At 73.4% G+C, this 57,671-nt stretch carries 40 protein-coding genes, 3 tRNA genes and 1 riboswitch (2 of these 44 only partly in view); of the genes, 7 read left to right on the plus strand and 36 right to left on the minus strand.

What is annotated here, in order from left to right; translation table 11 throughout:
- Nucleotides 1-351 carry the 5' portion of a 3-isopropylmalate dehydratase large subunit gene (gene leuC / locus ABD284_RS14415; RefSeq protein WP_344143480.1) on the minus strand. The gene continues 1,047 nt to the left of window position 1, outside the view, so the window shows 351 of its 1,398 coding nt (coding positions 1-351); it begins with the start codon at nt 349-351; the stop codon falls past the left edge of the window.
- Nucleotides 352-567: 216 nt separating this feature from the next.
- On the opposite strand from leuC, the gene ABD284_RS14420 reads away from it, so the two are divergent.
- Nucleotides 568-1,257, plus strand: a complete 690-nt coding sequence (locus tag ABD284_RS14420) for an IclR family transcriptional regulator (RefSeq protein ID WP_386699334.1) — start codon at nt 568-570, stop codon at nt 1,255-1,257.
- 67 nt (nt 1,258-1,324) lie between these two features.
- On the opposite strand, the gene ABD284_RS14425 is transcribed toward ABD284_RS14420, so the two are convergent.
- From ABD284_RS14425 to ABD284_RS14435, 3 genes are all read right to left on the minus strand, one after another.
- Nucleotides 1,325-2,506, minus strand: a complete 1,182-nt coding sequence (locus ABD284_RS14425) for a PQQ-dependent sugar dehydrogenase (protein WP_344143484.1) — start codon at nt 2,504-2,506, stop codon at nt 1,325-1,327.
- Nucleotides 2,507-2,597: 91 nt separating this feature from the next.
- Nucleotides 2,598-3,155, minus strand: a complete 558-nt coding sequence (locus ABD284_RS14430; protein ID WP_344143485.1) for a DUF4188 domain-containing protein — start codon at nt 3,153-3,155, stop codon at nt 2,598-2,600.
- A 3-nt stretch (nt 3,156-3,158) separates the two neighbouring features.
- The gene (locus tag ABD284_RS14435; protein ID WP_344143486.1) at nt 3,159-4,226 is read right to left on the minus strand and encodes a redoxin domain-containing protein; all 1,068 of its coding nucleotides are present in this window, start codon (nt 4,224-4,226) and stop codon (nt 3,159-3,161) included.
- Between the two features lie 94 nt (nt 4,227-4,320).
- Here ABD284_RS14435 and ABD284_RS14440 point away from each other — a divergent pair, with 94 nt between their 5' ends.
- Complete coding sequence (locus ABD284_RS14440; protein ID WP_344143487.1) at nt 4,321-4,947, plus strand: MerR family transcriptional regulator; 627 nt, start codon at nt 4,321-4,323, stop codon at nt 4,945-4,947.
- A gap of 97 nt (nt 4,948-5,044) precedes the next feature.
- Here the strand turns inward: ABD284_RS14440 and ABD284_RS14445 are convergent.
- The 6 genes from ABD284_RS14445 to ABD284_RS14470 all read right to left on the minus strand — a co-directional run bounded on the left by ABD284_RS14445 (nt 5,045) and on the right by ABD284_RS14470 (nt 9,060).
- Nucleotides 5,045-5,120: transfer RNA gene (locus tag ABD284_RS14445), tRNA-Glu, on the minus strand.
- A gap of 94 nt (nt 5,121-5,214) precedes the next feature.
- A tRNA-Glu gene (locus ABD284_RS14450) sits at nt 5,215-5,287 on the minus strand.
- Nucleotides 5,288-5,351: 64 nt separating this feature from the next.
- Nucleotides 5,352-5,426 (minus strand) — tRNA-Gln (locus tag ABD284_RS14455).
- Between the two features lie 275 nt (nt 5,427-5,701).
- Nucleotides 5,702-7,201 (minus strand): glutamate--tRNA ligase, encoded by a 1,500-nt coding sequence (gltX, locus tag ABD284_RS14460; protein ID WP_344143488.1) that lies wholly within the window; start codon nt 7,199-7,201, stop codon nt 5,702-5,704.
- Nucleotides 7,202-7,343: 142 nt separating this feature from the next.
- A complete protein-coding gene (locus ABD284_RS14465) occupies nt 7,344-7,850 on the minus strand; it encodes a hypothetical protein (RefSeq protein WP_344143489.1) in 507 nt (168 codons plus the stop codon).
- Nucleotides 7,851-8,259: 409 nt separating this feature from the next.
- The gene (locus ABD284_RS14470; protein WP_344143490.1) at nt 8,260-9,060 is read right to left on the minus strand and encodes a fumarylacetoacetate hydrolase family protein; all 801 of its coding nucleotides are present in this window, start codon (nt 9,058-9,060) and stop codon (nt 8,260-8,262) included.
- A gap of 269 nt (nt 9,061-9,329) precedes the next feature.
- On the opposite strand from ABD284_RS14470, the gene ABD284_RS14475 reads away from it, so the two are divergent.
- Nucleotides 9,330-10,262 (plus strand): DUF3152 domain-containing protein, encoded by a 933-nt coding sequence (locus ABD284_RS14475; protein WP_344143491.1) that lies wholly within the window; start codon nt 9,330-9,332, stop codon nt 10,260-10,262.
- A 42-nt stretch (nt 10,263-10,304) separates the two neighbouring features.
- On the opposite strand, the gene cimA is transcribed toward ABD284_RS14475, so the two are convergent.
- From cimA to gatB, 9 genes are all read right to left on the minus strand, one after another.
- Complete coding sequence (gene cimA, locus ABD284_RS14480) at nt 10,305-11,897, minus strand: citramalate synthase (protein ID WP_344143492.1); 1,593 nt, start codon at nt 11,895-11,897, stop codon at nt 10,305-10,307.
- A 291-nt stretch (nt 11,898-12,188) separates the two neighbouring features.
- A complete protein-coding gene (locus ABD284_RS14485) occupies nt 12,189-13,307 on the minus strand; it encodes a branched-chain amino acid aminotransferase (RefSeq protein WP_344143493.1) in 1,119 nt (372 codons plus the stop codon).
- Nucleotides 13,308-13,584: 277 nt separating this feature from the next.
- The gene (locus ABD284_RS14490; protein ID WP_344143495.1) at nt 13,585-14,652 is read right to left on the minus strand and encodes a 3-isopropylmalate dehydrogenase; all 1,068 of its coding nucleotides are present in this window, start codon (nt 14,650-14,652) and stop codon (nt 13,585-13,587) included.
- Between the two features lie 689 nt (nt 14,653-15,341).
- Nucleotides 15,342-16,931 carry a phosphoglycerate dehydrogenase gene (gene serA / locus ABD284_RS14495; RefSeq protein ID WP_344143497.1) on the minus strand — a complete coding sequence of 530 codons (1,590 nt, stop codon included), beginning with the start codon at nt 16,929-16,931 and terminating at the stop codon, nt 15,342-15,344.
- 361 nt (nt 16,932-17,292) lie between these two features.
- Nucleotides 17,293-18,288: a ketol-acid reductoisomerase gene (gene ilvC / locus ABD284_RS14500; protein ID WP_344143498.1), complete on the minus strand. Its 996-nt coding sequence runs from the start codon at nt 18,286-18,288 to the stop codon at nt 17,293-17,295.
- Nucleotides 18,289-18,418: 130 nt separating this feature from the next.
- Nucleotides 18,419-18,943, minus strand: coding sequence for an acetolactate synthase small subunit (gene ilvN, locus ABD284_RS14505; protein ID WP_311544892.1), 525 nt, complete (start codon nt 18,941-18,943; stop codon nt 18,419-18,421).
- 41 nt (nt 18,944-18,984) lie between these two features.
- Nucleotides 18,985-20,835 (minus strand): acetolactate synthase large subunit, encoded by a 1,851-nt coding sequence (locus ABD284_RS14510; RefSeq protein WP_344143561.1) that lies wholly within the window; start codon nt 20,833-20,835, stop codon nt 18,985-18,987.
- 370 nt (nt 20,836-21,205) lie between these two features.
- Nucleotides 21,206-23,908, minus strand: a complete 2,703-nt coding sequence (locus ABD284_RS14515) for a putative bifunctional diguanylate cyclase/phosphodiesterase (protein WP_344143500.1) — start codon at nt 23,906-23,908, stop codon at nt 21,206-21,208.
- Between the two features lie 885 nt (nt 23,909-24,793).
- Complete coding sequence (gene gatB / locus ABD284_RS14520; RefSeq protein WP_344143501.1) at nt 24,794-26,344, minus strand: Asp-tRNA(Asn)/Glu-tRNA(Gln) amidotransferase subunit GatB; 1,551 nt, start codon at nt 26,342-26,344, stop codon at nt 24,794-24,796.
- Nucleotides 26,345-26,797: 453 nt separating this feature from the next.
- On the opposite strand from gatB, the gene ABD284_RS14525 reads away from it, so the two are divergent.
- Nucleotides 26,798-28,000: a thioester domain-containing protein gene (locus ABD284_RS14525; protein WP_344143502.1), complete on the plus strand. Its 1,203-nt coding sequence runs from the start codon at nt 26,798-26,800 to the stop codon at nt 27,998-28,000.
- Between the two features lie 489 nt (nt 28,001-28,489).
- A complete protein-coding gene (locus tag ABD284_RS14530; RefSeq protein ID WP_344143503.1) occupies nt 28,490-29,710 on the plus strand; it encodes a thioester domain-containing protein in 1,221 nt (406 codons plus the stop codon).
- Nucleotides 29,711-30,043: 333 nt separating this feature from the next.
- On the opposite strand, the gene gatA is transcribed toward ABD284_RS14530, so the two are convergent.
- The 7 genes from gatA to mnmA all read right to left on the minus strand — a co-directional run bounded on the left by gatA (nt 30,044) and on the right by mnmA (nt 39,823).
- Nucleotides 30,044-31,546, minus strand: coding sequence for an Asp-tRNA(Asn)/Glu-tRNA(Gln) amidotransferase subunit GatA (gatA, locus tag ABD284_RS14535; protein ID WP_344143504.1), 1,503 nt, complete (start codon nt 31,544-31,546; stop codon nt 30,044-30,046).
- Nucleotides 31,543-31,842, minus strand: coding sequence for an Asp-tRNA(Asn)/Glu-tRNA(Gln) amidotransferase subunit GatC (gatC, locus tag ABD284_RS14540; protein WP_344143505.1), 300 nt, complete (start codon nt 31,840-31,842; stop codon nt 31,543-31,545). Before gatC ends, gatA begins: the two co-directional genes overlap by 4 nt.
- A gap of 179 nt (nt 31,843-32,021) precedes the next feature.
- On the minus strand, nt 32,022-34,103 hold the full coding sequence (locus ABD284_RS14545) for a putative bifunctional diguanylate cyclase/phosphodiesterase (protein ID WP_344143506.1): 2,082 nt from the start codon (nt 34,101-34,103) through the stop codon (nt 32,022-32,024).
- Between the two features lie 358 nt (nt 34,104-34,461).
- Nucleotides 34,462-36,639: an NAD-dependent DNA ligase LigA gene (gene ligA / locus ABD284_RS14550; protein ID WP_344143507.1), complete on the minus strand. Its 2,178-nt coding sequence runs from the start codon at nt 36,637-36,639 to the stop codon at nt 34,462-34,464.
- Nucleotides 36,640-36,660: 21 nt separating this feature from the next.
- Entirely contained in the window at nt 36,661-37,683 is a 1,023-nt protein-coding gene (locus tag ABD284_RS14555) for a methionine synthase (RefSeq protein WP_344143508.1), read from the minus strand.
- A 339-nt stretch (nt 37,684-38,022) separates the two neighbouring features.
- Complete coding sequence (locus ABD284_RS14560) at nt 38,023-38,580, minus strand: DedA family protein (protein WP_344143509.1); 558 nt, start codon at nt 38,578-38,580, stop codon at nt 38,023-38,025.
- 157 nt (nt 38,581-38,737) lie between these two features.
- Nucleotides 38,738-39,823: a tRNA 2-thiouridine(34) synthase MnmA gene (gene mnmA, locus ABD284_RS14565; protein WP_344143510.1), complete on the minus strand. Its 1,086-nt coding sequence runs from the start codon at nt 39,821-39,823 to the stop codon at nt 38,738-38,740.
- A gap of 136 nt (nt 39,824-39,959) precedes the next feature.
- Between mnmA and ABD284_RS14570 the strand changes: the two genes are divergently transcribed.
- A complete protein-coding gene (locus ABD284_RS14570) occupies nt 39,960-41,144 on the plus strand; it encodes a DUF695 domain-containing protein (RefSeq protein ID WP_344143511.1) in 1,185 nt (394 codons plus the stop codon).
- A gap of 45 nt (nt 41,145-41,189) precedes the next feature.
- On the opposite strand, the gene ABD284_RS14575 is transcribed toward ABD284_RS14570, so the two are convergent.
- The 10 genes from ABD284_RS14575 to glgP form a co-directional block, all read right to left on the minus strand.
- Nucleotides 41,190-42,365 carry a cysteine desulfurase family protein gene (locus ABD284_RS14575; protein ID WP_344143512.1) on the minus strand — a complete coding sequence of 392 codons (1,176 nt, stop codon included), beginning with the start codon at nt 42,363-42,365 and terminating at the stop codon, nt 41,190-41,192.
- Between the two features lie 133 nt (nt 42,366-42,498).
- Nucleotides 42,499-43,443: an electron transfer flavoprotein subunit alpha/FixB family protein gene (locus ABD284_RS14580; RefSeq protein WP_344143513.1), complete on the minus strand. Its 945-nt coding sequence runs from the start codon at nt 43,441-43,443 to the stop codon at nt 42,499-42,501.
- A 30-nt stretch (nt 43,444-43,473) separates the two neighbouring features.
- Nucleotides 43,474-44,253: an electron transfer flavoprotein subunit beta/FixA family protein gene (locus ABD284_RS14585; protein WP_344143515.1), complete on the minus strand. Its 780-nt coding sequence runs from the start codon at nt 44,251-44,253 to the stop codon at nt 43,474-43,476.
- A gap of 266 nt (nt 44,254-44,519) precedes the next feature.
- Nucleotides 44,520-46,598 carry a serine/threonine-protein kinase gene (locus ABD284_RS14590; RefSeq protein ID WP_344143517.1) on the minus strand — a complete coding sequence of 693 codons (2,079 nt, stop codon included), beginning with the start codon at nt 46,596-46,598 and terminating at the stop codon, nt 44,520-44,522.
- 444 nt (nt 46,599-47,042) lie between these two features.
- Nucleotides 47,043-47,579, minus strand: a complete 537-nt coding sequence (locus tag ABD284_RS14595; protein ID WP_344143518.1) for a YbaK/EbsC family protein — start codon at nt 47,577-47,579, stop codon at nt 47,043-47,045.
- A 154-nt stretch (nt 47,580-47,733) separates the two neighbouring features.
- A complete protein-coding gene (locus ABD284_RS14600) occupies nt 47,734-48,522 on the minus strand; it encodes an enoyl-CoA hydratase/isomerase family protein (protein WP_344143562.1) in 789 nt (262 codons plus the stop codon).
- 195 nt (nt 48,523-48,717) lie between these two features.
- Nucleotides 48,718-49,635: an energy-coupling factor transporter transmembrane component T family protein gene (locus ABD284_RS14605; protein ID WP_344143519.1), complete on the minus strand. Its 918-nt coding sequence runs from the start codon at nt 49,633-49,635 to the stop codon at nt 48,718-48,720.
- Nucleotides 49,632-51,365 carry an ABC transporter ATP-binding protein gene (locus ABD284_RS14610; RefSeq protein ID WP_344143520.1) on the minus strand — a complete coding sequence of 578 codons (1,734 nt, stop codon included), beginning with the start codon at nt 51,363-51,365 and terminating at the stop codon, nt 49,632-49,634. The genes ABD284_RS14605 and ABD284_RS14610 overlap by 4 nt, the downstream gene beginning before the upstream one ends.
- On the minus strand, nt 51,362-51,925 hold the full coding sequence (locus ABD284_RS14615) for an ECF transporter S component (RefSeq protein WP_344143563.1): 564 nt from the start codon (nt 51,923-51,925) through the stop codon (nt 51,362-51,364). Before ABD284_RS14615 ends, ABD284_RS14610 begins: the two co-directional genes overlap by 4 nt.
- Before the next feature lie 164 nt (nt 51,926-52,089).
- Nucleotides 52,090-52,197, minus strand: a riboswitch (TPP riboswitch).
- Between the two features lie 690 nt (nt 52,198-52,887).
- A complete protein-coding gene (gene glgP, locus ABD284_RS14620) occupies nt 52,888-55,515 on the minus strand; it encodes an alpha-glucan family phosphorylase (RefSeq protein ID WP_344143521.1) in 2,628 nt (875 codons plus the stop codon).
- 593 nt (nt 55,516-56,108) lie between these two features.
- On the opposite strand from glgP, the gene ABD284_RS14625 reads away from it, so the two are divergent.
- Nucleotides 56,109-57,671 carry the 5' portion of an alpha-1,4-glucan--maltose-1-phosphate maltosyltransferase gene (locus ABD284_RS14625; protein ID WP_344143522.1) on the plus strand. 411 nt of this gene lie beyond the right edge of the window, so 1,563 of the gene's 1,974 nt are visible here — the first part of the coding sequence; its start codon is at nt 56,109-56,111; the stop codon falls past the right edge of the window.

Raw genomic sequence — 57,671 nt, forward strand, 5'->3', positions numbered from 1 at the left:
CAGGCCCAGCTGCGGGCCCACGACGTGCACGATCCCCTGGTCGAGGTCGCCCATCGGGAACAGGCGGACCCCGAAGTCGGAGGCGTTCTTGCGCAGCGTCTCGATCTGGGTGCGCGAGACCTTGTCGGCGATGGGACCGAGGATGTTCTCGGTCGGCACGTTGTGGTCCTCGGTCGCGATGGTCAGGTCCGGGCGGCGCACGGGACGGCCGGCCAGCCGAAGCCCTTCGAACGCCTGCGGGCTGGTGACCTCGTGCACGAGGTGCAGGTCGATGTAGAGCAGGTCGGGTTCTCCGTCGGCACGCCTGACGACGTGCTCCTCCCAGACCTTCTCGGCCATCGTGCGAGCCATGTGCGACGCCTCCTCGCGTCTCGTCACTTTCCGGACTTTCCAGGAGAGGATTCTCTCGCCGCCGCGGCGGCCGCAACGGAGCCGGCGGCCGCCTGCATCGCGCCGAGCGGCGGAACGCAGCACGTCGAACGATTTGCATTCCAAATGGCGAGACGTCAATATCAAGCCATGGACAACTCTAGCTCATCCAGCGGTGTCGGTGTGCTCGACAAGACGATGTCGGTGCTCGACGCGCTGGAGTCGGGGCCCGCGTCCCTGGCCCAGCTCGTGCGGGTCACCGGTCTCGCCCGCCCCACCGCCCACCGGCTGGCCGTCGCGCTGGAGCGCCACCGCATGGTCACCCGCGACAGCCAGGGCAGGTTCGTGCTGGGGCCGCGGCTGGGCGAGTTGTCCATCTCCACCGGCGAGGACCGGCTGCTGGCCGTCGCCTCGCCCGTGCTGGTGCAGCTGCGCGACCTCACCGGCGAGAGCGCCCAGCTCTACCGGCGCCAGGGCGACGTCCGCGTGTGCGTGGCCGCCGCCGAGCGCACCAGCGGGCTGCGCGACACCGTGCCGGTGGGCAGCGAGCTGCCCATGAGCGCGGGATCGGCGGCCCAGGTGCTGCTGGCCTGGGAGGACGGCGAGCGCATCCGCCGGGTCCTCGCCGATGCCAAGTTCAGCGGCAACAGCCTGGCCCAGGTGCGCCGCCGCCGCTGGGCCCAGAGCGTGGGAGAGCGCGAGCAGGGCGTGGCCTCGGTGTCGGCGCCCATCTCCGGACCCGGCGGCCGCGTCATCGCCGCCGTGTCGGTCTCGGGGCCGCTGGAGCGCCTCTCGCGCGCGCCCGGGCGCCTGCACGCCCAGGCGGTCACCTCGGCCGCGGAGAAGATCAACGAGGCCCTGCACAGCCAGGACGCGCCGGGGCACTGAGGCGGGAAGGGCGCACGGGCGGCGCCGGGGCCGCTCGGTGCGCCGGAGGCCCCGCTGAGCGGGGCCCTCAGTCCTCCAGCGGTATGCGCAGGATGCGGTCGTCCTCCTCGACGGGGTCGCCGCGGGAGTCGCGGTTGCTGGTGGCGACCAGCAGGTCGCCGCCGCCGGGGACCGCGGTGATCGTGCGCAGCCTGCCGTAGTCGCCGGCGAACAGGGACTCCGGCTCGCCGACCGGGTCGTCGTCCTGCCCGGTCAGCGGCACCCGCCACACCCGTTCGCCGCGCAGCGCGGCGACCCACAGCGAGTTGCCGGCGATCGCCGCACCGCTGGGCGAGGCTTCGTCGGTGGTCCAGGTGACGACCGGGTCGATGTAGTCGCCGGAGGCGTCCTCGCCGCCGGTGCCCTCGACCTCGGGCCAGCCGTAGTTGCCGCCCGCCTCGATGACGTTGACCTCGTCGAAGCGGTCCTGGCCGAACTCCGTCGCGAAGAGGGTGCCGTCGGAGTCCCAGGCCAGGCCCTGGACGTTGCGGTGGCCGTAGCTGAAGACGAGGTTGCCGAAGGGGTTGCCCTCCGCGGGCTCGCCCTCGGGCGTCATGCGCAGGATCTTGCCGCCGAGGCTGCCGGTGTCCTGCGAGCGCGAGCCGTCGCCCGCGTCGCCGGTGGCGGCGTAAAGCAGGCCGTCGGGGCCGAACGCGATCCTGCCGCCGTTGTGGAAGGCGGCGCTGGGGATGCCCTCGACCAGCACCTCGGAGTCGCCGAGGGAAGGCGGCCCGTCGCCGGAGCGGTCCAGCTCGAAGCGCGCTATGCGGTTGCCGGAGGCGGTGGTGAAGTAGGCGAAGAGCGCGTCGGGGCGCGGCTCGTCCGGCCGGACGGCGATGCCCAGCAGCCCGCCCTCGCCCTGGGCCCGCGCCGGCTCGACGGTGCCGACCTCGCGGATGCGCCCTTCAGGGGTCATCAGCAGGACGCGGCCGGAGTCGCGCTCGGAGACCAGCGCCCCGCCGCCGGGCAGCGCCGCGACTCCCCAAGGGACCTCCAGACCGGTGGCCGCGACCTCGGGATCGCCCGGCGGCACCAGGCGCGCGGCCGTTGCGGAGTCCGCGGCCCCGGGTGACGGCGACCGCCCGGAGCCGCCGCCCTCCGCACCGCCGTCGGTGCAGGCGACGGCGGCGAGCACGGCGGCGGCGACGCCGGCCCCGACGCGGCGGCGCCGCAGACGCGCCCGGCTCGGGTACTGGCGCGGGTGCTCCATGGTCGGTTCGTGCCCGCTGCGCGCCGGGGCCGAACGTGGCGCAGGGGCGCGGGCCCGCGAGAGGCCCGGGCTGTCCTCGCCGCCCGGCGGTTCACTCGCCCGCACGCTCGTTCGCCCGGACGCGGGCGCGTGCGCGCCGCAGGGCGAGGCGGTCGAGCGCCCGACGCGTCTCGCGGTCGACGGGCCGGGTGCCCAGCGCCCGGCCCAGCCCCATGGGGGGCACGTTGGCGTAGATCGCCTCGTAGCCGCGCGCGGGCTCCGTACCCTCGCGTTCGGCCTCCGCACCGCCGCCGCTCTGCGGCAGCCCGACCTCGTAGGTCTCGTGCCACAGGCCCGCGGCGTCGCCGCCCTGGCGGTAATAGCGGCGCCAGGCGGCGCTGTGGGTCGCGTCGTGGGCGTAGCGCAGCAGCGCCTCGGTGGACTCCCAGTACTGGATGACGGTGACCCCGCGCATGCTCGGCAGCGTGCGCGAGTGCAGCAGCCCGCGGTCGGGGGCGGCCGCGAGCTCGGCGTCCATCCGGCGGAACGCGCGAGCGACCCAGACCCAGCGGTGCGGCTGGAGCAGCGCGTTGACGCGGGCTCCCAGCAGGAAGACGGTCAGGCCGTCGCGGGGCTCGGTGGTGGTCCGGCCGGTCTGCACCTCGGGCATCCGTCACACCTCCGCTTCGGCGGCCGGTTCGGGCCGGATGGGGCGGTAGACCGGGATTCCCGCGGCGCCGAGCTCCTCGCGCAGCGCGAAGTACGCGTCGCCGAAGGGGTCCTCTCCGCGCAGGCCCATCAGGCCGCGGCGGACCGTGACGTCGTGCGGCGCGAGGTCGGCGGCACGGCTGTAGTGGCGGTCGGCGGCTCCGGTCTCGCCGCGCCTGTGCAGTTCGACGGCGATGCGCGCGTGGGCGCGGGCGCGCTGTCCCTCGGCGGTGGGCGTGCGGAACCCGGGGGCCCGGTCTCCACCGCCGAGGCCCGCGTCGCCCTCGTGCACCCACCGGCGCAGCGCGCGCAGGGACGCCTCGGAGCTGAGGCCGTTCATCGACTGGAAAAGGTCGGTGGCGACCTGGGTGTCCTGCGGCCGGGCGATGTCACCGCGCTCGTCGATCCACACCGCGGTGGGGACGTTGACGACGTCGTACAGGGCGGCCACCTGACCCTCAGTGTCGATCAGGGCGGGGTGGGAGGGTGCGGCCTCCGCGATCCAGGGAAGGGCGTCCTCGGCGCTGCGGTCCATCGCGACGCTGACGACGGTCAGGCCGTGCGGAGACAGCTCGCGGTGCCGCTCCTCCCAGGCGGGCAGGTCGTAGCGGCAGCCGCACCAGGACGCCCACATCACCAGCGCCACCTTGCGGCCGCGCAGGCCGCTGAGGCGGTGGAGCGTCCCGTCGGCGCCGCGCAGCGCGAAGTCGGGCGCCGCACCGCCGCGCGGGCCGGTGTCGGGCGCCGGGACCGCGGCCAGCAGCCCGTGGTCGTGGTCGGCGACCGCGAGGCTCCCGTGGAGCTCGGCGAACGCGCCGACGTCGATCCGGCCGGCGTGCTCGATGCCGGAGACGGCCGACGCGGGGATGCAGGAGTCGCCGCGGCACCAGCCGTAGGAGCGGCGCTCCCAGCCGAGCACGGGCGCCTCCAGCGGCGCGAGCAGGCGCCGCTCGCCGGCTCCGTCGGGGCCCGCCGGCTCCGGCTCGGCGTCCAGCACGCCCGCGCCCTGCTCGGTAAGGACCGTGTAGCGCATACCGCCTCCCGTTTCACGATCGATTGGATAGTGCAACTCTCTAATATTGGAGAGTAGTACTATCCAATGGAGTAGGCAAGAGGGAGCGAAGCGGATGCGGATCTCGGAGCTGAGCAGGCGCAGCGGCGTACCCGTGGCGACGATCAAGTACTACCTGCGCGAGAACCTGCTGCCCCGGGGCGAGGCGGTCTCGGCGACCCAGTCGGACTACACCGAGGACCACCTCAAGCGCCTGCGGCTGGTGCGTGCGCTGGTGGAGGTGGCCGAGGTCCCGCTCGGCCGCATCCGCGCCGTGCTGGCCGCGGTCGACGACCCCGGACTGGAGCTGCACACGCTCCTCGGAATCGCCCAGTACGCCGTGACGCCGCAGTTCGAGGCTCCGGCCGACGACCCCCTGTGGCAGCGCGCCGAACGCCGCACCGACGAGCTGCTGGTGGAGCTGGGCTGGAAGGTCGACGCGGCCTCGCCGGCGCGCGGCGGCCTCGTCCGGGCGGTGGCGACGCTGGACCGGCTGGGCACTCCCCCGGCGCCGGAGATGCTGCGCGGCTACGCCGAAGCCGCGCACCGGGCGGCCGAATGGGACATCTCCTGCATCGACCCCGGGGCCGCGCGCGCGGACACCGTGCAGGAGGTGGTGGTGACGTCGGCGCTGATGGGCCAGGCGCTGACGGCACTGCGCCTGCTCGCCCAGGAGGACGAGTCGGCCCGCAGGTTCGGCTAGGCGCCGCCGCGCGGGCGGCGCGACCGCTCGCCCGTGCCGCGCACCAGGGCCCAAAGACGCCAGCGGCCTCCGCCCGCGGGCGGAGGCCGCTGCTCGCTGGTACCCCTGAGCGGATTCGAACCGCCGTTACCGCCTTGAGAGGGCGGCGTCCTAGGCCACTAGACGACAGGGGCGCCGGTGCGGGACCGAAGCCCCGCGGATGCGGACGAATCGCCCGCCGTTCGCAGTAAAAAAGCCCCCGCATGGCGGGAGCCTCTCCCTGCTGCGTACCCCCGAGCGGATTCGAACCGCCGTTACCGCCTTGAGAGGGCGGCGTCCTAGGCCACTAGACGACGGGGGCCTGGATCGCGTTCTGCGAGAGGACCGAACCTCGGTCCGTCACGGCTTCCGCTTCGCGGACGCCATGGCTGGGGTACCAGGACTCGAACCTAGACTAACTGAACCAGAATCAGTCGTGCTGCCGATTACACCATACCCCAGTGCTTTCGGCGGGCGGGGGTCCGTTCGCCGGTCCCGCTCCCCCTCGGCGCAGGCAATACTCTAGCGGACTTCCGGAGTGCTCGCGAACCGGTTGCCGAGCGGGCACCCGGAGGCGGATCGGGCCCTCCGAAGAGCCCGGCAGCGGCCCCGGGGCCCGCGGAAGGCGGGCGACCGCGCCGGCTCGGGTGCGGGCCCGCGCGCACCGCCGCCGCGGTCCGCGCGGGCCCGTGTGACCGCTGTCGCACCCACGCGGTGGCACCGACCGGGCCGCGCGCTACTCGACCGCCGCGGTGCCCTCGGCGGTGCTCTCGGGCACGGCGTCGGCGCCCGCCGGCGCCACACCCGCCTCCTCCGCCCGCAGGCGCTCCTGCGCCGCCTCGATGCGCAGCAGCGTGCGCTCGCGGCCGAGCAGCTCCAGCGACTCGAACAGGGGCAGTCCTACGGTGCGCCCGGTGACCGCGACCCGCACGGGGGCCTGCGCCTTGCCGAGCTTGAGGCCCAGGCCTCCCCCGGCCGCCTCCAGTTCGGCGCGCAGCGCCTCGGGCTCCCAGGCGAGCGCGGGGTCGGCCAGCCGCTCGCGGGCGGCGGCCAGCATGGGCCCGGCGGTCTCCGGCTTCATCGCCTTGGACCAGCTCTTGGGGTCGTCGACGGGCTCGTCGAGGAACAAAAAGTCGACGTTGGGCACGATCTCGCTCAGCACCGCCACCCGGCTCTGCGCCAGCGGAGCGACGGCGCGGAAGGCGTCCTCGTCGAAGTTCTCCTCCGGCCACGGCGCGACCTCGGGCGACAGCCACGGGCGGCAGCGCTCCGCGAACTCGCCGGCCTCCAGCGCACGGATGTACTCGCCGTTGAACGCGCGCAGCTTCTTCTCGTCGAAGAACGCGCCGGCGCTGTTGACCTCGCCGATCCGGAACAGCGGCTCCATCTCGGCCCACGGCATGATCTCCCGGTCGCCGCCGGGCGCCCAGCCCAGCAGCATCAGGTAGTTGACCATCGCCTCGGGCAGGAAGCCCTCCTCCTGGTAGGACTCCAGTGCCACCTTGTCGCGGCGCTTGGACAGCTTCTGCCGCTTCTCGTTCACGATCACCGGCAGATGCGCCCACACCGGCGGCGCCTGGTCCAGCGCCTGCCACAGCAGCTGCTGCTTGGGGGTGTTGGACAGGTGCTCCTCGCCGCGGATCACCGCGGTGATGCCCATCTCGACGTCGTCGACGACGTTGGCCAGCACGAACAGCGGCGAGCCGTCGGCTCGGGCGACGACGAAGTCCTCGATGGAGGCGTGGTCGAACTCGACCCGGCCGCGGATGGCGTCCTCCACCACGGTCGGCCCGCCCCCGGGCACCCGGAACCGCAGCGCGCGCCCCGGGCCGGGCTCCAGGCCGCGGTCGCGGCAGAAGCCGTCGTAGCCGAGGTTGGGGTTGTCGCGCCGGGCCTGCACCTGCTCGCGGGTGCAGTCGCAGTAGTAGGCGCGCCCCTGGCCGTAGAGCCGCTCGGCACTCTCGCGGTGCTTTCCGGCGTAGTCCGACTGGAAATAGGGCCCCTCGAAGTGCGGGTCGGACTCGCCGATGCCCAGCCAGGCCAGCGCCTGGATGATCCCCTCGGTCCACTCCGGCTTGTTGCGCGCGGCATCGGTGTCCTCGATGCGCAGCACGAACCGGCCCTCGTCCTGCTGCCGGGCCAGCGCCCAGTTGTACAGCGCAGAGCGCGCGCCGCCGACGTGGAACATGCCGGTCGGCGACGGCGCGAAGCGCACGCGAATCGGATTCTCAGTCACGCGCCCCAGCCTATCGGCGGGAGCGGTGCCCGACCGGCGCGACGCAGCAGGGCCCGGCGGCCGCCGGGCGGGCGCCCGCGTCAGCGGCGGCGGAGCCGGCCGCGCGGCGCCCGCGCGTTCACCGCGGCCGCCTCGGGGCGCATCAGAGGAACGCGACGTCGAAGCGCTCGCCCGGCCAGTCCGCATCGATCAGGGGGCGGCAGGAGATTTCCCGCGTCAGCAGTTTGTAGGTAAATTCGTCGGGTTCCATCCGGTAGACGAAGTACTCGAGGTAGTCGGTGACCACGATCCGCGTCGCCGGGTCGCTGTACTCCCAGAAGACGCGCCAACCGGAATCGCGGGCCACCTCCGCCCACAACTGCATTCGGTCGTGGTCGACGTGCTCGTCGCCCATTCTCTCGCCCAGCTTCACGGCGTAGCCGCCGTCGATGTCGACGCGCTTGTCCGTCCCGGCGAGGCGGGCGTCGTGGCTGCGTTCGTAGTGCAGCACACCCTCGGGAGGCAGGACGGTCAGCACTCCGTCCACGGTGAAGCCGCCGAGTTCCTCGACGAGCCTGCTGTACCCGGCGGGAAAACCGCCTGCGGGCCGCGTGCGCGGCTCGCGGTCCCGGACGGGGCCGTCCCTGCCTTCCACACCCAGAAGGGACACGATCCCTTTGACATAATCCACAGATCCACCCAAATCCGTTTCGTGAAGCGAGCCCTGGAGGATTCCGCCCGCCCCTCGCACGAATGCTGCACGCGTGGAGGGCCCGCGAATCCGTGGCGCCGACCGTCGGGGGATTCGGGGAAGCTACCCCGGAGGCGCCCGCCTGAACAAACCCACAAAACAGACAAAAGAACAGAAAACTCGCGAAAGCCCGGCGCCGCACCGCGCCCCGCGCGGCCGTGTGCTCGGCGGACTCCCGGTGGTGCGGATTCCGCGGGACGGCGGCCGGCGGATCGGCGGGGGCGCGGGCCCGGGCGAGTCTGTGCGTCGGCTGGGAGTCCGGGGCGCGGCGCCGGCCGGCCGCCCCGGGAGGCCCGGCGGCGCCGGGCGCCCTCCGGCCGCAGGCCCGTCAGTCGCGGGTGATGACGCGGTTGGTCAGGTCGCCGATGCGTTCGACCGCGACCGTCATCTCGGCGCCGACCTCGACCGGTCCGACCCCCGCCGGGGTTCCGGTCAGCAACACGTCGCCGGGCAGCAGCGTCATGAACGAGCTGACGTAGGAGATCACCGCGGGGATGTCGTGGATGAACTGCGAGGTGCGCCCGTCCTGGCGGACCTCGCCGTCGACGGTGGTGGTCACCCGCAGGTCGGCGGCCTCCTCGATGGTCAGGCCCGTCTCGATCCAGGGCCCGATCGGGCAGAAGGAGTCGAAGCCCTTGCCGCGGGTCCACTGCTTGTCGGACTTCTGCAGGTCGCGCGCCGTCACGTCGTTGGCGACGGTGTAGCCGAAGACGACCTCCTTGGCGCGCTCGCGCGGGACCTCGCGGCAGGGGCGGGAGATCACCACGGCGAGCTCGCCCTCGAAGTCCACGCGGTGGGAGATCGGCGGGTAGAACACCGGGTCCCCGGGGCCGGTCACCGCGGTCGAGGGCTTGAGGAAGACCACCGGCTCCTCGGTGCTCTCGCCGGTGATGTCGCTCATCTCGGCGACGTGGTCGGCGTAGTTCTTCCCGATGCACACGACCTTGCTGGGCAGCACCGGCGACAGCAGCCGCACGTCCTCGATCTTGGCGCGCTCGCCGGTGAGCTGGATCTGGCCCATCAGCGGATGCCCGCTGATGCGCGACACGTACTCCTGGCCGCCGTCCTCGTCGGTATCGATCAAGCCGTACCCGACATCGTCGCCCACGGAGAATCTTGCGATGCGCACGTCTGCTGCCTGCCTGTTCTCGCCGTTGTACCGTCTCGTCGTCCGCGAACCAGCCTACCCAGGCGCGGTGCCGCGGAGCGGCGGCGCGCGGATCGGTGAATTACGGGCGGCACGCGCTTTTCGGACACAATGGACGACGCGCGATTTCCTTGCCGTTTCTGCGATGCTAGGACCGATCCCGAAGGCGTTTCGCGCCTGCGGTTGCGGTCGTCCCACGCAGGCCCCGGGACCGCCTCGGCCCCGACTCCGAGCCGCAGAAAGGCCACCGCTTGTCGCATCCCTCGCCGCGCCCGTACCGCCGCGGCTCGCACCGCCGGCGGCGCTACGGTCTCGAACTCCTGCTGGGCCTGGTCGTGCTCGCCGCCGGCACCGGCCTGCTCATCCTCGACCAGCGCGCGCCGGAGCTGACCGGAGAGGAGGCCGGCGGCGTCGGCAGTGCCGGACCGGGACGGGACGGCGGCTCCGCATCGGCCTCGGCCGCGGCGCCGCAGGGCGCCGGTGGCCCCGGCTCGGGCGGATCCGCGGACTCCGGCGGCGGTGCCCGGGGAGACAGCGGCGCCTCCGGCGACGCGCAGCAGAACGGGCCTTCCGACGGCCCGTCGGCGGGCTCGGCCCCGCCGACGCCCCAGGGCGAGGGATCCGCCGAGCTGCCCGCCGTGATGAAGTCCGTGGAGGACGAGGTCACGAAGGCCGGCGGCGAACTGGAGGTCGTCCCCGGCCGAAGCGAGCCCGCGGGCGAGGGGCCCCGGATGCGCTACATCGTCGAGGTCGAGAAGGGCCTGCCCGGCAAGGCCGCCGACTTCGCCGCCGCCGTCGAGCAGATCCTCGCCGACGAACGCAGCTGGCGCGGCGAGGACGGCGTGTCGATGCAGCGGGTGGAGGGAGGCGACGCCGACTTCCGGGTCGCTCTGGCCGCGCCGGAGACCGTCGACCGGATGTGCGCGCCGCTGCAGACGATGGGCCGCGTCTCCTGCACCAACGGCGGCCGGGCGATCATCAACCAGAACCGGTGGGTCTCGGGCGTCGAGCACTTCGACGGCGACCTGCGCACCTACCGCATCTATGTGATCAACCACGAGGTCGGCCATGCGCTGGGCCGCGGGCACGTCTCCTGCCCGGGTAAGGGGGAGCCCGCGCCGGTCATGCAGCAGCAGACGTTCGGCCTGCAGGGCTGCGAGCCCAACGGGTGGGTGCAGGACTGATCCGGCCCGGACCGGCGGTCGCACGGCGGCCGGGCCGCGGTGTCAGTTCTGGGGGTAGCCCTGGCGGAGCAGGCCGTAGGCCATCGCGTCCTTCAGCGCGATCCAGGACGCGTCGATGACGTTCTCGCCCACGCCGACGGTCGTCCACTCGCCGCGGCCGTCGCCGAACGTCACCAGGATGCGCGTGACGGCGCCGGTGCCGGAGTTGCCCTCCAGGATGCGCACCTTGTAGTCGGTCAGCTCCAGACCCGCCAGCGCGGTGTAGACGCCCTCCATCGCGCTGCGCAGCGCACGGTCGAGGGCGTTGACCGGGCCGTTGCCCTCGGCGGTGGCGATCACCCGCTCACCCTTGACCTCGAGCTTGACGGTGGCCTCGCTGGACGCCCCCTGGCCGCCGCCCGCACCGCGCCGCTCGGCGATCACGCGCCAGGACTCGGTGTCGAAGTAGCGCACCGGGCTGCCCAGCTCCTCGCGCACCAGCAGCTCCAGCGACGCGTCGGCCGCCTCGAAGCTGTAGCCGCTCAGTTCCAGCTCCTTGACCCGGTCGACGAGCCGGCCCAGCAGCTCGCGGTCGCCGGAGAGGTCGAAGCCCAACTCCTTGGCCTTGAGCTCGATGGAGGCGCGCCCGGCCATGTCCGAGACCAGCATCCGCATGTCGTTGCCCACGAGGACGGGGTCGATGTGCTGGTAGAGGTCGGGGTCGACCTTGATCGCCGAGGCGTGCAGCCCGGCCTTGTGCGCGAACGCGGAGACCCCCACGTAGGGCTGGTGGGTGGCGGGCGAGATGTTCACGATCTCGGCGACGGCCTGGGAGACGCGCGTCATCCGGGGCAGGCAGCCTTCGGGGAGCACGTCGCGGCCCTGTTTGAGCGCGAGCGCCCCCACCACCGTGAACAGGTTGGCGTTGCCCACCCGCTCGCCGTACCCGTTGGCGGTGCACTGCACGTGGGTGGCGCCGGCGTCGACGGCGGCCAGCGTGTTGGCGACGGCGCAGCCGGTGTCGTCCTGGGCGTGGATGCCCAGCCGCGCGCCGGTGGCGGCGCCGACCTCGCCGACGATGCGGGTGACGTCGGCGGGCAGCATGCCCCCGTTGGTGTCGCAGAGTACGACGACGTCGGCGCCGGCACCGGCGGCGGCGCGCACGACGCTGAGCGCGTACTCGGGGTCGTGGACGTAGCCGTCGAAGAAGTGCTCGCAGTCGAGGAAGACGCGCCGGCCGTGCTCGCACAGGTGGGCGACGGTGTCGGCGATCATCGCGAGGTTCTCCTCGCCGGTGGTGCGCAGGGCGCGCTCGACGTGGCGGACGTCGCTCTTGGCCACCAGGGTGACGACCGGGGCCCCCGAGTCGCGCAGCGCGGCGACCTGCGGGTCGTCGGCAGCCCGCACGCCCGCCCGGCGGGTCGCGCCGAACGCGCTCAGCTGCGCGTGCTCCAGCGTGAGCTCCCGCGCGGCGCGCTGGAAGAACTCGGTGTCCTTGGGGTTCGCCCCCGGCCAGCCGCCCTCGATGAAGCGCACGCCGAACTCGTCGAGGAGCTTGGCGACGGCGAGCTTGTCGGCCACGGTCAGGTTGACGCCTTCGCGCTGCGCCCCGTCGCGCAGCGTCGTGTCGAAGACGTGGAAACTGTCGTCAGGCATGGGTGCGGACTCCCGGATGTGAGCTGTCGTGGTCGCGGCCCCGCCGGCAATAAAAAAGACCCCTCGTGGACACGAGAGGTCAGCGCGCTGGCGAGGTCCGTTTTCAGCCAGCGCGCCTCACGATAATGATCACCTGAGACGGCACGTCTATCAGTGTGCCACACGAGCGCGCCGCGGTCCGAATAATCGACACGTCCATCTCGGATGCCGAGACGCACCGCGTGGCGGCGATCCCGCGGCTGCCGCAGGGGCACGGGGCCGCAAGCGCGGCAGCCGCAGGACCGGCGGTGCTCAGTCGAAGGTGCGGACCCAGCCGTGGGTGTCGGGACGGGTGCCGTACTGCAGGGCGACCAGCTCCTCGCGCAGCCCCATGGTGACGGGCCCGGCGCCGCCGTCGCCGACGGTGAACTCGCCGTCGGTGCCCTTGACGTGGCCGACCGGGGTGACCACCGCCGCCGTGCCGCACGCGAAGACCTCGGTGAGCTCGCCGCTCCGGGCGGCCCGGCGCCACTCGTCGGTGGAGATGGCGCCCTCCTCCGTGGGGAAGCCGAGCTCGGGTGCCAGGGTCAGCAGCGAGTCGCGGGTGATTCCGGGCAGCAGGGTGCCGGTGAGCGCGGGAGTGAGCAGCCGCGCCTCGTCGCCCGAGCCGAAGACGAAGAACAGGTTCATCCCGCCCATCTCCTCGACCCAGCGGTGCTCCTTGGCGTCGAGCCAGACGACCTGGTCGCACCCCTGCTGCACCGCCTGGGACTGCGCGACGAAGCTGGAGGCGTAGTTGCCCGCGAACTTCGCCTCGCCGGTGCCGCCCGGCGCCGCCCGGGTGTAGTCCTCGCTCAGCCACACCGTGACCGGCTTGATCCCTCCGGAGAAGTAGGGCCCCGACGGCGAGGCGATGAGCACGAACCGGTAGCTGCGCGAGGGGTGGTTGACCCCCAGTCCGACATCGGTGGCGAACATGAAGGGGCGCAGGTACAGGCTGCTGTTGGGCTGGGTCGGGATCCACTCGGAGTCGTGGCGCAGCAGGGTCTCGATGGCGCCGAGGAACAGCTCCTCGGGGAGCTCGGGCATGGCCATGCGCCGTGCGCTGCGGTTGAGCCGCGCGGCGTTGGCCTCGGGCCGGAAGCAGGCGACCTCGCCCTCCGGGTGGCGGTAGGCCTTCAGGCCCTCGAAGATCTCCTGGGCGTAGTGCAGGGCCGCCGTCGCCGGGTCGAGCGTCAGCGGACCGTAGGGCTGCAGGCGGGGCTCGTACCAGCCCTTGCCCTCCGTGTAGTCGATGGTGACCATGTGATCGGTGAACACGGTCCCGAACCCCGGATCGTCCAGCAGTTGCGCGCGCTCCTGCGGGGTCTTCCGCTGAGCCGACAGCTGGACGTCGAACGTCAACCCGCTTGTGGTGGTGCTGGTGTTCATGGGTGTCAGGTCCTCTCCGTACATCAGGGCGGCAGCGCTGCCGCCCCTTCGATTCCAGTGTGACGGAAACGACGCACCCGGGGCCATAGTCCTCCACAGGCCGCGGACCGGCCGCGTCCGGCGCCTGCGGGCGCGGACGCACGGGCCGGGGACGGCGGCGGGAACAGCGCAACGGGCGCGCCGACTGATCGGCACGCCCGTTGCGGGCGGGGCCGCGGAGCCTCCGGCGGCCCGGCCGTGCCGATCGTCGAATCAGCAGGGCCGGGACGCGGCGCGCTCAGCCCTGCCCGGCTACTCGCTTGGCGATCTCGTCGCCGATGGCGGAGGTGGTGCGCTCGTCGGCGCCCAGTTCGGCGCGCGCGCGCAGGTCCTCGGACACGGCCCGCTCGACCCGGCTCGCGGCGGCGTCCAGGCCGAGGTGGTCGAGCATGATCGCCGTCGACAGCAGAGTGGCGGTGGGGTCGGCCTTGCCCTGGCCGGCGATGTCGGGCGCCGACCCGTGAACGGGCTCGAACATGCTCGGGAAGTCGTTCTCGGGGTTGATGTTGCCGCTGGCGGCCAGCCCGATCCCGCCGGCGACGGCGGCGCCGAGGTCGGTGATGATGTCGCCGAACAGGTTGTCGGTGACCACGACGTCGAAGCGCTGCGGCTGGGACACGAAGAACATGGCGGCGGCGTCGACGTGCGAGTAGTCGACCGAGACCCCGGGGAACTCCGCGCCGACCTCGCGCACGACGCGCTGCCAGAGCTCGCCGGCGAAGGTCAGGACGTTGTCCTTGTGCACCAGGGTGAGCTGCTTGCGCGGGCGCTGGGCGGCCTTGGCGAACGCGTAGCGCACCACGCGCTCCACGCCCAGGCGGGTGTTCACGCTGTCCTGGGTCGCGATCTCGTCCGGCGTGCCCTTGCGCAGGACGCCGCCCATGCCGGCGTAGGGGCCCTCGGTGCCCTCGCGCACGACGAGGATGTCCATGTCCTCGGGGCGCACTCCCGCCAGGGGCGTGCCCACGCCGGGGTAGAGGCGCACCGGGCGCAGGTTGACGTAGTGCGAGAACGCGAAGCGCAGCCGCAGCAGCAGGCCGCGCTCCAGCACGCCGCTGGGCACGCTGGGGTCGCCCACGGCGCCCAGGAGGATGGCGTCGTGGCCGCGCAGCTCCTCCTCGACCGAGTCCGGGAGCGTCTCGCCGGTCGCGTGCCACCGGCTCGCGCCGAGCTCGTACTCGGTGGTCTCGAAGGAGATCCCGTGCCCGGAAGCGGCGGCGTCGAGGACCTTGAGTCCTTCGGCCACCACCTCGGGGCCGATCCCGTCTCCGGGGATGACGGCCAACTTCACGGTCCGCGCAGCCATTAGCAGCCCAGCCTCTACTCAGCTATCGGTCTTCGCCACCGGTCTCGGCGCGGGCGCCCGCGGTCCGCGCGGGCCGGCGCCGCTCACATGCTGAGACCGGGGAAACGGTCAGTGAGACAAGACTAGCGTCCCGCGGCGCCCCCGTTGTCGCGGCGGTCCAGCGCGACCTGGACCGCCTCGGTCGCTTCGGCGGTTTCGGCGGGTGCGGAGGTGGTGTCGTACACGGCGGTCCTTACGATTCCGGCGCAGCCCCTGCGGGCGGCGCGGCGGTTCCTGGATGCGGCGTGGGACCGGGCGGATCCGCGGGCGCCGCCGGTGAAGGCGGAGCCGCGGCGCGGCGGGGTCGCTGGAATCGGGTGGAGCGGCGCCGGCCCGGACCGGTGGCCGGCCGCGCTTGCGAGGGCGCGGGCGGCAAGCGCATCTCACCGGCAAGGATGGTGCCGGGCGGCCGCGGACCCCGGTGTGCCGGGCGGGCCGTGCGCGAGGCGGGGACAGGGCCGCCAGTAGGCGCCGCTGTCCGCCGATCTTCTCGGACGACAGACTATCGGACGTCCGAATAAATCACCAGCCCGGCCTCTTCGGCGCAACCGGTGCGCAACACGCTGAGGGCCGTCCGCGACCGGCGCGGACGGCCCTCAGCGCATGTGCGGAGCCCGGGAGGGGCGCCGCGGAGGCTGCCGGTGCTCCGGCTAGTCCTCCAGGTCGACCTGGCGGGTCTGGGAGGCGGTGATCCCGGTGGAGATCTCCTCCAGGGTGTCGTCGGGGATCGCGGAGTCGACGGTCAGCGTGATCAGCGCCGTGCCGCCCTCGGTGTCCCGGCTGACCTGCATGCCGGCGATGTTGATCCCGGCCTCGCCCAGCAGCGCGCCGACCTTGCCGACGATGCCGGGGCGGTCGTGGTACGACAGGAACGCCATGTGCGCGCTGACCGCGATCTCCATGGTGTAGCCGTTGATCTCCACCAGCTTCTCGTGGTGGCGCGGCCCCGACAGCGTGCCCGATACCGACACCCGCTGGCCGTCGGGCAGCATGCCGCGCACGGTGATCAGGTTGCGCCAGTCGGAGTGGTCGTCGCTGGTGACCAGGTTGACCTCGACGCCGCGCTCCTTGGCGAGCAGCGGCGCGTTGACGAAGGTCACCGCCTCCTCGACGACGTCGCCGAAGACGCCCTTGAGCGCCGCCAGCTCCAGCACCTTGACGTCGTAGGCGGCGATCTCACCGCGCACCTCGATGTCGATGCGGTCGGCCACGCCCCGGGCCAGCGCGGTGAAGATCCGGCCGAGCTTCTCGGTCAGCGGCAGCCCCGGCTTGACGTCCTCGGCGACCGCGCCGCCCTGCACGTTGACCGCGTCGGGCACGAACTCGCCGGAGAGGGCCAGCTTCACCGAGCGCGCCACCTGCGTGCCGGCCTTCTCCTGGGCCTCCTCGGTGCTCGCGCCGAGGTGGGGGGCCACGACCACGCTCTCGAACTCGAACAGGGGGCTGTCGGTGCAGGGCTCGGAGGCCCACACGTCGATGCCCGCTCCGGCGACGCGCCCCTCCTTGAGGGCGCGGTAGAGCGCGGCCTCGTCGAGGATGCCGCCGCGCGCGGCATTGATGACGCGCACGCTCGGCTTCACCTTGGACAGCGCGTCGTCGCCGATGAGGCCGAGGGTGTCCTTGTTCTTGGGCAGGTGGATGCTGATGTAGTCGCTGCGCCGCAGCAGCTCGTCGAGGCTGACCATCTCAACGCCGATCTGGGCGGCGCGCGTGGGCTGCACGAAGGGGTCGTAGGCGATGATCTCGGTGCCGAAGGCCGCGAGCCGCTGGGCGACGAGCTGGCCGATCCGGCCCAGTCCGACGATGCCCACGGTCTTGTCGTAGAGCTCGACGCCGGTGTACTTGGAGCGCTTCCACTCGCCGTTGATCAGGGCGTTGTGGGCGGGCGCGGTGTTGCGGGAGGTGGCCAGCAGCAGGTTGATGGCCTGCTCGGCCGCGCTGATGATGTTGGATGTGGGGGCGTTGACGACGAGGACGCCGGCCTTGGTCGCCGCGTCGACGTCGACGTTGTCCAGCCCCACCCCGGCGCGCGCCACGACCTTGAGCCGGGGGGCGGCGGCCAGCGCCTCGGCGTCGACCTTGGTCGCGCTGCGGACGATCAGGGCGTCGACGTCGGCGAGGGCGGGCAGCAGCTCGGACCGGTCGGCGCCGTTTGCGTGGCGTACCTCGAAGTCGCCTTCCAGCAGCGCGAGACCGGCAGGGGAGAGTTCTTCCGCGACGAGAACGGAGGGCTTAGGCACAGCTTGCTTCCTTATTCGGGTTGCGGCGTGGCCGCGCGTTCGCGGCTGGTCCTTTCCCACATCGGTGGGGCTCGTTCGGTTGTGACGGCCACGAAAAGTCTAGTGCGCGGGTGGGTTTCGCTCGGGGCTGGGGGTCCCACAACACCGAACGGCAACGCTGTGGCCAGGGGATTCTCGACTCGTCGCACGCTCGGCCGCCGCCGGCGGCGGCCGATGAGCGCCCGGACCGGGCCACCGGATCCGCCGCACGCCCCCGCCCGACCCCCGACACACGCGGGCCGCCCCGCGCGGGCCCGCCCGTGCGGGGCGGGGGCGCGGGGCGGCCGGTCGAGGCAGCTCGGGCGGCGGACCGCCGGGGGCCTCAGCCCTGCAGCCAGCTCATCAGCGGGCGCAGCTCGGCGCCCACCTTCTCGATCGGCTCGCCCTGCTCGGCCTCGCGGCGCTTGAGGAAGTTGGGCCGGCCGGCGTCGAACTCGGCGACCATCTCGCGGGCGTAGGTGCCGTCCTGGATCTCCGAGAGAACGCGGCGCATCTCCTCGCGCGTCTGCTCGGTGACGATGCGCGGACCGCGGGTGTAGCCGCCGTACTCCGCGTTGTCGGAGACCGACCAGTTCATCTTGGAGATGCCGCCCTCGTACATGAGGTCGACGATCAGCTTGACCTCGTGCAGGCACTCGAAGTAGGCCACCTCGGGCTGGTAGCCGGCCTCGGTCAGGGTGGAGAACCCGGCCTTGATCAGCTCGGACAGTCCGCCGCAGAGCACGGTCTGCTCGCCGAAGAGGTCGGTCTCGGTCTCCTCGGTGAAGGTGGTCTTCAAGGCGCCGGCGCGGGTGCCGCCGATGCCCTTGGCGTAGGACAGGGCGAGCTCCCAGGCCGAGCCGGAGGCGTCCTGCTCCACCGCCACCAGCACCGGTACGCCGCGGCCCTCCTCGAACTGGCGGCGGACCAGGTGGCCCGGGCCCTTGGGGGCGATCATCGCGACGTCGACGTCGGCCGGGGGCTGGACCAGGCCGTAGCGGATGCTGAAGCCGTGGCCGAAGACCAGGGTGTCGCCGCTGTCGAGGTTGGGCGCGATCTCCTCGTTGTAGAGGTCGCGGTGGATGTGGTCGGGCACCAGCACCACGATCAGGTCGGCCTCGCGGGCGGCCTCGGCGGGGGTGACCACGCGCAGCCCGGCCTCCTCGGCCTTCTGCCGGCTCTTGGAGCCCTCGGCGAGGCCGATGCGCACGTCCACGCCGGAGTCCCGCAGCGACAGCGCGTGCGCATGCCCCTGGCTGCCGTAACCGATCACGGCGACGGTGCGCCCCTGGACGATGCTGAGGTCAGCGGCGTCGTCGTAGTACATCTCTGCTGCCACTTCGGCCTACTCCTTGCGTGTGTGAAAAGCGTGTCGGAACGGACTGGGCTGGCCGCCGCGCCAAGGGCCGCGCGGCGGGGCGGAACCTCGTCCGGCCGGCCGCGCCTTGTGGGCGCGGGCCGGACCGGGCTCACGCGCTGCGCTCTACCGCGCGCAGTGAGCGGTCGGTGATGGACCGGGGGCCGCGGCCCAGCGCGACCAGGCCCGATTTCACCAGTTCCTTGATGCCGAACGGTTCGAGGTTGCGCACCAGCGCGTCGAGCTTCTCGGGCTTTCCTGTCGCCTCGACCACCACGACGTCGGGTCCGACGTCGACGATGTTGGCGCGGAACAGCTCGGCCGTCTGGATGACGGCGGCGCGGCTGCCGGTGTCGGCCTTGACCTTGGCCAGCAGGAGCTCCCTGCGGACCGAGGCGTCGTTGTCCATCTCGACGATCTTGATGACGTTGACCAGCTTGTTGAGCTGCTTGGTCACCTGCTCCAAGGGGTGGCGGTCGCAGTTGACCACGATCGTCATGCGGGACAGGCCCTCGTATTCGGTGGTGCTGACGCTGAGCGAGTGGATGTTGAACCCGCGCCGCGAGAACAGCGCCGACGTCCGGGCGAGGATGCCGGGGGTGTCTTCCACGAGGACGGAAAGGGTGTGCTGGCTCATTGTGACGTCGTCGCCTCTTTCGTGAACCCGGTGGTGGTCCTCTAGTCCTCGTCGTCCCAGTCGGGCGCCATGTCGCGCGCGTACTGGATGTTGTCGTTGCTGATGCCGGGTCCGACCATCGGCCAGACCATGGCGTCGTGGTTGACGGAGAAGTCCACGACCACCGGCGCGTCGTCGACCGCCATCGCCTTCTCGATCGTGGCGTCGACGTCCTCGGCGCGTTCGCAGCGCAGCCCGACACAACCGTACGCCTCCGCCAGGCGCGGGAAGTCGGGCACGCGCACCTTGGCGTCGCGCGGCGCGGTCTGCAGGTCGGTGTTGGAGTAGCGCCCCTCGTAGAAGAGGGTCTGCCACTGGCGGACCATGCCGAGGTTGCCGTTGTTGACGACCGCGACCTTGATCGGGATGCCCTCGATCGCGGCGGTGGCCAGCTCCTGGTTGGTCATCTGGAAGCAGCCGTCGCCGTCGACGGCCCACACCGTGCGGGAGGGGTCGCCCACCTTGGCGCCGAGCGCGGCGGGCACGGAGAAGCCCATGGTGCCCAGGCCGCCGGAGTTGATGAAGGTTCCGGGTTTCTCGTAGCCGATGAACTGCGCGGCCCACATCTGGTGCTGGCCGACGCCGGCGACGTAGGCGGCGTCGGGACCGACGATCTCGCCGAGGCGCTGGATGACCTTCTGCGGAGACAGGGTGCCGTCGTCGGCGTCCTCGTAGCCGGTCGGGTAGACGTCGCGCAGCCGGTCCAGCTGGGCCCACCATGCGGCGTAGTCGCCCTGGCGGCCGGCCGACTGGTCGTTGCGCACCGCCACCACCAGGTCGGCGATGACCTCGCGGCAGTCGCCGACGATCGGCACGTCGGCGTGGCGGTTCTTGGAGATCTCGGCCGGGTCGATGTCGGCGTGGACGATCTTGGCGCCGGGCGCGAAGCTGTCGAGGCGCCCGGTGACGCGGTCGTCGAAGCGGGCGCCCAGCGCCACGATCAGGTCGGCCTTCTGCAGCGAGCCGACCGCCGCGACCGTGCCGTGCATCCCGGGCATGCCCAGGTTCTGCGGGTGGCTGTCGGGAAAGACGCCGCGCGCCATCAGCGTGGTCGTCACCGGCACCCCGGTCAGCTCGGCCAGGACGCGCAGCTCCTGGTGAGCGCCCGAGCGCAGCACGCCGCCGCCGACGTAGAACACGGGCCGGCGCGCCTCGGCGATCATCCGGGCGGCCTCGCGGACCTGCTTGCCGTGCGGCTTGGTGACGGGCCGGTAGCCGGGCATGTCCAGGCGCTGGGGCCAGGCGAACTCGGTGGCGGCCTGCAGCGCGTCCTTGGCGATGTCGACGAGGACGGGGCCGGGGCGCCCGGAGGAGGCGATGTGGAAGGCCTCGGCGATGGTGCGCGGGATGTCCTCGGCGTTCTTGACCAGGTAGTTGTGCTTGGTGATGGGCATGGTGATGCCGCAGATGTCGGCTTCCTGGAAGCCGTCGGTGCCGATCAGCGGGGTTGCCACCTGCCCGGTGATGGCGACCATGGGCACCGAGTCCATGTGGGCGTCGGTGAGGGGGGTCACGAGATTGGTGGCCCCGGGGCCGCTGGTGGCCATGCAGACACCGGGGCGGCCGGTGGCGTAGGCGTAGCCCTCGGCGGCGTGGCCCGCTCCCTGCTCGTGGCGCATCAGGATGTGCCGGACGCTCGCCGAGTCGTAGAGGGGATCGTAAGCGGGGAGGATCGCCCCGCCGGGGATCCCGAAAACCACGTCGGCACCGGCATGCTCCAGTGACCTGATGAGCGATTGCGCTCCGGTCATCCGCTCGGTCATCACAAGATCCTTCGGAGAGGGCTCGTCGTCGGGAGGTGCTTGAGCAACAAAAAACCCCCCACCGCGGGTGCGGTTGGAGGGAGCGCGCAGCGAGAGACCCGGTCAGCTGGCTGCGCGCCGACCAAGTACGAGAATGAGGAAGTTGCTCTGCACGGTCACAACAATGGCCGAGCGGGCGCGAGCCCGTCAACTGGAACGCGTATTTGTCTCACTATTTGAGACGCCAGGATCAGCATCCGGGTGCGACGCAGGTCACAGTACCGCCCGCGCGCAGCCGGAATCCAGCAGGAATCACCGGAATTGTCTCGGTATGCGCCGACCGCGGGCTTTCCCCGGGCATTCCACGGCGATTCCGCCCGCCGCCCGTTGTTTCCGGCTACGGGCGCGCGGAAGGGGCGGGCCGGTGCGCCTGCCGGGCCGCGCGCGGGCGCTCCCGCACGCGGCCCCACTGCCGGCGCGCCTACAGCGGTATCCCGGCCTCGCCGCCCACGAGGGCTTCCACGCCCTCGGCCACCATGGGCCGGGCCACCAGGAAGCCCTGGCCGTACCCGCAGCCCATCGACCGCAGCTGCTCCAACTGCTCGCTGCGCTCGATGCCCTCGGCCACCACCTGCACGCCCAGGTCCTGGCCGAGCCGGATGATGGTGTGGGTCAGCAGGGTCACGGTGCCGTCCGTGCCCAGGTCGCGGATGAACGAGGGGTCGACCTTGATGGTGTCCACCCGCAGCTCGCGCAGGTGCGCCAGCGACGCGTAGCCCATACCGAAGTCGTCGATGGCCAGGCGCACGCCCAGCCGCCGCAGCTGGGCCAGGCGCTCCACGGCCTCGCCCTGGTTCTCCAGCAGAACGTCCTCGTCGACCTCCATGGTCAGCACCTCGGCGGGCAGCCCGCTGTCGGCCAGCGCGCCGGCCACCGTCTCGACGAACCGGGGCGCCAGGATCTGCTTGACCGACAGGTTCACCGACAGCGCGATGTCCCACTCCGAGGCCCGCCAGATCGCGACCTTCTCGCAGGCCTCGCGCAGGATCCACTCCCCCAGCGGGATGATCAGCCCCGACTCCTCGGCCGGGCCGATGAAGCCCTCCGGCAGCACCCGCTCGTCGCCGTGCTGCCAGCGCACCAGCGCCTCGACCGCGGTCACCTGCGAGCTCTCCAGGTCCACGACCGGCTGGTACTCGAGCACGAACTCGCCGTTGGCCAGCGCCTGGCGCAGCTCGGTCTGCAGCTCCAGCCGGCCCACCACCTTGGCGTGCATGTGCGCCGCGTAGATCTCCAGGCGCCCCCCGCCGCCCAGCTCCTTCGCTCGCGCCAGGGCCATGTCGGCGTTGCGCAGCAGCTCGCCGCTCTCCATGCCCGTCTCCGCGAAGGCCAGCCCGGCGCTGGCCGAGAGCACGACCTCGCGGTCGGCCACCTGGAACGGCTCGGCGCTGATCGCCCGTACCAGCCGCTGGGCCAGGTCCACCACCTGCTGGGCGTTGGCGCTCTGCTCGATCAGGACAGCGAACTCGTCGCCGCCCCAGCGCGCCAGTGTGAACCCGGAGTCGGTGGTGCCGCGCAGCCGCCGGCCCGCCTGGGCGAGCAGGTAGTCGCCGAAGGTGTGCCCGGCGGAGTCGTTGACCGCGGTGAAGCCGTCGAGGTCCAGAAAGATCGCGGCGATCTCGCCGCTCGCCTGGCCGCGCTCGCGGCGCACCAGCACCTCGCGCGCGCGCTCCTCCAGGTAGGCGCGGTTGGGCAGGCCGGTGATCCCGTCGTGGAACGTGAGGTGGTTGACCTGCTCCTCCAGCGCCACCTGGGCGCTGACGTCGCGCGCGGTGACCAGCAGCCGGTCGGGCTCGCCGGGCTGCTCGTACAGCGAGGCGGTGGACTCGGTGTGGCGCCAGGTGCCGTCGGCCGCGCGCACCCGCAGGCGCAGGTGGATGCCCTCGCCGCCGCTGCGGTCGAACCGCGCCATCGCCTGCCGGACCCGCAGCATGTCCTCGGGGTGCACGATCGCGGTGACGGGCTCGGTGAGCAGGTCGTCGAGCCGGTAGCCGAACGCCTCGGCCGCCCCCGGGCTGACATAGAAGATGCGGGCGTCGAAGTCCAGGATGAGGATGACGTCGCCGCTGTTCTTGGCGAGCTCGTGGAAGTGCTGCTCGCGGGTGTGCACCATCCGCGACAGCGTCGCGTTCTCCTCCAGCAGCCCGCTCATCCGCACGAGCAGCACGATCACCGCCGAACCGGCCGCCAGCGGCAGCACCGGCGCCACCCCGTCGACCCGCAGACCGGCGAGGGTGAGCACCACGGCGGCGACGAACAGCGCGCCGCAGGCGGCGATCTCGGGGGCGAAGCGGTAGAGCCCGCGCCCGGTGATCCTGCGCGGGCGGGTGCCCGCGCGGTCGCGGATCAGCCACGGCAGGCTGCCCAGCAGGGCGAAGCCCAAAAAGCGCACGGGGTACTCGATCCCGCCCGCGGGCAGCGCCCCGGTCAGCCGGGTGACCGCGCCGATGAGGTCGGCGCCGCAGATGATCACGAACGCGCCGATGGCCAGCAGCACACCGCGCCGCGTGCTGTGCGGCGAGGTGAACACCAGCGGGGCCAGCAGGCACAGCACGACGATGTCGGCGACCGGATAGACCAGCGCGAACGCGAGGAACCCGCCGCCTTCGCCCAGCGCGCTGTACAGGGGCGCGAACAGCAGCAGCCACACCATGGAGAACAGCGCCGCCGCGCACACGTAGCTGTCGGTGACGTGCCGCATGACCGGACGGAACCCGCTCGGCAGCGGCGCGAAGCGGGTGAACCCGAGCACCAGGAGCGGCAGCGCCACCAGCGAGAACAGGTCGCCGAAGCTCAGCGAGACCGCGGCGTTGGTGCTGATCAGGCCGGTCACGGCGTAGACCAGGGCGCCGGCGCTCCAGGCGAGCGCGGCGAAGCCGAGCAGGCGCAGCGCCCCGGCGCCGTCGGCGCCCTCGGCGTTGGCCTCGCTGTCCGCGGCGGTGGCGGAGCGGCGGCGGGAGGCGTAGAGCAGCGACGCGGCGGCGGCCGCCGCGGCGACGGCGGGCGGCCACGACCCCAGCCATGCGGTCAGGGTGGTCTCGCCGACATCGACGAGCGAGCCCAGCGCGTAGACGAGCGCGAGGGCGACGATGGCTCCGAGCCAGATGCGCGAGTCGGCCTTCATCGCGACGCTTCCGAACGTGCGTCGAAGGCCGGGTGGGCGACGGGTCCCACCGAGGCGACCGTGATCATCACTGGTAGGGCGCGTCCCCTGCGGCCTCCGGGCCGCAGCGAAGGCACCCGCCTCCTTCCGGAATGCGTGCCCCGTACGGATCGTGCGGGCCGGTGCGGCCCTGCGGGGCGGATCTGGGGGATGGCCGGGGGCTGTGCGCCGCGGACCGCGGCACGCTCGCCCCGGTCCGGGGCCGCGCACGGTCGGCCACGGGGTCCCGCGGGCCGGGTGTGCGGGAATCGCGATCGCCGGGGCGGCGGGCGAAGCGGTCAACGAAGGGGTCCTCCTCCCGCACGACCGGCGAGCGGCGGCCGGGTCGCCCCTGTGGGGCGCGGCCGCGGCATCGGGACCGCGCCCCGGCTGTTCCGGGGCGTCGACGGCGGGCACCGGCGCTGCGGCCGGTCCCCCGCAGCGCCCGCTCCGCACCGTGGAGCGGCTCGGGGGCGCCGCCGGGCAGCCGTATCGCGTGGACGCATGCCGCCGGTTCCCGCCTGACCAGGCTAGTCACCCAAGGTCACGCTGAGATAGAGATGCAGCAGAGAGATGGCGACGGAGTGGTCACTGCGGGTGATGTGCCCATGGCAGCGCCGCCCGTGCCGCATACCGCGGTGAGACTCCCCGTGTGCAACGACTCCCCCGTTCCCCGCCGCCGCCACCGTGTACGGCCGAGCGGCGCCCCCGCGCCGCGTGTACCGCCCCGCGCCGCGCGACTCCGCCTGCTGTACACCGGGTCGCGCCGCTGCGGACTCTTCGCGCCGGACGGTATCGCGCTCCCGATGCGGACGCGACCCGCGCGCCGCGCAGAGCCCGGGCGTCCCGCTCCGGCCGCCGCGGGGGTCACCGGGCCCCGAGGCGCTCCAGGATCAGCTCGCGCGCCCGGCCGGCGTCGGCCTGCCCGCGGGTGGCCTTCATCACCGCGCCGACGAGGGCGCCGGCGGCGGCCACCTTGCCGCCGCGCACCTTGTCGGCGGCGTCGGGGTTGTCGGCGATGGCCCGGTCGACGGCCGCGCCCAGCGCGGAGTCGTCGCTGACGACCTTCAGGCCGCGCGCCTCGACCACCTCGTCGGGGCCGCCCTCGCCGGCCAGCACGCCCTCGACGACCTGGCGGGCCAGCTTGTTGGTGAGCGTGCCCTCCGACACCAGCGCGATCACGCGCGCCACCTGCTCGGGGGTGATCGCGAGCGCGGCCAGCTCCACCTCGGACTCGGTGGCGCGGCGCGACAGCTCGTTGAGCCACCACTTGCGGGCGTCGTCAGGAGAGGAGCCGGCCTCGACCGTGGCGGCGACGAGGTCGATCGCCTCGGCGTTGGCCAGGTCGCGCAGCTCCTCGTCGGAGAGGTTCCATTCGGCCTTGATGCGCGCGCGCCTGGCGGCGGGCAGCTCGGGCAGGCCGGCGCGCAGCCGCTCGACCCACTCGGCGCCGGGCGCGACGGGGACGAGGTCGGGGTCGGGGAAGTAGCGGTAGTCCTGCGCCTCCTCCTTGCTGCGGCCCGAGACGGAGCGGCCGGTGTTCTCCTGGAAGTGCCGGGTCTCCTGCACCACGCGCTCCCCCGCGCCGAGCACGCCGGCCTGGCGCTCGATCTCCGAGCGCACCGCGCGCTCCACCGAGCGCAGGGAGTTGACGTTCTTGGTCTCGCTGCGGGTGCCCCACTCGTCGGCGCCGCGCGGCATCAGCGAGACGTTGACGTCGCAGCGCAGCGACCCCTCCTCCATGCGCACGTCGGAGATGCCCAGGGACCGCACCAGGTCGCGCAGCTCGGTGACGTAGGCGCGGGCCACCTGCGGCGCGAGGTCGCCGGTGTGCTCGATGGGCTTGGTGACGATCTCCAGCAGGGGGATCCCGGCGCGGTTGTAGTCGACGATGGAGTACTCGGCGCCGTGGATGCGGCCGGTGGCGCCGCCGACGTGGGCGGTCTTGCCGGTGTCCTCCTCCATGTGCACCCGCTCGATCTCCACCCGGATCTCGCGCGGGCCCTCGGGCGTGTCGACGGTGACGTCGAGGTAGCCGTCGGTGCACAGGGGCTCGTCGTACTGGGAGATCTGGTAGTTCTTCGGCATGTCGGGGTAGTAGTAGTTCTTCCGCGCGAAGCGGCACCACGACGCCACCGAGCAGTTCAGCGCCAGGCCCAGCCGGATCGCGCTCTCGACCGCGGTCGCGTTGACCACGGGCAGCGAGCCGGGCAGCGCCAGGCACACCGGGCAGACCTGGGTGTTGGGGCCGGCGCCGAAGGCCGTGGCGCAGGAGCAGAACATCTTCGAGTCCGTGCCCAGCTCGACGTGGGTCTCCAGCCCGAGCACCGGCTCATAGGAGCGCATGGCGTCGTCGAAGGCCACGGGGGCCGGACCGTCACCGCTCGTGGCAGGGCTACTCGTTACCGCGCCAACCATCGCCGCAACCCGTTTCCTTATCCGAAGTCCGTATCCGAAGAGGCCCGGCCCCCCGCTGCGCAAGCGGCGGGGGGCCGTCCTGAGCCCGTCGCAGCGGTCCCGCGGGCGGAACCGGCGAGGGCGTGCCGCGCCCCGCTGGTCAGCGTGGGCCGCGGGCCGCCACTGCAGCCTACCGATGCCCGGCCCGCGGCGGGGACGGCGCCGGCCGCCGCCGCAGCGCCGCGGGCCGTCCCACCTGGGCGCGCGGCAGGGCGACTACTCGCCAGACCCGGTATGTCACAGCATGCGCACGATTCGACGTCACCTCGTGGCATACGCGCCGCCGCCGGGTGGCCGCGAGGTTAACCTGATGCTCCTGAGCAGGAGCGCCGGTCTTCCCGGCGCACGCCGTCCGCCCGCGCCCGCCCCGGTCCAGCACCGGCCCGCCCGCACCTCGGGGAGGCAAAGCGACCCATGTCCGGACTCATGCGGCGATGCCTCGCGGCGGCCGCCGCGGCGCTCGCCTTCGCCGGGGGCTCGGCGGTACCGGCCGCGGCCGAGGACCTCTCGCGCGTCGCTCCCGAAACGGAGCAGGGCGCCACGATCCGGCTGGCGGGCGGCGGCGCCGCCGAGACCGCGCTGTACCGGCTGATGGTGGGCGACGACGCCGCGGTCGAGGCGTACTGCGCCGACATCAGCACCAGCGTCGACCCGCAGGCCGCCTACGCCGAAGCCGCGTGGGAGGCCGGCGCCGCGCCGAACGCCGCACCCACCGCACCCGGCGCCGTGAGCTGGATCACCGCGCACTCCTACCCCCACGTCGGGCTGGATCGGCTGCGTGAGGCGAGCGGCGTGGCCGCGGCGAGCCGGGCGCAGGCGATCGCCGCGACCCAGGCGGCGGTCTGGCACCACACCAACGGCGTGGACCTCGAACGCGAGCGGCCCCAGGGCTCCGATCGGCTTCCGCCGACGGTGCGGCTCTACGACTACCTGCTGGAGGGCGCCCGCCGGGAGGCCGACTCCGATCCCGGTGCGACTCTGGAGCTGACACCCGACCGCGTGGAAGGCGCCGACCCGGCCGGACCGATCGGCCCGCTGACCGTGCACACCACCTCCCCGGGCCCGGTGCGCGTCTGGGTGAGCGGAACGCGGGAGGGGCGGCTCAGCGACGCCGAGGGCGATGCGGCCGAGCAGGTCGGCGACGGCGACGAGTTCTTCCTGCGGCTGCCCCCGGAGACCCCAGCGGGGGTGGCGACCGTCTACGCCGAGGTGACCGACGCGCGGGTGCGTCCCGGCCGGCTGTTCGTGGGCAAGGACGGGGTGCAGACCCAGCCCCTGGTGGTCGCCGACACGGCCGTGACCGGCGCGACCGCGTCGGTGAAGGTCGACTGGGTGGCCGAGGCCCCCTCCTCCGAGGCGCCGCCGCGGCCCGAGCCCTCGGCGTCCCAAGCCGCCGAGGCCGACGCCGCGGCGCCTCCCTCGCCGTCCTCCTCGGCCCTCTCGGCGGCGTCGCCGAGCGCGTCTTCCGCGGGCGTCGTCGTGGCCGAGGACCGCCGCCCCGACGACAACCTGGCGCACACCGGCACCTGGCTGGGCAGCCTCCTCATCCTCGGACTGGCGCTCGTGGCCGTCGGCGCCGCCGTGCTGTACCTGACCCGGCATCGCCGCTCGATGTGACGCGGGACGTCGTTTCAGGTGTGACTCCAGTTGTCCGAGTGGCCGCTTGCGGCCAGATGTTCTGCTGACGAGAGCGACCGGATTCCCGTGTTCCGACGGTTTCCGGGTGTACCGGGCACCCGACGCCGGGTGTGAACGCACAGCTCCGGCGCGGTCTACACCCGCATAAGACCCCCATCCACCCCCGAGGTTCCGGATAACGGACAGCACAGAACAGAACCCATAAATTCGGCGAAGGCGGTTGGAAGCCCGGAACCGGGTCGCTAGGATCTGGCGGTGCGGTAGACGAGAAATCGCCGTCGCGGCCCCCGCTACCGTGCTCGGCGATCCGAGCACCACGCCCCCCGGGGGCGTCTGATCAACCTTCGGTCGAGCACCGCACCAGCAGCCGGCGCCCCCACGCGCCCCTGGTCGGCCGAATTGCCGTTCGCACCCGAAACAGCGAACACTGCACTGTCCGGTTTCCCCTATTTCTCACCGGGACACGATTTGAGCGTAACGAGTCACCCCCTGCCCGCCACGCGCCGCAGTCGCGCGGTCACCAAGGTCGCCGCCACAGCGGCGGCCGCCACACTGGCCCTCGGCCTCGCCGCCGCCCCCGCCGCCGCTGAAGGCGCGACGGGCGAGTACGTCGGCAACGCCGAGACGGGCCACAAGGTCCACACGACCGACGGGAAGACGGTCGGCACCACGCTGTTCAACCTGAAGCTCGACGACGGCACGGTCCTGCGGACCTACTGCATCGACTTCGAGACCAACATCCGCGGCGGGGCCAAGTACGAAGAGGACGCCTGGGAGAACTACCCCGGCAAGGGCGATTTCACCTCGCCCGCCAAGGTCCACTGGGTGCTCCAGCACAGCTACCCCAAGGTCGACGTGGCCGCGCTGGCCGAGGCCAGCGGCGCCGCCGGGCTGGACCGGAAGGACGCCCTGAGCGGGACCCAGGCCGCCATCTGGCACTTCAGCAACGGCATCGAGCTCGGCGGCAAGAACGACGCCGAGACCAAGAAGCTCTACGACTACCTCGTCGAGAACGCCGTCGAGGAGCCGCAGAGCCAGGAGCCCGACACCTCGCTGAGCATCACCCCGGCCTCGGCCGAGGGCAAGGCCGGCGAGACCATCGGCGAGTTCCTGCTGGAGACCAGCGCCGACAGCGTGCCGGTGAAGCTCTCCGGCCCCGAGGGCGCGAAGCTGGTCGACCTGGGCAGCGGCGATGAGATCGCCGGCGAGGTCGCCAACGGCACGAAGTTCGGCGTGCAGATCCCCAAGGGGACCGCCGCCGGCGAGGCCGGCGTCTCCGCCTCCATCTCCACCAAGCTGCACATGGGCCGCCTGTTCAAGGGCGTCGACGACGACAAGCCGACCCAGACGCTGATCGCCGCGGAGTCCCAGGAGATCTCCACCGACGCCGGCGCCAAGGTCAGCTGGACCGAGGCCAGCGAGCCCACCCCGAGCCCGACGCCCAGCGACACGCCCAGCGAGACCCCGAGCGAAAGCCCGAGCCCCTCGCCGAGCGAGACGCCGGACACCAAGCCCACCCCGAGCGAGAGCCCTGAGGCCCCGGCCGAGGACGAGGACGACGAAGGCGGTCTGCCGGTCACCGGTGCCGCTCTGGGCGGCCTGGTCGCCGCCGCCGTCGCCGCTCTGGGAGCCGGTGCCGCGGTCATGTACCTGAGCCGCAAGCGCCGCAGCAGCTCGTCCATCAGCTAGCACCGCCTAGCACCGGCGAGCGCCGGACAGCGGGAGCGCCCGTCGCCGCGATCGAGCGGTGGCGGGCGCTTTCGCGTGTGCGGGGTCTTCGGGCCCGCCGGCGGTGGGGGCGGCCGCTCCGGTGCCGAGCCGCTGTGCGGCGGCACACGGGCCCGCAGCGCGCCTCGTGCCCGGACCCCGCCGCCGCGTCCGAGCCCGTACCCGGAGCCGGGTCCGCGCACAGGGGCCCGCGCACAGCGAAGGGCGCCCGGTCCCCGTCGGGATCCGGGCGCCCTTCGCCCCGCGCCTCGCGGGCGCGGCCTGCGCCGATGCGGACGCCGCGCGCGACCGGCGCTAGACCGCGTACGCGTTCTCGGACAGCAGCGGACCGCCCCGTCGTTCGGCGAGCGCGGCCTCGACCGCCGCACCCACCCGGTAGGTGCGGTCATCGGCCAGCGCCGGCGCCATGATCTGCAGGCCGACCGGCAGGCCGTCCTCCGGCGCCAGGCCGCACGGCACCGACAGCGCCGCGTTGCCCGCCAGGTTCGACGGGATGGTGCACAGGTCGGCCAGGTACATCGACATCGGGTCGCCGGTGCGCTCGCCGATGGGGAAGGCTGTGGTCGGCGTCGTGGGCGACACCAGCACGTCGACGTTCTCGAAGGCGGCGTCGAAGTCCCGCTTGACCAGCGTGCGCACCTGCTGAGCCGAGCCGTAGTAGGCGTCGTAGTAGCCACTGGAGAGCGCGTAGGTGCCCAGGATGATGCGCCGCTTGACCTCGGGGCCGAACCCCTCGGCGCGGGTCAGCGACATGACCTCCTCGGCGCTGCGGCCGCCGTCGTCGCCCACGCGCAGCCCGTAGCGCATGGCGTCGAAGCGGGCCAGGTTCGAGGAGCACTCGCTGGGCGCGATCAGGTAGTAGGCGGCCAGCGCGGCGTCGAAGCTCGGGCAGGAGACCTCGACCACCTTGGCGCCCAGGGACTCCAGCAGCTCCACGGACTCCTGGAAGCGCTGCTGGACGCCGGGCTGGTAGCCCTCGCCGCCGAGCTCGCGGACGACGCCGACGCGCAGGCCGGCGACGTCGGCGCGGCGCGCCGCCTCGACCACCGGCGGCACCGGCGCGTCCACCGAGGTGGAGTCGCGCGGGTCGTGGCCGGAGAAGGCCTCGTGCAGCAGTGCGGCGTCGAGCACGTTGCGCGCGATGGGGCCCGGGGTGTCCAGGGAGGAGGCGAAGGCGATCAGCCCGTAGCGGGACGAGCCGCCGTAGGTGGGCTTGGCGCCGACCAGGCCGCACACCGCCGCCGGCTGGCGGATGGAGCCGCCGGTGTCGGTGCCGGTGGCCAGCGGCGCCTCGAACGCGGCCACGGCCGCCGAGGAGCCACCCGACGAGCCCCCCGGGATGCGGTCGGGGTTCCAGGGGTTGCGGGTGGCGCCGAAGGCGGAGTTCTCCGTGGAGGAGCCCATGGCGAACTCGTCCATGTTGGTCTTGCCCAGGATCACCGTGCCCGCCCGGCGCAGCCGCGCGGTGACCGTGGCGTCGTAGGGCGGCCGCCAGTCGGCGAGGATCTTGGACGCCGCGGTGGTGGGCATGTCCTCGGTGGTGAAGACGTCCTTGTGGGCCACCGGGACGCCGGCGAGCGGCCCGGGGTCCTCGCCGGCCGCGATGCGCTCGTCGACGGCGCGGGCCTGGGCCAGCGCGGTCTCGCGGTCGAGGTGCAGGTAGGCGTGGATGTCGCCCTCGACCTCGGCGATGCGGTCGAGGTAGGCGCCGGCGGCCTCGACCGAGGTGGTCTCCCCGGCGCGGACCTTCTCGCCCAGTTCCGCGGCGCTGAGCCGCAGCAGGTCGGTGGCGCTCACTGGTCCTCCCCCAGGATCTGCGGGACGCGGAAGCGCTGGTCCTCCACCGCGGGCGCGCCCGCCAGCGCCTGGTCGGGCGTCAGCCCGGGGAGGGACTCGTCGGGGCGGTAGACGTTGGTGAGCGGCAGGGCGTGCGAGGTCGGCGGGATGTCGCCCTGGGCGACCTCCTGCACCTTGGCCACAGCCGAGATGATCTCGTCGAGCTGGGCGGCGAGCTGGTCCAGCTCGTCCTCGTGCAGCGCCAGCCGCGACAACCGGGCGAGGTGCGCGACCTCATCGCGGGTGATGGCGGACATGTAGGCAAACCGTTTCTTCGGCGGAATCGGACGTGCCCCCTCCGTTGAGCCGCCGGCGCGGGGCCGCGCACCGCGGGCCGGGCGGCGGGGCGGCTCGGTGGATCGGGACAGCTCAATCCTATTGCCGCACAGGCGGCGGCGGGCGCGCCCGTTCACAGGGCCGGTGCCGCCAGGCGGGGTCAGGCCGAGCGGCTGTGCTCCTCGCTGGCGCCGCGGCCCCTGTAGCCGGCCGGCGGCTGCTGGCCGCCGTGCTCGACCAGCCAGGGGATGACGGCCTCGGCCTGCAGCGGGGCGGCGAAGTAGCGGCCCTGGGCGGCGTAGCAGCCCATCGAGCGCATGTCGGCGGCCACCCCCTCGGACTCGACGCCTTCGGCGACGGCGCGCATGCCGAGCGTGCCGACCAGGTCCACCGCCGACTGCACGATCAGGTGGCCGTCCGGGTCGGCGAGGCTGCGCCGGACGAAGGACTCGTCGATCTTGATCTCCTCCACGGGCAGGCCGTTGAGCCGCGCGAGAGTGAAGTAGCCGGTGCCGAAGTCGTCCAGGGCCAGCGAGACCCCCAGGTCGGCCAGCGCCAGCATGGTGGGGGTGATCGCATCGGCCTCGGCGACCATGACCCGTTCGCTGATCTCCAGCCGCAGCGCCTGGGGCGCGACGCCGTGGCGGCGCAGCGCCGCGGCGAGGATGTCGGGCAGAGTGGGGTCGAGCAGCTCGCGCGCGGAGAGGTTGACCGCCACGGGCAGCCGGACGCCCGCCTCCCACCAGCGGGCGATCTGGGGCAGAGTGCGCTCCAGGACCTCGTGGGTGAAGCTGCGCATCAGGTAGGACTGCTCGACCAGCGGGACGAAGTCCTCGGGCGGCAGCACGCCGCGCTGCGGGTGGCGCCAGCGCACCAGCGCCTCCAGCCCGATGGCGCGGTGGTCGGCCAGGCCGACCTTGGGCTGGTAGTACATCAGCAGCTCGTCGTCGACCAGGGCGCGGCGCAGCTCGCCGAAGAGGCTGAGGCGGGCGGTAGAGTTGCGGTCCTTGTCGGGCTCGTAGAGCTCCACACCGGTCCGGCGCTCCTTGGCCACGTACATCGCGACGTCGGCGCGCTGCATGAGCAGCTCGAAGTCGGGGGCGTGGTTGGGGTAGAGCGCGATACCCACGCTTGCCTCCAGGTCGAAGTCCATGCCGTCCAGGCGCATGGGCTCGGCCAGGGATACGCGCAGCCGGGCGGCGACCTCGCGGGCGGAGGCGGCGTCGCGCACCTGCGGCAGCAGCACCGCGAACTCGTCGCCGCCGAGGCGGGCGACCAGGTCGCCAGGGCGCACGCTGTGGGTCAGCCGCCGCGCGACGGTCTGCAGCAGGCGGTCGCCGGTGGGGTGCCCCAGGGTGTCGTTGACCTCCTTGAAGCGGTCGAGGTCGAGCAGCAGCAGGCCCACGCGGCTCTTGCGCTGCTGGGCTTCGGCCAGCGCCTCCTGGGTGCGCAGGATCAGCAGCTTGCGGTTGGCCAGCCCGGTCAGCTCGTCGTGGTTGGCCTGGTGCTCGCGCTTCACCGACAGTGTGGCGCTGGTGTAGAGGGCGGCCAGGGGGAAGAAGAACAGCGGCACGAGCCAGATCTCGTGGGTCATGGCCACCGACACCAGCGGCGCGAGGCTGAGCAGGACGCCGTGGACGAACAGGCGCTGGCCGATGTCCTTGCGCAGGGTGGCGCCCAGCGGCGCGCGCTCGTGGATCGCGACGGCGGCGTCGACCAGCACCACGTTGCAGCCGAAGTAGACCGCGCCGGCGAGGGCGAGCCCGGCGAGGTCGGGACCCGTCACCGAGTGGGGCGGCTCGGAGCCGCGGGTGAGCAGCAGGGTCAGCACCAGGTCGGCGGCGCCGAAGCTGAGGATGTACTGGGCGATGTTGAAGGCGACGCGGTGCGGGGAGTGCCCGCGGGCGACCCCGGCGATGACCGAGGCCACGGCCTGCACGAGCCCGGCCACGGGCAGGCCCAGGGAGATCAGCAGCGCGAAGGAGAACGGCAGGGACGTGGGGGCGCCCTGGTCGGGCGACGTCCGCGGCGAGGCGATGGGGCGCAGCTCACCGATGATCACCATGCACAGCATCAGCCAGACCAGGGGCATGGCGCCCAGTTGCTGCAGTCGTTCGAGCCCGTAGAAGGAGAGCGCGACGCCCAGCACCGCGCCGCCCGCGACCGTGACGCCGGCGAGGTAGAGCCACAGCGGCGTCCCGGTCCGGGGGCCGATGTCCCGGGTGCTGGTGGGATCCAACATAGACGTCCTCAGGGGGATTCACGGTGCCCGGCGCCGAACTTGCTCCCCCCGCGGCGCCGGGGCTACGAAACCTGTCACGTTCTCCCGTTCCGGTCCCCCCATGACCGGTCCGGTCCTTGCGTCTGCAATGAGCAGCTACATCCGATCAGTTCCTTTTTCAGCTTACGACCCTTCATAACCAGGTGTCGCCGACCGGGAACTTTCGGTGAATCGGGCGCAAGCTGGGATGATCGCCTGATTCGTCCTGAAATGCTGCGAGAGGTAGCCTAATGATCGCGCATCGTAGACGCCACTGCCAGCACGGACACCGTCGACCGGGACTGACGACCGAATCCGCTGGAAACCGCGCTGAACACGCTCAATCCGTGTTCAGTCGGCGTTCTATGGCCGCATCCGGCCCTTTTTCGAGCAGCACGCGGAACCCGTCCTCGTCGAGGATCGGAACCCCGGCCTGTACCGCTTTGTCGTACTTGGTGCCCGGGCTGTCGCCCACCACGACGAACCCGGTCTTCTTGGACACCGAGCCGGTCACGCGACCGCCGCGGTCGGCGATGGCCTCCTTGGCCTCGTCGCGGCTGAAGCCGGTCAGCGACCCGGTGACGACCACGGTGGCGCCGTCCAGCAGGCGGGGCCCGCCGGCGCCCTCCTCCTCCATGACCACGCCGGCGGCGCGCCACTTGCGGACGATCTCGCGATGCCAGTCGACGTCGAACCACTCGCGCAGCGAGGCGACGATCGTGGGGCCGATCCCCTCGACGGCCGACAGCTCCTCCTCGGACGCCTCGGCGATCGCCTCGATCGAGCGGAAATGGCGGGCCAGGTCCTCGGCCGCGCGCGGGCCCACGTGGCGGATGGACAGCGCGACCAGCACCCGCCACAGCGGCCGCCGCTTGGCCTGCTCCAGCTCCTCGAAGAGCTTCTCGACGGTCTTCTTCGGCTCACCCTTCTGGTTGGCGAAGAAGGTGACGACCTTGGGCTCGCCGGTCTTGGGGTCGCGCTTGGGCTCGGTGGTGTCGGGGTCGAGCACCAGCGACTTGATGGGCAGCAGGTCGTCGACGGTGAGGTCGAACAGGTCGCCCTCGTCGCGCAGCGGCGGCGTCTCGGGCTCCAGCGGCTGGGTGAGGGCGGTGGCCGCCACATAGCCCAGCGCCTCGATGTCGAGGGCCTTTCGGCTGGCGATGTAGGCCAGGCGCTCGCGCCGCTGGCCCGGGCAGTCGCGCGTGTTGGGGCAGCGGAGGTCGACGTCGCCCTCCTTCTGCCGGCCCAGCGGGGTGCCGCACTCCGGGCACGTCTCGGGCATGGCGAACGCGGTCTCGGAGCCGTCGCGGCGGTCGGTCACGGGGCCCACGATCTCGGGGATGACGTCGCCGGCCTTGCGCAGGACCACGGTGTCGCCGATGAGCACGCCCTTGCGCTCGACCTCCTGGGCGTTGTGCAGGGTGGCGAGCTCGACCTCGGAGCCGGCCACCCGCACCGGCTCCATCACGCCGTAGGGGGTGACACGGCCGGTGCGCCCGACGTTGACCCTGATGTCCACGAGCCGGGTGGTGACCTCCTCCGGCGGGTACTTGTAGGCGATCGCCCAGCGGGGCGCGCGGCTGGTGGAGCCGAGCCGGCGCTGCAGCGAGACGTCGTCGACCTTGATGACCACGCCGTCGATCTCGTAGGAGGGCTCGTGGCGGTTCTCGGTGTAGTGGTCGATGTAGTCGCGGACCGCCTCGCGGGTGGTCAGCACCCGGTAGCGGTCGCTGACCGGCAGCCCCCACTCGCGCAGCAGGTCGTAGACGTGGGACTGGTGGGTGAACTCCACCCCGGTGTGGGCCCCGACGCCGTGCACGAGCATGTGCAGCGGGCGGGTGGCGGTGACGCGCGGGTCCTTCTGGCGCAGCGAGCCGGCGGCGCCGTTGCGCGGGTTGGCGAAGGGGGTCTTGCCCTCGTCGGCGAGCCGGGAGTTGAGCTTGTCAAACTCCTCGCCGGGCAGGAACACCTCGCCGCGGACCTCCAGCAGCTCCGGCGCCGGGCGCGCGGAGTCGTCGAGCCGCTCGGGGACGTCGGCGATGGTGCGGACGTTGAGGGTGATGTCCTCGCCCACGCGGCCGTCGCCGCGCGTGGCCGCGCGCACCAGGCGGCCGTTCTCGTAGACGAGGTCGACGGCCAGGCCGTCGATCTTGAGCTCGCACAGGTAGGCGTCGATGGGCGCCTCGGCCTCGACCCGGTGCACCCAGGCGTCGAGCTCCTCGGTGGAGAACGCGTTGTCGAGGCTCTGCATGCGCTCCAGGTGCTCGACCGGGGAGAAGTCGACGCTGACGGGTGCGCCGACCTTCTGCGTGGGCGAGTCCTGGGTGACGAGCGTGGGGTGGCGCTCCTCGATCCCGCTGAGCTCGCGCATGAGCGTGTCGTACTCGGCGTCTGAGACGATCGGCCTGCCCATGTAGTAGCGGTAGCTGTGGTCGTCCAGCTCCTGGCACAGTTGGGCGTGGCGCTCGCGCACCTCGGCGGGGACCCTGTCGTCAGCCGTAGGCTGTTGTGCGCTCACCCTCAGCCGTCCTTTCCGCAATCACCGGCGCCGCGGGTCCTCGCGCAGCACCCGGGCGGCCCGGCGGCAGGCGTCGAGCGCCGCGCGGGCGTGGTCGGGCGCGGCGCTCCCGAGCCCGCACGTGGGCGTGACGACCACGGCGCGGGCCAGCTGTTCGGGGGCGAGTCCGACGCGGCTCCACAGTTCACGTACAGGGTCGACGTTAGCGGCCGGGTCCGACACAACCCCGCCCGTACTCGCCACGACACCGGTAAAAAGACCGACTCCGGCCTCGACGGCGGTGCCGACGTCCTCGTCCAGCGCGCGTCCGATGAGCGTGGCGTCCAGGCTGACCGCGCGGGCACCCGACCGCCGCAGCAGGTCCAGCGGGACGCCGGCGGCGCAGCAGTGGGCGGCCGGCACCGCCTCCGCCGCGGCCAGGGCGGCGAACAGCTCGCGCAGCCGGGCCTCCACGGCGACGATGTCGGGGGCCGGCAGCCGCCCGTAACCGCTGGCGGTGGGCACGGCCCCCTGCAGCACCGCGGGCAGGGAGGGCTCGTCGACCTGCACCAGCAGCTCGGCACCGGGCACGCGCTTGCGCACCTCGGCGACGTGGGCCAGAACGCCCTCCAGATGCGAGGCCGCCAGGTCGGCGACGGCGCCGTGGTCGGCCAGCAGCTTCTCGCCCGAGCGCAGCTCGATGGCGGCGGCCAGCGTCCAGAGCCCGGCCACCTGGATCTTCAGCGCCCCCGACAGGCCCTGGGAGTGCTCCTCCAGCGCGTCCAGGTCGCGGGAGAGGAAGCCGCGCGCCCGCTCGGCGTCGCGGCCGGGACGCTGGGCCACGCGCCATCCCGCGGGCTGCACCTCCACCGGCAGGTCCACCAGCATCCCGGCCGATCGCCCGACGACGTCGGCGCCCGCGCCGCGCTCGGGCAGCTCCGGCAGGTGCGGCAGTTCGGGCAGTTCGCCGAGGACGGTGCGCACCGCCTCGTCGGGGTCGGTGCCGGGAAAGGAGCCGACTCCGGTGGAGCTCGCCTCCGGCCAGGGGTATCGCTGCTCAGTCACGACATCAAGGCTAGTCCAGACTCTGCGCGGGGATCGGCGGCCCGGGGCCCCGCCGCGGCCGCCGGGCCCGGTGCGGGCAGCGGGAACGGGGCGCGGTCGGCCCTCGCTGATCCCGAACCGCCGGCGGCTCCGGCGGAGGAGTCGACGCCCACCGGTCGGGGCGCCCGGTCATCGCCATCGCGGCGGGCGCCGGCAGGCGGCGCACGACGGACGCGTCGACGGGCCACGGCCGGCCCGAAGGCGACGCGGAACATGAGCACGGGAGCGGAGGCGTCGACGAACCGGGCGGGGGTGCAGCCGGGCGGCCCGCTGAGCCGCCCGTCCTCAAAGGCCGAGCGGTCAGGAGGAGCGGGAGTCCTCGGCGCGTTCGGGCTCCGCCTCTGCGGCGGACTCGGGAGCCGCCCGCACCTCGTCGGGGCGGTCGCCGCGCCGGCGCATGCGCCTGCGGCGCAGCAGGACCACCGCGGTGGCGGCGGCCGCGACGAGGACGCCGGCCGCCGCGGCCAGGGCGGGCGAGTGCAGGAAAAGGTCCCACCACACGGCGAGGACCGCGAGACCGCCGAGGCTGTAGATGGCCGCCCAGCCGGCGCAGCCGGGCAGCATGGCCGCGAGATAGCGCCAGTAGGACATGCGCATGGCGCCGGCGGAGAGGTGGATCGCCGACTGGATGCCCACAGTGGCGTAGGACACGGTGACCACGGGCGGACCGAAGCGGTTGATCAGGCGCTCCGCCCGGGCGAGACGCTCGCCGATGCGCTCGGCCATCCGGGAGCGGTGCAGGCCCGCGCCAACGCCGCGGCCGATCCAGTAGATGGTCTGCGTGCGCGCGAAGGCGATGGCGAAGAGTGCCGCGTAGACGATCCAGAAGGGTTGGCCGTCCAGGAACCCGTAGTCCATCGCACCCCCTCCGCACTGCCGCGCCGGGGCGGGACCGGCGCGCGAACTATGTTATGCCTAACCTAACCTCAGGGGACAGGGAGGCGCCGCGGATGCGAGGTTGCCCACCCGCTGCGGGCGAGGCGCGCCGCGCCGCCGCGGGCCGGGCCGGCACGGCCTAACCGGCGGCGACGGGTTCGCCGCTGCGGGCGGTCGCGGCGATGGTGCCCGAACCCAGCACCGTGTCGCCGTCGTAGAGGACCGCCGCCTGGCCGGCGGCCACGCCCGTTGCGGGCTCGTCGAGGCGGAGGAACAGCTCGCCGTCGCGCTGGACCGCTGTGCAGGAGTACACCTCGCCGTGGGCGCGCAGCTGCACGGTGCAGGCCGTGGGCTCGGCGAAGGGGGCGCCGCCGCTCCACACCGGGCGCTCGGCGGTGATCTCGTCGACGCGCAGCGACTCGCGCGGACCGACCGTCACGGTGTTGTCCACCGGCTCGATGGAGAGCACATAGCGGCGCTCGGCCGCGCCGCCCAGGTTGAGCCCCTTGCGCTGGCCGACGGTGTAGGTGTGCGCACCCTGATGCGTGCCCAGGACCTCGCCGGACTCGTCCTTGATCGGGCCCGGCCCGCCGTCCAGCCGCGTGTTCAAAAACCCGGCGGTGTCGCCGTCGGCGATGAAGCAGATGTCGTGGCTGTCGGGCTTGTCTGCCACCGCCAGCCCGCGGCGCTCGGCCTCGGCGCGGACCTCGTCCTTGGTGCAGTCGCCCAGCGGGAACATGGCGTGGGCCACCTGGTCGCGGTCGAGCACACCCAGCACGTAGGACTGGTCCTTGTCGGCGTCGACGCTGCGCCGCAGCCGGCCGCCGGCCTTGCGCACGTGGTGGCCGGTGCACACGGCGTCGAAGCCGAGCGCGACCGCGCGGTCCAGCACCGCCTCGAACTTGATCTTCTCGTTGCAGCGCAGGCACGGGTTGGGCGTGCGCCCCGCCGCGTACTCGGAGACGAAGTCCTGCACGACGTCGCGGTCGAACTCCTCGGCCATGTCCCAGACGTAGAACGGGATGCCGATGACGTCGGCGGCCCGCCGCGCGTCGCGGGAGTCCTCGGCCGTGCAGCAGCCGCGGGCGCCGGTGCGATAGGACTGGGGGTTCTTGGAAAGGGCCAGGTGCACGCCGGTGACGTCGTGGCCGGCCTCGGCGGCCCGGGCCGCGGCGACGGCGGAGTCGACGCCGCCGGACATGGCGGCCAGTACACGCAAAGTCATAGCGCCTTCCAGACTATGCGCACGCGCGGCCCCCTCTCGACCGGGTTTCGCACACGCCGCCGAACCCCCGCCCCCGCGGGGCGCCGCGCCCCGTGGTGTGGCGCGGCGGTCTCCCGGCTCTGCAAAAATCATGACCATGGCTCTGTTCCGTCGCCGCCGCTCAACGCAGTCCGACTCCGCCGTCGCCGTCGACGCGTTCTGGCGCCAGTGGCCCGAGTTCCGGGCTCCCCTGGCGGCTCTGGCCGAGAGCGGCACCCAACTGCCCCAGGACGTCGCCGACCGGCTGAAGGAGGCGGTCCGGCGCATCCACCCCGACGTGACGTGGCAGGTCGGCACGGCGCCCCGGGCGTCCGGCGGCGGGCCGGGCGACACGGGCGACCTGGATCTGGACGAGGACAGCGACCCCGGTCGGCTGCTGGAGCGCCTGGCGGCCCTCGACGACCCGCTGGCCTCCCTGGAGAACGCCGGCGACTACGCCCTGACACTCAGCGCGGGGTCCGACGACCAGGCGCGGGTGCTCACCGAGCGCTGGGCGCGGGCGGCGCCGCAGGAGCCGGGCTGGCGGTTCTTCCCCGCGTTCCCGCGCGACCACGACCGGCTGGGCAAGACCCTCGAATGGGAGGGCCACGAACTGGACCTGTCCCACTGCACCGTCGCGATGCGCGTCGACCAGCAGAGCAGCAGGATGGAGATCGGCGTCTACCACCCCGACTTCATGTTCCTGGCCGACGACCTCCGCGGCGGCGTGAGCGAGCGGGTGGTGCTGCTCGCGCTCGGCGAGGACGACTACGTGCGCTGGATCTCCAAGGTCGAGCCGCTGGTGGAGAAGCCGCTGGACCCGCTGCCGCCGGCGTCCATGCCGTCGGTGGTCGAGCAGCTGGCGAGCACCATGGGCAGCGGCGGCTGGGTGACCCTGCAGGGGCGGGTGCCGCTGCGCGGCATCATCGAGATCGCGGTGCGCCACCCGCTGCACCGCCGCGACTTCCCGGCGCTGACCCTGTACGTGCACGTCGCGCTGCCCTACACCAACAGCGACAGCGACCGGCTGCCGGCCGAGCCCTCCGCGACCGCGCTGGCGGAGTTCACCGAGGGCCTGCGCACCCTGCTGGGCGACAACGGCGCGCTGCTGGCGCAGCAGACCTCGGGCGGCCAGCGCCAGTTCTACTTCTACCTCGACCCCGACTCCGGCGTGCTGAGCGACTTCGAGCCCGCGGTGCGCGCGTGGACCGAGGGCCAGCCGACGCTGCAGAGCCGCCTCGACCCGGAGTGGCAGACCATCGACCAGCTGATGCGCCCGATCCGCCGCCAACTGGGCGGCTGACGGCCGCGGGCGGCCTGCCGGGGACCGGCCGGGGCGTGGCCGGCCTCAGGCCGCGCGGCGCTTGCGCCGGGCGGCGCGGGCGCGCTCCACGGCGGGGCCGATGGCCTCGCCCAACGCGTCGACGTCGGCGCGGGTCGAGCCCCGGCCCAGCGAGAACCGCAGAGAGCTGCGGGCGGTCTCGGGGTCGGCACCCATGGCCAGCAGCACGTGACTGGCCTGCGCCACGCCCGCAGAGCAGGCGGAGCCGGTCGAGCACGCGATGCCGCGGGCGTCCAGCAGCATCAGCAGCGCGTCGCCCTCGCAGCCGGGGAAGGACAGGTGGGCGTTGCCGGGCAGCCGGAGTTCGGGGTGCCCGTTCAGTTCGGCGTCGGGCACCCGCTCGCGCACGGCCGCGACCAGGTCGTCGCGCATCCGCGCGAGATCGCGCGCGTGCTCCTCGCGCTCGTCGACGGCGAGACGCAGTGCGGTGGCGAACCCGCGCAGCAGCGGGGTCATCAGCGTGCCCGAGCGGACCTCGCGCTCCTGGCCGCCGCCGTGCAGCACGGGCACCGGGTCGGTGCCGCGCGCCAGGAGCAGCGCTCCGGCGCCCGTGGGGCCGCCGAGCTTGTGCCCGGTGACGGTCAGCGCCGAGACGCCGCTGGCGGCGAAGTCGACCGGTTCGGCGCCCACCGCCTGCACGGCGTCGGTGTGGAAGGGGATGCCGTGCTCACGGGCGACGGCGGCCAGCTCGGACACCGGCTGCACGGTGCCGACCTCGTTGTTGGCCCACATGACCGACACGACGGCGACGTCGCCGGGGTTGCGGGCGATGGCGGCGCGGAGTCCCTCGGGCGAGACCCGGCCGAAGGAGTCGACGGGCAGCTCCTCGAAGACCGCGTTCTGCTGTTCGGCCAGCCAGTGCACGGGGTCGAGCACGGCGTGGTGCTCGACCGCGCTGGCGAGGATGCGCCGGCGGGCGGGGTCGGCCCGGTTGCGCGCCCAGAACAGCCCTTTGAGGGCGAGGTTGTCGGCCTCGGTGCCGCCGCCGGTGAAGACGACCTCGTTGGGGGTGCAGCCGAGGGAGTCGGCGACGCTTTCGCGGGCCTCCTCGACGGTGCGCCGGGCCCGGCGGCCGGCCCCGTGCAGGGACGAGGGGTTGCCGAGGAGGCCGAACTCCTCGGTCATGTCCGCGACGGCTTCGGGCCGGACGGCGGTCGTGGCGGCGTGATCCAGGTACACCATGGCGTTTCCAGGATACGGCGGTGCGGTCCCCCGCGGTCCCCCGGCCCCGCCGGCGGGCGCCGCCCCGCGCACGGGCGCGCGGCCCCGGCCGTGCCCGGACCGCGCGCGCTGCCGTGCCCTGCCGGCCCGGCGCCTACTTGCGCTTGTCGATCTCCTCGGTGAGCTGCGGCGCCACAGTGTGCAGGTCGCCGACCACACCGAAGTCCGCCAGCTCGAAGATCGGCGCCTCGGGGTCCTTGTTGACCGCGACGATGTTCTTCGAGGTCTGCATGCCGGCGCGGTGCTGGATCGCGCCGGAGATCCCCAGGGCCACATAGAGGTTGGGGCTGACCGTCTTTCCGGTCTGGCCCACCTGGAACTGGTTGGGGTACCAGCCGGAGTCGACCGCCGCGCGGGAGGCGCCCACGGCCGCGCCCAGCGAGTCGGCCAGCGCCTCGACCACCGAGAAGTCGTCGGAGCCCACACCGCGCCCGCCGGAGACCACGATGGCCGCCTCGGTCAGCTCGGGGCGCGCGCCCTTCTCCTGCACGACGCGCTCGACGACCTTGGCGCCGGTGGCGGCCTCGGAGAGCTCGACCTCGGCTTCCTCCAGCTCGGCGGCGCCCGGGGCGGGCTCGGCCGGAACCGAGTTGGGGCGCACCGCCACGACCGGAACGCCCGAGCGCACCCGGGCGTGGGTGATGGTCGCGCCGCCGAAGACGCTGTGCTCGGCGACCAGGTCGCCGGTGATGTCGACGACGTCGGTCAGCACGCCCGAGCCGAGCTTGACAGCGGTCCGCCCGGCGATCTCCTTGTTCTCGGGGGTGGCCGAGACGAGCACGGCCGCGGCCGACTTCTCGCCGGCCAGCTTCGCCAGCAGCTCGGCCTTGGGCGCGACCACGTAGTCGTTCAGCTCGGCCGCGGCCGTGTAGACCTTCTCCGCGCCGAACTCGGCCAGCTTCGCCTTGCCCGACTCGGCGCCGCCGCCGACCCACACGGCCGCGGGCTCGCCGATGCGGCGGGCGGCGGTCAGCAGCTCGGTGGTGACCTTCTTGACCTCTCCGTCGACGTGGTCGACGAGGACGAGGACCTCAGCCATCTGTCAATCCTTCCTTCGTCTCCGCCGGACCTATACGAACTTCTTCTCGGCGAGGAACTCCGCGGCCTTGGCGCCGCCGTCGCCCTCGTCCTTGACGACGGTGCCGGCGGCCCGGGGCGGGGCCGGCGCGAAGTCGGTGGTCTCGGTGCCGGCGTCGGCCACCCCGACCTGCGCGGTGTCGATGCCGGCGTCGGCGGTCGAAAGCTTCTCCACCGGCTTCTTCTTCGCCTGCATGATCAGCTTGAACGAGGGGTACCGCGGCTCGTTGATCTTCTCGATCACGGAGACGACCGCGGGCAGCTGCGCCTCGACGACGTCGTAGCCGTAGTCGGTGGCGCGCTGGATGCGGATGGCCGAGCCGTCGACGTCGACCTTGCCCGCGAGGGTGAGCTGCGGCAGGCCCAGGTACTCGGCCAAAGCCGCGCCGACCACGCCGGTGCGGGCGTCGGTGGACTCCGAGCCGAGCACCACGAGGTCGAACTCGACGGTGCCCAGCGCCTTGGACAGCGCGTAGGCCGTCTGCAGCGCGTCGGAGCCGTGCAGCGCGTCGTCCACGAGGTGGACGGCCTTGTCGGCGCCCATGGACAGCGCCTTGCGGATGGAGTCGGTGGCCTGGTCGGGTCCCATCGTCAAGACGGTGACCTCGCCGCCGTGCTTCTCCTTGAGGAGCAGCGCCTCTTCGATGGCGTACTCGTCGAGTTCATTGATGACGCCGTCGGACGCCGCGCGGTCCAGCGTGTTGTCGTCCGACGAGAGTTTGCGCTCGGTCGCCGTGTCCGGGACCTGCTTGACCAATACGACAATATTCATGGCCGGTGGCCGACCTCCCTGCACTCCCATGCGTCGCCCACTCGGACGGCGCGGGCGCTGGCGCGCCCGTGGCCCCTTACGGTGCCAGATGCACTGCTGCCATCGGGTGGCGGGGGCGTTCCCGTCACGCCTCCCGCCTGCGGTTTCCGCTCTGCCATCCCGATGTTACTGGCTAGTAGCCCCTGGGGCGAACGCGCCCCCGCCCGGACGGGCCGGGCAAGGGCGCCGAAGCGGTCGGCCCGGCTCGCGGACGCGGGCGGGCGGGGTCAGCCGCCGAAGAGCGCCCAGCCCGAAGGACCGTTGCCCATCAGCCACCACGACGGCGCCGCGCCGATCCCGTAGGAGCACACCAGCATCGCGAGCAGCACCGATACGACGATCACGCCCCAGTAGACGTAGGGGCTGCGGACGGTGACGGAGTCGATGGCCGAGCGCGCCTGGCGCACGGCGCCGCGTCCGTTGGGCCCCAGGAAGCTGAGCACCACGACGATGGCGAACGCGTAGGAGCCCACGAAGTTCGGCGTGTTGGTGCCGTCGCTGGTCAGCAGCGTGATCACGATGCCGACCACGATTCCGGCCAGCAGGTAGCCCAACCCGTAGAGCAGGTTGCGGCCGAGCGTGCGCAGCAGGGCCCAGGGCATGCTCAGCACGATGACCGCGTTGTCGGAGCTGCGCGGGCCGCGGGTCTGCAGGCGCCGCGCGTGCTCGCTCTTGACCGTCTCCAGCGCGCCGAGGACGCTCGCTGTGAGCAGTCCCACGATCAGGCCCAGGACCGGAACGGTCAGGCAGAGGCCGGCCAGGAACGCCAGCGCGGGGATGAGCAGCAGCCACGGCAGCGGGCGGGCGTCGTGCCCGCGGTCGTAGCCGCTGTCGTGGTCGTCCTCGCCGCTGGTGTCGATGTAGTCGCCGAGGCTGTCGCCGCCCGAGCGGCGGAACCTGTCGAAGAGCCCTCCGCGCTCCTCGGTCTCGCCGCGGTCCGCCCCGCGAGCGACGGGGCGCTCGTCGACCGGCGTGAGGATGTCGCGGAAGTCCTCGGGACGCAGCGTCGAGTTGAAGTACTGGGTGCTCGGGCCCGCCGCCGCGGAGTCGTCGGCCCCGTAGGTGCCGAGCATGCCGGCCTGCTGCGGTGAGGGGGCCTCGTCGGGGGCGCCGCCGACCCGGGTCCGGTCCGCGCCGCCCGCACCGGCGCGCATCGTCTGGTCGGCCCCGCCGACGCGTGTCTGGTCCGCACCGCCGGCATAGGTCTGGTCCGCACCGCCGACCCGGGTCTGGTCGGGGCCCGCGCCCATCGTGCTCCCGGCCGCGCCGGCCTCGGGTGCGGAGGTCCAGCCGCCCGGTGCCGCGCCCGCCGCGGCGGTGCCCGCTCCGGCGCCCGCGGCACCGGCGCCCGCGGCGCCCCGGCCGCCGCCGTCGTCCCCGCCGCCGCGGTCCGCGGAGGGTTCGCGGGTGGAGGCCTGCACCGTGTGATTGCCCGTCATCCCGCTGCTCACGTAGCTGGCGACGTCCTCGCTGAGCGGGAGGTCCAGGTTGAGCCGACCGGCCTGGGCGACCAGGCCGGCGGCCGTGGGGCGCGCGGACATGTCGCGCGAGACCGCCGCCTGCACCAGCGGCTGCAGCTGGGGGGGCATCCCGTCGAGGGTGATCTCGCCGTTGAGGATGCGGAAGAAGATGACCTCGAAGGAGCCGGAGCCGTAGGGCGCCGTACCGGTGGAGGCGAAGGCGACCGTGGCGCCCCAGGCGTGGATATCGGTGGCCGGTCCAAGGTCGGTGCCCTCGATGACCTCCGGCGAGAGATAGCTGGGCGTGCCGACGAACGTGCCGGTCTGGGTGAGCTTGGCGCCGTCGACCGCGTGGGCGATGCCGAAGTCGATGACGATCGGCTCGCCGTTGGAGATGATGACGTTGCCGGGCTTGAGGTCGCGGTGGATGACGTCGGCGGCGTGGATGTCGTCGATCGCCCGCGCCAGACCCGTCACGAAGCGGCTCAGCGCCCGGCCGCGCAGCGGGCCGTGGTCGGTGACCGTGGAGTCGAGCGTGGGGCCCGGGATGTACTCGGTGACGACCCAGGGGAGCTCGGCGTCGGTGTCGGCGTCGATGACCTCGGCGACGTTGGCGCTGTGCACCCGCCGCATGGTGGCCACCTCGCGTGCGAGCCGGGCGCGGGCGATGTGGTCGCCGGCGACCTCCGAGCGCAGCACCTTGATCGCGACGAGCTGGTCCTCACGGGGGTCGACGGCCTGGTAGACGACGCCCATGCCGCCCTGGCCGATCCGGCGGCGGATCCGGTAAGGGCCGACGCGTTCCGGCAGCTCCTCGCCCTCGGGGAAACCTGCCGACATTGCCATTACGAATTCATCCCCTCAACCTGGCACACCACGACATCTAGCCTATCCGCTGGAGATGGCCGGGCCGGAGGCCGCAAACCGCGGCCGACGGGCCTGTCCGCCACCGCTCACGCTGCACAGCGACCACGTCCTTCTGCACCGCGGCGGAACGGACCGGTCCGCGGGCGGCTCCCTGAGGCAAAACTAGCCGGGCCGCCGGGTCGCGGGAAGACCTCGGCGGCGACCGGCCCCGCGCGGGGCCCGCCGTCCAAGCGACCCCATGAGTATGACGCACGTTTCAGGGGTGTGGTTCCGCTCGCCGCGATGCGGGAGGGGCCCGGCACGGCGGTTCCGGCCGCGGCGCGGGTGCCCCGGAAGGGCTGCGGCGGACGCGGCGGCCGGAGCCGGGCCGCCGCGGCGGTGCGACCGGCGCGGGGCCCGGCCCGAAGGGAGGGGGCGGCCCGTTCAGTCGGTGCGCACGCCCAGGCCCGAGATCGCCTCGGCGCCGGGGAGCTCGGCGAGGTCGGCGCCGGGAAGCACGAGCTTGGAGGACCGCAGGCCGCTGCCCACGACCACGTGGCCGGCCTCCAGCACGGCCTGGTCGACCAGAATCGGCCACCCTTCCGGCAGCCCCACGGGGGTGATGCCGCCGTACTCCATGCCGGTCGCGGCGACCACCTCGCCCTGCGGCGCGAAGGAGGCCTTGCGCGCGCCCAGGTGGCGCCGGGCCGCGCCGTTGACGTCCGCGCGCGTGGTGGCCAGCACCATGCACGCGGCCATCCGCACCTGGCCCGCCCGCTTGGCGGCGATCACCACGCAGTTGGCCGAGGCCTCCAGCGGGATGTCGTAGGCGGCGGCGCACTCGGCGGTGTCGGCCAGCTCCGGGTCGATCGGCGCCGCCAGCACGCGCTCGGCCGGCGCCCAGCCTGCGAGCCGGGCGGCGACCGCCGACGCCGTCAGGTCGGTGCGCTCCAGGGCCGGTTCGGTCTTCAGTCCCCACATGGTCCCTCCGTCTCCCTCCGCGTCAGCGCGGCGCGCGTCAGCCGCCTCGCGCGCCCTGCCGTGTCCTCTCCTCCCGCGCGGCGCCCGCCCTCCTACGGCCGGCGGACGAGGCTGCGGCCGGCGCTCGCGCGGGGGTGTGTGCGAACCGGCCGGGTCAGCGGCCCGAGAAGCGCGCCTTACCGGGCCCCTCTTCGATGAAACTGCGCATCCCGGCCTTCTGGTCCTCGGTGGCGAACAACCCGGCGAAGTGCATGCGCTCGATCTCCAGCCCGGTGGCGAGGTCGGTCTCCAGTCCGCCGTCGATCGCCTGCTTGGCCGCGCGCAGCGCGAGCGCGGGGCCGCCGGCGTAGCTGGCGGCCATGGCCACGGCGTGGCCGTAGACGTCTGCCTCCGGCACCACCGCGTCGACCAGGCCGATGGACAGGGCCTCCTCGGCGGCGACGTGGCGCCCGGTGAAGATGAGGTCCTTGGCGCGGGCCGGGCCGATCAGCCGGGGGAGGCGCTGCGTGCCGCCCGCCCCGGGGATCACGCCGAGCCGGATCTCGGGCTGGCCCAGCCGGGCGTCCTCGGCGGCCACGCGGAAGTCGGCGCACAGCGCCAGCTCGCAGCCGCCGCCGAGCGCGAAACCGGTGATCGCGGCGATGACCGGCTTGGGGATGCGCGCGACGGCGGTCAGGGAGTCCTGCAGCACCCGTGAGTGGTCCGCCATCTCGGCGAAGCCCATCTCGGACATCTCCTTGACGTCCGCGCCGGCGGCGAAGACCCGCTCGCCGCCGTAGACGACCACGGCCCGCACGTCGTCGTCGGCGCTGACGCGCGCCGCGGCCGCGCCCAGCTCGCGCTGCACCCGCGCGTCGATCGCGTTCATCTTCGGCCGGTCCAGCCGGATCACGGCGACCGCCGGATGGCCTCCATCGCGCTCCACCCGGACGAACTCGCCAATGGCCTCGTCCACCGTCGTCACCAGGGCCCTTCTGCCGTCGACTACCCGCCTCGGCCCGGCGCCCCGGGCGCAGCCCGGCGTGGGCGCCCGACCGTCCGGCGCTCGCGCCTCAATACCTACCACTGCCCGGACCCGCCCCCCGCATCCGCCGGCACGCGCGGTGCCGCGCCCGCGGCGCGTGCGGTGGCGGCGGTGTCAGAAGCTCAGCGGTGTCCAGGTCCCGGCGGCGGCCGAGACGGCGTGGGCGGCGCCGAGCAGGGCGGCGGTCGCGGCGATGAGGGCCGTGTCCCGCCCGCGCCAGGTGCTCAGCCGGGCGTGGCTGCGCGGGCCGCCGGCGAACCCGCGCGCGTCCATCGCCATAGCGAGCAGGGTTCCGGTCCGGACCGAGCGCACGAGCAGGGCGAACGCCTTTCCCGCGAAGATCGCGGCCGCCCGCGCCGGGTTGCCTCCGGCGTCCAGGCCGCGGGCGCGGCGGGCACGGCCCAGCGTGCGCCACTGCTCGACCAGCAGCGGCACCAGACGCAGCGCGGCGAGCACGGCGATCGCCGGGCGCTCGGGCACCCGCAACCGCTGGACCAGCGAGTCGGCCATGTCGGTGGGGTCGCTGGTGATCGCGGCGAGCAGGCTCGGCAGGGAGATCGCCAGCAGGCGCACCGCCGCGCCGAGCGCCGCGACCGGCCCCTCCTCGCCGAAGACGAGGTTGACGAACCCGATCGAGGCCCCCATCAGCGCGAGGGGGATGCCCAGTGCGAGCAGCCGCGCCCGGTTCAGCCCGGCGAACGGCAGCAGCGCCAGGCCGCCGGCCAGCACGATCCCGGAGGTGACCGGGTCCACGACCGGGATCAGCCCTGCGGCGACGAGCCCGGCCGCCAGCATCTTGCCCGCGGGATCGGCCCGCGGCAGCCAGGCCCGCCGCGTGCGGGCGCGGGAGCGGGAGGCGGAAGCGCCGCCGTCGCGGTGGGGCTCCGGCGGTCCGGGCGCGGCGGCCCCCTCCGGCGGCCTTCCGCGGGGCTGCCGCCCGCGCGGCGCGCCGGGACCCGCGGTGCCGCGCTGACCCCGGCGGGCGGGCGCTCCCGCGGGGTCGGATTCCCGGGAGGTACCGGCGGTGCTCATCCGCGCCCCCTTCCGCTCCGCTTTCCCCGGCCTCGGCCCGGCGCCGCTCCTGCGCGTCCGCCGGCGGCCGCCGCCTCTCCCGGCCGGCTACCCGGGCCGCCGCCCGATCCACCGTCCGCCCGTTCGGGGCCCGCGCTCCGCTGCCCGCCGAGGACGGCGGCGCCGGCATCCGTCCGGGCGACGGGAGCCTGGGCGTACCCGCCGCTCAACCGGACCTCGACGTCGGCGAAGCGGTCCAGGAGCACCGAGTCGTGGGTGGCGGTGACGACCGCGCGACCGTCGGAGCGCAGCTCGGCCAGCAGTTCCACGAGCTCGGCCCAGGTGCGGGTGTCCTGCCCGAAGGTCGGCTCGTCCAGCAGCAGCACGTCCGGCGCGTGGGAGGCGCCCGAGCTCAGCGCCGTCGCCACCGACAGCCGCCGCTTCTCCCCGCCGGAGAGGGTGAAGGGGTGCACGTCGGCCAGGCCGGTCAGCCGCAGGCGCTCCAGCAGCTCGTCCACGCGCCGCTGCGTATCGCGGGGCCCCAGCCCGGCACGGCGGGGCGCGAAGGCGAGCTCGTCGCGGACGCGGCCGGTGACGAACTGGTCCTCGGCGTGCTGGAACACCGTACCCACGTGGCGGGCGAGGCGCCGGGCCGGCCACCTCGCCAGCGGACGGGTGCTGATCTCGGCCAGGCGCCCGCGGGGCGCGACCGTTCCGCCCCGGGGCGCGTCGAGCCCGGCCAGCAGGCCCAGCAGGGTGGACTTGCCCGCTCCGTTCGGTCCGGTCAGAGCGGTCGCGGTGCCCGCGTGCGCCGCGGCGCCGACGCCGTGCAGGACCTCGGCGCCCGGCTCGCCCGCCAGGCCGGCGCCGCCGGGGGCCCGCGCGGCGCAGTCCACCGCCTCGATCACCGCCGGTCCCGGCAGCGCGACCGGGCGCACGCGGGGGCGCGGCTCGCGTCCGGGCACCCATACGCCCTGTTCGGCCAGCGCGGCGCCCTGGTCGGCGAAGACGGCGGAAGGGGCACCGTCGGCGATCACGCCTCCGCCCGGTTCGACCACGACGACCCGGTCGACGAGGGCGGCCACCGCGTCCTGGGCGCCGTTTGCGTCGGAGGCGCCGACCACCTCGGCCACGCTGTGCTCGACGAGCACCATGGTCGCCTCGCTGCTGCGCAGCAGGTGCGCGAGCACGCGCCGGATCCGGGCGGCGCCGCCGCGGTCGAGGTTGGCCGTTGGCTCGTCGAGCAGCAGCAGGCGCGGCCGCATCGCCAGGGCCCCGGCCAGCACCAGGCGCTGCTTCTCCCCGCCGGACAGGGCCGCGGTGGGCCGGTCGGGACCGTAGCCGAAGCCGACCTCCTCCAGCGCGTCGCGGACCCGCGCCCAGATGTCCGCGCGCTCCAGACCGAGGTTCTCCGGGCCGAACGCGACGTCGTCGCCCGAGCGGGCCATGACCAGCTGCGTCTCGGGGTCCTGGCTGACGAGCGCGACCGAGCCGCGCGCGGCGTCGGCGCGGCCGCCGTCGACGAGCAGCCGCCCCTCATCGTCGCCGGAGATGGCGCCGGCGCTGCCGGTCAGCCCGGCCATCGCGTGCAGCAGCGTGCTCTTGCCCGCACCGGAGGCGCCGAGCAGCAGCACCCGCTCCCCCGGCTCCACGACGAGGTCGACGCCGCGCAGCGACCATCCGCTGCGGCCCGAGTGGCGCCACCCCCAGCCGGACAGCTCGACGCGGGCGCCGCCGCGGTCGGCCCTCATCCGCGCGCCGAGGGGAACGCGGAGAGCGCGCCGGCCCTGGCCAGGGCCGATGTGAGCAGCCGGGAGCCGGCGCCGCCGATGACGGCGGCGCTGATCACGACGAGAACGCCGTAGGTGAGCTGGAAGGACAGCGGCCAGGTGGGGTAGTAGCGGACGTTGTCCCACACGGCGGGCGCGATTCCGGCGGCCGCGCCGGCGAGCAGCGCGATCGGCATGCCCCAGCGGCGGTAGCGGCCGGCGGCGAAGACCAGCTCGGGCAGCAGGCCCTGGACGAAGCCCGCCAGGGCGACCTCGACGCCCCAGGGCGTGCCGAGCACCATGGACACGAACGCGGCAGCGGTGGAGGTCAGCACCGCGGCGCCGGGCTTGCGGACGATGAGCGCGCCCAGGACTCCGGGCACCAGCCACATGCCGTAGACGACCGCCTGGGCGGGCGGGAAGAACGCGAACAGCGGGGCGGAGACCTGCCACAGCAGGTTCCACGCCCAGAAGATCACGCCGACGGCCACACCCAGCACAGCGGGGACGACGATGTCGACCGTGCGGTAGCGCTGCCTCACCGTGGCACCGGCACCGGCGGCCGGCTCCGGGTTCGCGTTGCCGGTCGGCGGCTTCTGATCACTCACAGGACGTCCCTTCGCAGACGAAGCGAGGGAGACCCGGCCAAGAGCGCCGGCCGGAAACCGGGCGCCCGCGCATCGGGGCGCGCGGCCGCGCCGAACCGGCGGACGGGTTCACGACTCCCTGCGCTGGCATTACCCAGATCAGGTGTGTGAGGGTCTGCGGTCGCGGACCGCACTCTCAGCGCCCAAGCGCTCCCCTGTCGGTTTCGCCTCCATTATGGGGACCTACGCACACCGAAGGTCAAGGTGGCGCCGGATGCGCAGGTCGCAGGAGGTGATGCCACCCCACCCGGGCGGACGGCGGACGGCGGCATGCCTGCCGCGGCACCGGGACGGGTCGGGCAGCGGGCGCCGGGCGCGGCCGGCGCCGCGGCCCAGCGCGGTGCGGCGATCAGCCGGAACCGGCATGCGGACATGAACAGCGCGGACGACGTCGGCGGGGTATCCCGGAGCGCTCTGCGGGGCGACGCCGGCCACCGGCTCAGCAAGCTCGGCGAAACGGTGATCGCGATGATCGTGGCGGCCTTCGAGCCGCTGGGGCCGAACCCGCGCCACGTCACCGTGCTCGCCACGGCCGCCGCGATGGAACCGCCGTCTCACAGCGGGAGCCGGCCGGCGGCTGGGCATCGACCCCGACGCCATGGCGGGGACCGTCGACGACCTGGAGAGCAGCGGCCTCGCCGAGCGGCGGCGCGACCCCGACGGCCGCCGGCGCCACATCGTGGTGCTCGCGCCGCGCGGCGCGAGCTGCCGGCGGAGCGCGGCGAGGTGGTGGACCGGCTGGAGGACCGGCTCTTCGCCGGCCTCGACGAGCACGAGCGGGCGGCGCTGCACGGCATCGCCGGGCGCCTGCTCGTTGAGCACCCGCACCGGTCAAGCGGCGCTGAGGCACGCCGGCCTCACCGCAGGACCATTCCCTCCTTGACGGCCTCGGGCGGCTCGGGGGTCGCGACCAGCCCCATCTCGGCGCTGTCTGCGAGCAGGGAGTGGTGCGGCAGCACCCGCACGGTGAACCCGCAGCTCCCCGCGCGCCGCAGCGGCACCGAGCCGTGGTAGCACACCGTCCGCGAACCGGCGGCCTCAGCGGCGCCCTCGTCCGCCGACAGCTCGGCCAAGACCGGGTCGACCAGCGACTCCGAGTCGCTCACCCGCCCCACGGCCACCTCGACCCGCACGTCCTCGGGGGCCAGCCCGCCCAGTTCGACGCACGCGCGCACCCGCAGGTCGCCGCCGACCAGGGGCGGGCCTTCGCAGCCGGTCATCTCGACGTGCTCCACCCGCACATCCGGCCAGGCGCCGCGCACGCGCCGCTTCCACGCGGCCAGCTCGCCCGCGCCGCGCATGCCGCCCGCGGCCAGCGCGCGCGAGGAGTCGGCCGCGCCCTGGTAGAGCCGGGTCACGTACTCCTGCACCATGCGGGTGGCCAGCACCTTCGGGCCCAGCGAGACCAGCGTGTGCTTGACCATCTCCAGCCACCGCTTGGGCAGGCCGCGGTCGTCGAAGTCGTAGAACAGCGGCACCACCTGCTGCTCGACCAGGTCGTAGAGCGCAGCGGCCTCGATGGCGTCGCGCCGGTCGGGGTCCTCGACGCCGTCGGCGGTGGGGACGGCCCAGCCGTTGGAGCCGTCGTACCACTCCTCCCACCAGCCGTCGCGCACCGACAGGTTGAGTCCGCCGTTGAGGGCCGACTTCATGCCCGAGGTGCCGCAGGCCTCCAGTGGGCGCAGCGGGTTGTTCAGCCAGACGTCGCAGCCCTGCACCAGAGCCCGTGCCAGTGCCATGTCGTAGTCGGGCAGGAAGACGATCCGGTGCCGCACCCGGGGGTCGTCGGCGAAGCGCACGATCTCCTGGATAAGCCGCTTGCCGCCCTCGTCGGCCGGATGCGCCTTGCCCGCGACGACGATCTGCAGCGGCCGGTCCGGGTCCAGCAGCATCGAGGCGAGCCGCTCGCGGTCGCGCAGCATCAGGGTGAGCCGCTTGTAGGAGGGCACCCGGCGGGCGAAGCCGATCGTCAGCACCTCGGGGTCGAGCACGTCGTCGACCCAGCCCAGCTCGGCCTGGGAGGCGCCGCGCCGGCGCCAGGACGCGCGCAGGCGCTCGCGGACGTCGACGACGAGCCGTTCGCGCAGCGTGCGGCGCATCTCCCACAGCTCGGCCTCGGAGGCGCCGGCGAGCTTGCGCCAGCCTTCGGCGCTGGTGAACTCCCCAGCGTCGGGCACCATCCGGCGGGCGAGGTCCTGGGCCTCCTCGGCCACCCAGGTGCGCGCGTGCACGCCGTTGGTGACGGCGGTGATGGGCACCTCGGCGGTGTCGAACCCGGGCCACAGGCCCCGGAACATCTCACGGCTGACGGCGCCGTGCAGCCGGCTGACCCCGTTGACCCGCTGAGCCAGGCGCATGCCCATGACCGCCATGTTGAACACGTCGGGGTCGCCCTCGGCGTAGTCCTCGGCGCCCAGGCGCAGGACGTCGCCGGCGGCCAGCCCCGGTGTTGCGGAGTCGCCGGGGGCGAAGTGGCGGCCGACCAGCTCGCGGTCGAACCTGTCGATGCCGGCGGAGACGGGGGTGTGCGTGGTGAAGACCGTTCCGGCGCGCGCGGCCTCGACCGCCTCGTCGAAGGACAGCCCGCCGTCGACCAGCTCACGCGCGCGCTCCACGCCGAGGAACCCGGCGTGGCCCTCGTTCATGTGGAAGACCTCGGGCGCGGGGTGGCCGGTCGCCCGGCAGTAGGCCCGCACCGCGCGCACGCCGCCGACGCCCAGCAGCAGCTCCTGGCGCAGGCGGTGCTCCTTGCCGCCCCCGTAGAGGCGGTCGGTGACCGCTCGCAGGTCGGCGGGGTTGTCCTCGTGGGCGGCGTCGAGCAGCAGCAGCGGCACGCGCCCGGCCCTGGCCACCCACACGCGGGCGTTCAGCCGCTGCCCGCCGGGCAGGTCGAGCCCGACGCAGGCGGGGGCGCCGCCGCCGCCGCGCAGCTGGGTCAGCGGCAGCCCGCGCGGGTCGACCTCGGGGTAGTCCTCCAGTTGCCAGCCCTCGGGCGAGAGCGCCTGGCTGAAGTAGCCGTGCTGGTAGAGAAGCCCGACCCCGATCAGCGGGGCGCCGAGGTCGCTGGCGCTCTTGAGGTGGTCGCCGGCCAGGATGCCCAGCCCGCCGGAGTACTGGGGCAGCGCGGCGGTGAGGCCGTACTCGGCGGAGAAGTAGGCGACCGCGGCGGGGGCGTCGCGCTCGCGGGCGTAGTGCTGGTACCAGCGGTCGTCGCCGAGGTAGGCGGCCAGGTCGGAGTCGGCCGCGCCCAGCCGCGCGAGGAACCTCTCGTCGCGGGCCAGCTCGCCGAAGCGCTCGGCGGGGACCTCGCCGAGCATGCGGAACGGGTCGTGGCCGCAGCGCTCCCAGACGGCGGGGTCGACGGCCGCGAAGACCTCGCGTGTGGGCGCGTGCCAGGCCCAGCGCAGGTTGGCGGCGAGCCGCTCCAGCGCGGCCAGCTCGTCGGGGAGGGCGGTGCGGACGGTGAACCTGCGAATGGCCTTCACGGAGCGTGAGGCTACTCAATCGGCGGGCTCCGTGCGACCCGTCACCGGCGTTTTATGAAAAATCATGGATAACTCGGTGTTCCCATCCTGTAACCGGACCACGCATTATTTGGAAGTTTCACATAATGCGGGGTTCAAGTCACACAACCGGAAATTACGGACACCCGGCCTCACCACGCCCAATCGAACTTCCGTAACCGGTATGTGTAGGGCCGAAACCTCTGATGCGCCCGAGACTCATGCCTCACACGTGCACCTTTGCCCGATTTGCCGAACTCCCACCGGCCCCATCATCCCTGCAGGTCAGCAGAACACCAAAGCGGTGTGACGACAATCACAAAAATTAACCGCCTCGGGTTGTCGGCGCATCACGCGTTCCGGGCTGACGATAGACAGAGGAGCAGGCCCGGACCGAAATCACCGATGCCGATCGACTGGACATTCGGTGGTGTCGGGCTGCCCGAACACGGCTCAGGAGCGCCACACCGCCACAGGAACGAAACGTGGCGTCCGCGGCTCACGCGGGGTGGTTTACCCGGAGAATCCGACGAACCCGACCAAGCCTCGGGTATGACGACAATGATGGTGTACCTGTGATTGGACGCATTCCCATTCTCGACGTCTCGCCCGTCCTGGACTACGGCACCGCCAAGGCGGCCGCCGGCGAGACCGTTCCCGTCCGGGCCACGGTGATCCGCGAGGGCCACGGGGCCCTGGGCGCCGCCGTCGCCCTCTACGACCCGCGCGGCCGCAGGCACTCGCTGACCCCGATGCGCGAGCTCGCGCCCGGCACCGACCGCTACGGCGCCGACGTCACCGTCGGCCACGAGGGCCGGTGGAGCTTCAGCGTCGAGGCCTGGAGCGACCCCGTGGCCACGTGGCGCCGCGACGCCGCCGTGAAGATCCCTCTCGGCCAGGACGTCGAGCTGACGCTCGAAGAAGGCGCGCGCCTGTTCGACCGCGCCGCCCGGCGCGTGCCGCGCCGCCCCGGGCCCGCCCGCGTCGCCGCCGTCCTGCGCGACGGCTCCCTGGCTCCCGAGGAGCGCCTGGCCGCCGCCTCCGGCCCCGAGGCCGCCGAGCTGCTGGCCGCCGAGCCGCTGCGCGACCTCGTCACCCGCACCAGGCGCCGCCCCCTGCTCGTGCACCGCCGGCGCGCACTGGTCGGCTCCTGGTACGAGTTCTTCCCCCGGTCGGAGGGCGCGGTCATGGACGGCGGGGCCGGCGCCTGGCGGTCGGGCACCTTCGCCACGGCGGCCAAGCGGCTGCCGGCCATCGCCGACATGGGATTCGACGTCGTCTACCTGCCGCCGATCCACCCCGTCGGCCGCTCCTTCCGCAAGGGGCGCAACAACGCGCTCACGGCCGGCCCCGGCGATCCCGGCTCGGTCTGGGCGATCGGCTCCGAGGAGGGCGGCCACGACGCCGTCCACCCCGACCTCGGCACGCTCGCCGACTTCGAGGAGTTCGTCGCCGAGGCGGCCGAGCACGGCCTGGAGGTCGCGCTCGACCTGGCGCTGCAGTGCTCGCCCGACCATCCCTGGGTGCGCGAGCACCCCGAGTGGTTCACCCGCCGCGCCGACGGCTCGATCGCCTACGCCGAGAACCCGCCCAAGAAGTACCAGGACATCTACCCGCTGAACTTCGACGGCGACCCCGAGGGGCTCTACGCCGAGGTGCTGCGGATCGTGCGGTTCTGGATGGAGCGCGGGGTGCGCATCTTCCGCGTGGACAACCCGCACACCAAGCCGCTGGTCTTCTGGGAGCGGCTGCTGGGCGAGATCGCGGCCTCGGACCCCGACGTGGTCTTCCTGTCGGAGGCCTTCACGCGCCCCGCGATGATGGCGGCGCTGGCGCGCGCCGGGTTCCACCAGTCCTACACCTATTTCACGTGGCGCAATTCCAAGGAGGAGCTGGAGGACTATCTCACCGAGCTCTCCGCCGAGTCCTCGGCCTACATGCGCCCCAACCTCTTCACGAACACCCCCGACATCCTCTCGGCCTACCTGCAGCACGGCGGCCGCCCGGCCTTCGAGGTGCGGGCCGTGCTCGCCGCTCTGGGATCACCGGCGTGGGGCGTCTACTCCGGCTACGAGCTCTGCGAGAATACCCCGATAAAGCCCGGGAGCGAGGAATACCTCGACTCGGAGAAATACCAG

The organism is Streptomonospora arabica (assembly GCF_039531585.1).
In the GTDB taxonomy this organism is placed as follows: domain Bacteria; phylum Actinomycetota; class Actinomycetes; order Streptosporangiales; family Streptosporangiaceae; genus Streptomonospora; species Streptomonospora halophila.

What these genes read in the sequence shown, in the direction of transcription:
- gatB (WP_344143501.1), bottom strand. Translation starts at nt 26,344, where the DNA reads ATGGTTGGCGCGGTAACGAGTAGCCCTGCCACGAGCGGTGACGGTCCG.
- ABD284_RS14585 (WP_344143515.1), bottom strand. Translation starts at nt 44,253, where the DNA reads ATGAATATTGTCGTATTGGTCAAGCAGGTCCCGGACACGGCGACCGAG.
- ABD284_RS14435 (WP_344143486.1), bottom strand. Translation starts at nt 4,226, where the DNA reads ATGCGCTACACGGTCCTTACCGAGCAGGGCGCGGGCGTGCTGGACGCC.
- ABD284_RS14425 (WP_344143484.1), bottom strand. Translation starts at nt 2,506, where the DNA reads ATGGAGCACCCGCGCCAGTACCCGAGCCGGGCGCGTCTGCGGCGCCGC.
- ABD284_RS14420 (WP_386699334.1), top strand. Translation starts at nt 568, where the DNA reads ATGTCGGTGCTCGACGCGCTGGAGTCGGGGCCCGCGTCCCTGGCCCAG.
- cimA (WP_344143492.1), bottom strand. Translation starts at nt 11,897, where the DNA reads ATGCCTGACGACAGTTTCCACGTCTTCGACACGACGCTGCGCGACGGG.
- ABD284_RS14440 (WP_344143487.1), top strand. Translation starts at nt 4,321, where the DNA reads ATGCGGATCTCGGAGCTGAGCAGGCGCAGCGGCGTACCCGTGGCGACG.
- ABD284_RS14595 (WP_344143518.1), bottom strand. Translation starts at nt 47,579, where the DNA reads ATGTGGGGACTGAAGACCGAACCGGCCCTGGAGCGCACCGACCTGACG.
- ABD284_RS14485 (WP_344143493.1), bottom strand. Translation starts at nt 13,307, where the DNA reads ATGAACACCAGCACCACCACAAGCGGGTTGACGTTCGACGTCCAGCTG.
- ABD284_RS14430 (WP_344143485.1), bottom strand. Translation starts at nt 3,155, where the DNA reads ATGCCCGAGGTGCAGACCGGCCGGACCACCACCGAGCCCCGCGACGGC.
- ABD284_RS14545 (WP_344143506.1), bottom strand. Translation starts at nt 34,103, where the DNA reads ATGTTGGATCCCACCAGCACCCGGGACATCGGCCCCCGGACCGGGACG.
- ABD284_RS14560 (WP_344143509.1), bottom strand. Translation starts at nt 38,580, where the DNA reads ATGGACTACGGGTTCCTGGACGGCCAACCCTTCTGGATCGTCTACGCG.
- gatC (WP_344143505.1), bottom strand. Translation starts at nt 31,842, where the DNA reads ATGTCCGCCATCACCCGCGATGAGGTCGCGCACCTCGCCCGGTTGTCG.
- ABD284_RS14570 (WP_344143511.1), top strand. Translation starts at nt 39,960, where the DNA reads ATGGCTCTGTTCCGTCGCCGCCGCTCAACGCAGTCCGACTCCGCCGTC.
- ABD284_RS14525 (WP_344143502.1), top strand. Translation starts at nt 26,798, where the DNA reads ATGTCCGGACTCATGCGGCGATGCCTCGCGGCGGCCGCCGCGGCGCTC.
- ABD284_RS14490 (WP_344143495.1), bottom strand. Translation starts at nt 14,652, where the DNA reads ATGGCTGCGCGGACCGTGAAGTTGGCCGTCATCCCCGGAGACGGGATC.
- mnmA (WP_344143510.1), bottom strand. Translation starts at nt 39,823, where the DNA reads ATGACTTTGCGTGTACTGGCCGCCATGTCCGGCGGCGTCGACTCCGCC.
- ABD284_RS14580 (WP_344143513.1), bottom strand. Translation starts at nt 43,443, where the DNA reads ATGGCTGAGGTCCTCGTCCTCGTCGACCACGTCGACGGAGAGGTCAAG.
- ilvN (WP_311544892.1), bottom strand. Translation starts at nt 18,943, where the DNA reads ATGAGCCAGCACACCCTTTCCGTCCTCGTGGAAGACACCCCCGGCATC.
- ABD284_RS14610 (WP_344143520.1), bottom strand. Translation starts at nt 51,365, where the DNA reads ATGAGGGCCGACCGCGGCGGCGCCCGCGTCGAGCTGTCCGGCTGGGGG.
- ABD284_RS14575 (WP_344143512.1), bottom strand. Translation starts at nt 42,365, where the DNA reads ATGGTGTACCTGGATCACGCCGCCACGACCGCCGTCCGGCCCGAAGCC.
- ABD284_RS14515 (WP_344143500.1), bottom strand. Translation starts at nt 23,908, where the DNA reads ATGAAGGCCGACTCGCGCATCTGGCTCGGAGCCATCGTCGCCCTCGCG.
- ABD284_RS14605 (WP_344143519.1), bottom strand. Translation starts at nt 49,635, where the DNA reads ATGAGCACCGCCGGTACCTCCCGGGAATCCGACCCCGCGGGAGCGCCC.
- ABD284_RS14590 (WP_344143517.1), bottom strand. Translation starts at nt 46,598, where the DNA reads ATGGCAATGTCGGCAGGTTTCCCCGAGGGCGAGGAGCTGCCGGAACGC.